Origin of the sequence: Sinomonas humi (assembly GCF_000802235.1) — a bacterium.
Lineage (GTDB): Bacteria > Actinomycetota > Actinomycetes > Actinomycetales > Micrococcaceae > Sinomonas > Sinomonas humi.
This window is the reverse complement of the sequence record NZ_JTDL01000109.1, coordinates 54,591-110,783: the sequence shown is the minus strand read 5'-3', so window position 1 is coordinate 110,783 and position 56,193 is coordinate 54,591. Positions and strand designations below refer to the sequence as shown.

Sequence of the window (56,193 nt, the reverse complement as noted above, 5' to 3'; positions counted from 1 at the left end):
GCTGCTGGAAGGCTTCCTCCGCCGCCGCACTCGCGCTTGCCTGCGCCGCCGCCGCTGCTGCACTCGCCGACGCCTGCGCATTGGCCTGTGCCTGCCCGTTGAGGCTCGAGACGTCCTCGTTGTACTGGGCGACGCTACCGGGCGTCATCGTGACAGTGTCAATCGTGCCGTTGCTCTGGGGGAAGGACATGATGATGTTGCCGCCCTGAAGCGAGGCAGAGAGATTGGAGGTCGCGCCGAGCACGCCGCTGAAGGTGAGGGTCGCGCTGCTGCCCGAGATCGTCCCAGTAAACGAGTCGTTGTAGTTCTGCGTCTTGGTGGTGTCGCTCGACTGGATATTCGTCTCGACCAGGCTGCCGGTGACGTTGTCGCCGTTGCGCGTCCATTGGAGGAACATTGCCGCACCCTGGGCGGTGCCGACCCAGCCGCCGACGCTGTTATCGGCCGCGTTCTGCGTCGGTGAGCTTGCGCCCGAGGTCGTCGACGACGGTGAGCATCCGGTCAGGGCTGCGGTTGCCAGTGCAAGGAGTGCGATCGGTGCGACGAGCGATCGCGGCGAAAAGCGGGACATCTGAACTCCATCGGCACAGAACAACGAATAGACCCCAGCCGGTCGCGTCGAGCGTGCCGTCTGGGGTCATTGTCACACAGAAGCCGAGAGCCGATACCTCTGGAATCAACGAGCTATCTGAGGGCCATCAGGTGCTGCTCAATCACCGCCGATACGATCGATGCGAGCACATCGATGTCGCCATCGATGACCTGCTGCTCGATCTTGAATAGGCGTTCGCTTACGCGGCTGCTGGACGCATCCATCCGCTCGATTTCGCCCTCGAGCTCCTCAAGCTGTGCCTCGACAAGTTCATGAGTCATCGGGCACACCGGATATGTCTCGAATAGGCTCCGGAGCACGACGATCGCCTCGTGCGTCAGCTCCACCTGGTCGACCGTCAACGCGGCCTGCTGGTCGATCTCCGTCATCGGTCACCCCTCACGCGTGCCGTTCACCGTTGAGCGGCACAAACCCCACGATAGCCGGGAGGAGTTGCCTGCCAACACCCCTGATGTGGGCCTCTGGATGGACGCTGAGGCCCACCACGATGCCGAGGAGGACCGCTCAGCTGACGCCGCATGCCGGTCAGGCCTCCAATCAGGGGCCCTTTGGCTCTGATCGCACCGGTTCGGCAGTTCCTACTCTGGGAAGAGCGGGGGGATAGCCGGGCGAGCACCTAGGAGGGACACCATGGAAGCTGTCGTCGTCTACGAATCGAATTTCGGCAACACCCGCAAGGTTGCAGAGGCGATTGCCAGGGGCCTCGGTCCTGGCAGCCATGTTGTGGAGGCTGAGAAATTCAATGCTGGCCACCTCAAGCCGGGCCAGCTGCTCATTGTGGGAAGCCCGATCAACGCGTGGCGGCCGCTACCGGAAATCTCCGGCTGGCTCGAGGCCCTCGCTCCCGATGCGCTTTCGGGCATTCGCGCAACCTCTTTCGATACGAGGGTCAAATCGTTCTTCCACGGCGACGCCGCAAAGAAGATCGCCCACGCTCTGGAAGCGGCCGGCGCGGAGCAAGCGGCCGCCCCGACATCGTATTTCGTGGAGGGCAAGGAGGGCCCACTGCTCGACGGCGAACTCGAGCGGGCCGAGCAGTGGGGCGCACAGCTGGCTGCCGAGAAGGTGGGCTAGGCGGCGAAGCCGGTCGCACCATCCAATCGACTGCTCAGGCAGCAATCGCCGTCCGGATTGCTTGTACGAGCTGCCCGCGGTCGGGAAGCCCGGAAGGGCCACCCGAGGTCTGGAACACCCTGCACTTCAGCGCTGGACTGCGAACGCCGGGGAAGGGATCCCTGCCGGCGACGAGGATCGTCGGCGAACCGGCGAACCCGAGCTGCGCGGCCTGCTGCGGAGTGCTGACCTCAGTGGCGAGGACGTCCACCTCGGCCGCCCCAGCGGACCACGCCGCGTCGCGGGCGAGCCTCAGCGCGCCTTCCCAGTTCGGGCAGTCCTCGATGTAGAGCACGTGGATGGTGGGCGGGAAACGCATTCTGCGCCTCCTTCGATCTTGGTTGGCATCTCAGGCCCTGCGGGCGGTGAGACGGTTGAGGGCAAGCGCGCCGACCAGGAGGCCGAAGTCGCGGAGTGCGACATCGTAGAAGTGTCCGAGGACGAGCAGGTTCACGATGATTCCGGCGAGCCAGAGGGCGACGACGACGGATCCCCACCGAGGCTTGAAGGCGACGAGGAGGCCTGCGGCGATCTCGACGGCACCCACGATGTACATGAAGCCCTGAGGGCTCAGCGGCACGATCTGGGTTGCGACCGGGGCCAGATAGGTGGGCCAGTAGGTGAGGACGTTGAAGAATTTGTCCAGCCCGAACAGCAAGGGTGCGACGACGTAGAGCGTGCGCAGCATGGCGTAGGCCTGCTCTGCTCCGCCCATCGTACGAACCGAGGAGGAGCGGCGAACCGGGAAGTGGAGGCGGCGGCCGGTTGATGCAGAGGACATGATGTGCTCCTTTCCAAAACTGACATGACTGATTTTAGTTCCCACCCCCAATCTAAAACAAGATCTACCGTTTTTGGATTTACACTGGAGGCATGGCTTCTTCTCGCTGGTCTCAGAGGATCGCCGCTGTCGCATCGCTCGGCGACACCACGCGCAGGGCGTTGTTCGACTATGTGAGGCAGGCTGGCCGACCGGTGGGGCGGGACGAGGCTGCGCAGGCGCTTGGCCTCACTCGGGGGGTAGCCGCCGCCCAGCTCGACCGGCTGGCCGAGGAAGGCGTCCTCGAGGCCGGCTTCGCCAAGCCGGGCCCCGGAGGTCCCGGCACCGGCCGTCCCTCGAAGTTCTACACTCCGGCAGCGGATGAGGTGCTCGCCTCCGTGCCCGAGCGCAGCTATGAACTTGCAGGGGAGCTCATGGCCTCGGCAGCCGAGCGGTCAATCCAGCTGGGGGAGCCGATGGCGGAGAGCTTGGAGAAGGTAGGACGCCAGGAGGGCGCTGCTATCGGGCGGCAGCACGGGACCATCGAGGCGGTGCTCGAAGCTACTGGTTATGCACCGGTCCCCCGCAGGGAAGATGAAGAGTGCATCGAGCTGGCCAACTGCCCGTTCCACGCTCTCGCCTCCGGGCACCGCGCCGTCGTCTGTGCCCTCAACGGAGCCCTACTCGCAGGCGCCCTCGAAGGGTGCGGCGACTCGGATCGCCGCGTGGAGGCGATCGTGCCAGGACAGGGGCATGGCGAGTGCTGCGCGAGGATTGTCCCCGCCTCGGCCTGAGGAAACGCAACTCGGCCTCCGGCGTCGCCCTTTGAACGGCTGAAGGCCGCCTCCCCGGGGGAGGCGGCCTTCAGCTTCTTCCGGCTAGCTACTCGGGCGTCTCGATCAGCCGTCCTCGTGGCTCGTTGACCCTGCGGGGATGCCTGGCACGTCGTTAGGGCCGTAGATCTTGGCATCGCCGGGATACGGGCTCTGCCAGTTGTGGGTTTGGTACCAAGTCCAGCGGTTGAACAGGTAGGGGTTCGCGAAGTCTTCCTTCGCGCCATTGCCCGTCAGGTGTTGCTGCTCGGACCAGTTGTCCCACTCCTGTGCGGTCTCCTGCATCGTTGGGGGAACGGCAGCCGCCTGCGCTGCGGCGGTGTTGACCGCTGCAGCAGCGGCGCCCGTCTGGCCTAGCGTGTCGAGGCCGCACGACGGGGCAGTCTTGACGCCCTCGGTCAGCGGGACCTGGTTCGGGACCGCGTTGAACGGCGTCATGTCCGGCTTGTTGGTGAAGGCGTCGAACATCGGGGTGGCAGCGGCGACCTTCTGGTTCAGCGGCTGCGCACCGAGGATCTGCTGGATGGTCCGGACCATGTTGATCTGGGAGTAGAACGTGTTGACGGTCTGGCCGTGCACGGCGTACGGGCTGATCACCTGGACCGGCGCGCGGTGGCCGTCGACGTGGTCGGCGCCATCCTGGCTGTCGTCCTCAGCAATGAAGATCGCCGAGTCCTTCCAGTACTGCGAATGCGAGATCTCGTCGACGATCTTGCCCACCGCTAGGTCGTTGTCCGCGACCTGCGCCTCGGGATCGGCCGTTCCACCCGTGTGGTCGCTCGAGAGCCACATCATCTGGAAGTTCTTCGGACCGTTCTTCTCGAAGTCCTGCTTCCACGTCGTGTACCGGTAGATGTCCGGCACCGAGGTGTCGAACGGCGCGGCATTCGGGTCCGCGATCGCGTTGAGCGAGGGGATGGCCGAGCCGGCGTGCATCTGGAGCGACGGGGTGAACAGCTGCGACGGGTCACCGCCGTTCATCGTGCTCGTGGCCGCGCAGTAGTACTGCTGCCACGTCGCGCCGGCCGGCTTGCCCTCCTGGTACTCGAACTCGCCGTAGTTCCTCGCGGTGTTGCCGGCGGACTGGATCGAGGTCCAGAGGAAGCCGGAGCGCTGATGGCCCAGGACATCCTCCTCGGTGTCGTACGAGCGGGTGTACTCGCCGGCGCTGGTCTCCGTGTAGGCCGGGTTGTCCCCCTGCATCATCCAGTTGTGGCCCTCGGCCGAGTTGGTGCCGATGTCGTACGTGTTGTCGTAGAGACCGAACTGGGCGGCCAGCGCGTGCTGGTTCGGGGTGACCTTCGCGCCGAACTGCGCGAGCGAGGCGTCTCCGTTGCCCTGCTTCATGTCGCCGTACACCTGATCGTAGGTGCGGTTCTCCTTGACGATGAGGAACACGTGCTTGATCGTCGACGGGTCCCCGATCCGCTTCGGAATGGCTACTGCCGGGACGTTCGCGGCTTGGGCTGCAGTGGCCTGCTTGACGGAGCTGCCGTCCCAGCCGTTCTGCTGGAACACGGTGTCGGTGTACTGCTGGATCTGGTCGTCGCTTGGCAGGGTGAACCTGGTGAGCGAGGCCGTCGTGGAGTGGGTGCCGTGACCGGTCGCGACGGTGGTGCCGGGGCCCTTGTTGTAGCTCAGCTCAGGGCCACGCGCGTCGATGCCGCGAATATTGGTGACCACGATCTGGCCGTTCACCGCGGTGACATTCCCGGGGTAGTAGTCGGTCGGCAGGAGGCCGATGTAGCTGGCCGGATCCTTCGGATCCTGCTTGTTGACCTTGTAGACCGCGATCGCGTTCGCACGGCCAAGCGAGACCAGCAGGTGATCACCCTGCATGGTGATCGCCGTCGGCTCGTAGCCCACCTGGGACGAAGCCCAGGGCTGGGTCGCGATGGTCTGCATGACCTTGTTGCTCGCGGTGTCCACGACCGAGACGGTGTCGCTGTTGGTGTTTGCCACGTACAGGGTGGAACCGTCGAGGTACATCGCGGTCGGGTGCAGCTGGACGTCGATCGATGAGACGGCTGCAGAGGCGTTGGCCGTGTCGATGACGCTGATGGTGCCGCTCGTCGAGGTGCCCAGATACGTGTCAGCGGGAACCTGCGTTCCGTACGAGCCCATCGTCGTATCACCGGCCGCGGCCTCGTGGCCGCCCTCGTTGGAGACGTACAGCTTCGTTCCGACGAACTTGAGCTGGCGCGGGGCGATGCCGGTAGTGAAGGTCTGCTTGATCGTGCCCGCGACCGGGTCGAGGGCCACGACCGTGTTCTGGCCGTTCACCGCTGCGTAAAGCGTCGACCCATCGGGGGAGAACGCCATGCCGGCGGTCAGTGCCTCTTTGCCGCCCACGGTCGGAATGCTGATCTTCGTGCCAGCGCCGAGCGAGCCGTCTGAGTTGAAGGGGTAGCGGACGATGCCCGTCGCAACCGGTGCGTAGAGGAACTTGCCGTCGGGGGAAAAGGCGGGGCCTTCCTGGCCGACTGAACCGTCAGTGATGTGCTGATAGCTCATGTTCAGGTAGCCGGCGTTGCTCGCCGCTGCCGCGAACGAGGTGGCTGCGAGCGTCCCGGCTGCAGCCACCGGCTTGTACGTCTTGAGGTCGAACACCTGCAGGTCGACTGAGCGGTCGGTGCTGGTCCCGACGAGATAGCGGCCGTCCGGGCTGACAGTCGAGCCCATGATCTTGCCGAACGGCGTCATCACGCGGTCACCGATGGGCTTGATCACCTGGTTCGACGCGACCTGTTCGCCGTTCTCATACTGGCTGCCGACCTGGTTCTGGCCGAGCGGGATGGTCGAGGCGGCGGCAATGCCACCACCCAGAAGGACGAGCGTGCAGCTCGCGGCGATGATCGAGAGCGGCTTGCGCCCGGGTAGGGGCGTCGACAGCCTGCGCAGGCCGAAAGTCCCACGTTGTTGTGGATTGAGGGATCTTCGGTCGGCTCTTGGCGGCTTGGCCATTTGCGGTTCTCCTCTTCAGAGCCCAGAGCGCATCGAGGCACATGCGGGCGAGGCTTCCATGGTGTTTTCCCGGGAAGCGCTCCCCCCGCGGCTTGAGGGACGCAGATGCGTGTGGGCTGGATCCCGGCCCCTCAAGCCTCTGGGTTGGGACTTACGTTCCTGTGAAGAGGCTGTGATCCGTTGTTGAACTAACAGAGAACAGCGCGAGTTAACAGAGAACAGCGCAAGCTTGACGAGTTATGTCAACTCTCCGAGCGGAGGACGGCGTCGGCCGCGATCCCGTAGGCCAGGTGCGGAAGGATGTCACTCGCCCACTCGGCCGCAGACCAAGTTCTCGGGTCGGTGATTTTCAAGACCACCATAGGTGCGTTTCCCGCAGCCATCGCTGCCGCCGCGGCCACTGCGGCGCCGACCGTCCGCCCCGGCCTGAATCCGACGGCCCGGGCAGCCGCGAGGGCGACTCCGGTTGCGAGGCCGGCCCCGATTCCGAGCAGCGGGCCGAGGCCGGCAAGGCGGTTCTGCTGCGCCTCCTCGTCCCCAGGGATCTGCACTCCAGCGGCGTGAGCGAGGCGTCGCGCCGATTCCTCAGGCGTGCTGCTGGCGGGCCTCGCCCGGAGGGCCATATCCAGATAGGTCGCGGCATTCAAGGCCGTCGTACCGGCAGCGCCAGCCGCGAGTCCGGAACCGAGTGTGCGCAGGAGGGTGCCGTCCATCAGCGTGCTCTCTTCCTATTTGGCAGGAGATCGTCTCTGGCGGGAGTTCGGTGTCCCACCGGCAGTCTGCGCCAAGGACTTCGCTCCTGTCATCAGCCCGCGAGGCATTCGATCCACCAGCGGCGGATCAGAGAACCAACGCATCAGCGCAGGGACGACGCCGTGGCTGCGACCGTGACATCTTCGAGGTTGGGGAGCGCGTGACCGAGGAGGTGCGCGGCCTCCGCCCGCAGGGCATCCGTCTGAGCGGCCGTCGCGGAGGCCGCGACGCGGACCAAGGCCGATCCGTGGAGGCGGTGGCCGATCCACCGAAGCTGGACTCGCTCGACTCCCAGGACTCCCGGAACGCTTGCGAGGGCGTGCTCCGCACGGTCTACGAGTTCGGGTTCGACGCCGTCCAAGAGGCGCCGTCCCAAGCTGCGGACAGTGCCCCACAGGAGTACGAAGATTGCGACGCTGATGAGCAGGCCGACAATGGGGTCCGCGAGCGGGAATCCGAGCATGACGCCGGCGGCGCCGACGACGACGGCGAGCGAGGTGAACCCGTCCGTGCGGGCGTGCACCCCGTCCGCCACGAGCGCGGCCGAGCCGATCCGGCGTCCGACCCGGATGCGATAGACCGCGACAGCCTCGTTCCCCGCGAAACCCACGACACCGGCGGCGGCTACCCACCACAGGTTCTCCAGCGGTTGCGGATGGATAAGCCGCTCGGCCGACTGCCACGCGGCCACGACCGCCGAGAGGGCGACGACGGCGATGATGAACAGGCCCGAGAGATCCTCGGCTTTGCCCAGGCCATAGGTGTAGCGGCGCGTCGCAGGACGCCGGGCGAGAACGAAGGCGATCCAGAGCGGCACTGCGGTGAGCGCGTCAGAGAAGTTGTGCACCGTGTCCGCTAGAAGCGCGACCGAGCCGCTGACCAGCACCACGAGGAACTGCAGGAGTGTCGTGCCCAAGAGCACGAACAGGCTGATCTTCAGTGCGCGCACGCCCTCGGTGCTGGCCTCGAGCGCGTCGTCAATGGAGTCGGAGGCATCGTGGGTGTGGGGGACGAAGAACTCCTTGAGCGTTCCGAGGAATCCGTGCGAGTGCTCGTGATCGTGGTGATCGTGCCCGTGGTTATGGTGATCGTGCTCATGGCCGTGACCGTGATCATGAGCATGCCCGTGCTCATGCCCGTGATCGTGCTTCTCGTGAGCCGGCGCGTGCTCCCCGCTCATGCGGGTTCCTTCCGCCCGGCGTCGGCGCTCGGATGGTGGTGGCGCGGGACACCGCCGAGGGAGTGCTCGGCTTGGAAGATCGCGTCGGAGACCATCTGGGAGGCGTGCTCGTTCGCGAGCCGGTAGAACGCCCTCGTGCCCTCCTGTCGGGCCGCAACGATGCGGGCCAGGCGCAGTTTGGCCAGGTGCTGAGACACAGCCGCCGGGGATTTGTCCACGATTTCAGCGAGGCGGTTCACCGAGAGCTCCTCGTTCTCACGCAGAGCGAGGATGATCCGAACGCGCGTTGCGTCCGCAAGCATTGAGAACACCTCGACAGCCAGGTCCACGTACTGCGAATCGGGGTCCAGGCCGCAAATCTTCTTATCTGCATGCATGCGCAGATACTATCGCTTCCGCCGGATTCCTGGCGCCCGCAGTAGCCGAGGACGTGACCGCAGCAAGTGAAGCGAAGGCCTACGTGCTGGAAGCCTCCGCTGAGAGGGGGAAGCATTGGAGCAGCCAACGGAAGGAGCGCGATGACCATGGAAGCCGTGAATGCAGTGCTGCACGCTCTGGCTGCGGCCGGATCTATGGCGTGGGAGATCCTGTGGCCTTTGATCCTGGGCTTCGCCCTCTCCGGCATTGTGCAGGCGCTCGTGCGCCGGGAGCACGTCACCCGGCTGCTCTCGGGGGACTCGCCCCGCGCCCTGGCCGCGGCGGCGGGACTGGGCGCGGCGTCGTCGTCGTGCTCTTATGCCGCGGTGGCCCTCGCGAGGAGCCTGTTCCGCAAGGGAGCGAGCTTTGCCTCGGCGATGGCCTTCGAAATCGCCTCGACCAACCTCGTGATCGAACTCGGGCTGATCCTCGCGCTGCTCATGGGTTGGCAGTTCACGCTCGCGGAATTCATTGGCGGCCCGATCATGATCGTCCTCGTTGCGCTCTTCTTCCGGCTCTGGATGCGCGGGAAGATCGTGGACGCGGCCCGCGAGCAGGCCGAGAAGGGCATCGCCGGGTCGATGGAAGGCCATGCTGCGATGGACATGTCGGTCCAAGGCGAGGGGACGTTCTGGCAGCGCCTGTTCTCCCGTGAGGGCCTTGATTCGGTCGCGGCCTACTTTGTCATGGACTGGGCGTCGGTTTGGCGGGACATCGTCGGCGGCCTCCTCATCGCGGGTGCCTTCGCGGCCTGGGTCCCGACCGAGTGGCTCCGCGCTTTCTTCTTCGAAGGCAACCCCGTCCTCGCGGCGGTGTGGGGGCCGCTGGTCGGCCCCGTGATCGCGATGCTGAGCTTCGTGTGCTCGGTCGGGAACGTGCCGCTCGCCGCGGTCCTTTGGAACGGGGGCATCAGCTTCGGTGGGGTGGCGAGCTTCATCTTCGCCGACCTCATCGTGATTCCCGTGATCCTGATCTACCGCAAGTACTACGGCGGCCGGGCCGCGCTGCGGATCACCGCGACGTTCTACCTCGCGATGGTTCTGGCCGGGTACGCCGTCGAACTGCTTTTCGCGGTCACCGGCCTGACCCCTCAGGCGCGCAATGCGACCGTGATCGAAGCCTCGGTCTCATGGAATTACACGACTTGGCTGAACATCATGTTCCTCGCCGTCGCCGCTTTCCTCCTGGTGCGTTTCTTCCTCAGTGGCGGCGCGGGAATGCTCAAGATGATGGGGCAGCCTCCGGCCGGAAGCGAGTCTTCGCCGTCGAGCGCATGACCTCGGAGAGGTCCCGGATCTGGCGCAGGGCGCGGTCGTGGAGACGCTCCACGGTGAGTGCTTCGATCCGGGTGTCCTGATCGGCGAGCAGGAGGAGGGTCTCCCACAGCAGTGACTTGCCCGTCGCCGCGGTGATGAGCCCCTCGAGCTCGAGCTGACTCGGGTGACCGCCTGCGGCATGGGCGGGGTTGAGGGGACCGAGCTTCGATGCCTGCTCGCCGATCCAGGCCGTCGCCTGCTTGTGCGGGGGAAGCTCGACTCCGAGGCTCTTCGCTATGCGCTCAAGCTCGTCGGAATCCTCCGTCACCTCGCGCGCGAGCCGCTCGAAGGTGGGGCCGTGGGGCGTTCCGCTCCACACCTTGGCTGCCTCTTCAAAAAGCCGCTTTCCCGAGTTGGCGGCGATGATGTGGCTGTGCAGGTAGTTGGACAGCACCTCGTTGTCGACTTGGCCGCTGGTCGGCTGGACGTCGCTCATGTTTCCTCCTGGGGCGTTGGTGACCTAGAGAGCGTCTCCGGGCCCTTTACCCCGCGGGCCTCTCGGACAAGCCGCGCCCGAATCGACGGGCGATGACGTCTCAGCCCGACTCACGCACGGTGCGAAAGCGCTTCAAGGATCGGCGCGGCGAGTTTGAGGATGTTTCGCTGGTCTGAGTCGAGTTCGTTGAGGCGCTGCGCCAGCCATGCGTCCCGCTGTCTGCGGTCGTTGAGCAACTGCTCACGGCCGAGCTCGGTCAGTGAAACCTGGATCGACCGGCCGTCGATCAGATGTGGCGCTCGCAGGACGCACCCGGCCTGCTCGAGGAAATTCACGGTCCTTGTCATGCTGGGCGGTTGAACGTGTTCATGTGCGGCGAGCTCGCTCAGGGTGAGCACGCCGTAGCGGTCCAAGGCTCTCAGCACAGCCATTGCTGCGATGGACAGAGGATTGTCGGGATCCCGCTCGGAAACCATTCGTCGATGGAGCCGGGCAACGCTCACCCTGAGCTCAGAGGCCAGTTGGGCGTCATTGATTCCTTCCGCCACTCCGGCCCTCTCGGCACTTCCCGCAAGCCCCATGGTCCCGTTGCCAGCCATCAAGAAGCGAGATAGCGGGTATGGGCGGGCTGCACTCGGACGACGACGGGATCCCCGGTGCGCGCCGAGAGTCCCGCGGAGGCGGTGACAGTCAGCCTTGTCCCCTTGACGTCGACGAGTAGTTCAAGCCGGTCGCCGAGGAACTCCGCGCCGGCGACAACGCCGGCGATCTCGTTGTGGTCCGCGACGTTGGCTGGGGACGAGTGGAGCGGGTGGACCTCGACGTTTTCGGGCCGAATGCAGACGTGCCCGGTTTCGGAGGACGTCGCCTTCTGCTGGCCCCTGCTGGCACACAGAAAAGCGCCGAGGTCCGTCTGGACGAGGAACCCGTTCGAGACCTCTGAGACGTGTCGCGCTGGGATCAGGTTGGCGCTTCCGATGAAATCGGCGACGAAGGAGGTCCGCGGCTGCTGGTAGAGCCGCTCGGGGGAGTCGATCTGCTCTATCCGCCCACCATTCATGACGACGACCGTGTCTGAGAGAGCCAGGGCTTCGGCCTGGTCGTGGGTCACGTAGACGGAGGTGACGCCGAACTGCTCCTGGAAGGCCCGCAGTTCCATCCGAAGTTTGACGCGGAGCTTGGCGTCGAGGTTCGAGAGCGGCTCGTCGAGCAGCAGGACCTCCGGCTCGGAGAGGAGCGCGCGGGCGAGGGCGAGGCGTTGCTGCTGGCCGCCGCTGAGCTGGGTGGCCCAGCGGTCCGCGAATCCGGAGAGGCCGACTTGGTCGAGCATCTCGAGGGTGCGCTGCTTGATGTTCTGCTGGCCCTTGCGCGCGCGGCCGTGCCGGAGCGGGAAGGCGGCGTTGTCGAGCACAGTCATGTGCGGCCAGATCCCGTAGTGCTGGGGGACCATGGCGATAGGCCGTTCCTCGGTCCGGACCTGATGACGCTGCCCTGCATCGAAGACCGTCCGCCCGGCCATCACGATCCGGCCGCTGTCCGGCTGCTCGAGTCCCGCCAAGCAGCGCAGGGTGGTGGTCTTCCCGCAGCCACTCGGCCCGAGGAGGGTCACGAACTGCCCCTTCGGGACTTCGAAGGAGACGCCGTCGACGGCGTAGGAAGGATCGCCCGCGCGGGGCCGGCCATAGCTCTTGCGCAGCTCATGGATCGTGATCGAGCTTGCTGTTGGTTGTGCGCTCATGTTGCTCATGCCTCTACCTCTGCGGCCCCGCGTCGGTTCACGAGCCAGACCGCTATCGTCGAAATCATCAGGATGATCACCGCTAGGGCGCTTGCCTGCGGGTAGTCCGCGCTCGAGGTGAAGGTGTTCCAGAGCTCCACCACGAGCGTTCGGTTGTCGGAGCTCGTCAGCAGCAGCGCGATCGGAAGCTCTCCCAAGGCGTGGGCGAAGATCCACAGCCACGTCTTCCACAGGGCCGGGCTCAGCAGTGGCAGCAGGATCTTCCTCGTCACCGTGAACGGGGAGGCCCCGGTAACGCGGGCCGCCTCGATGAGGCCCTCGTCGAGCTGGAGCAGGGCCGTCTGGATGAGCCGGGACGCACGCGGAAGGAAGCGGGCGACAAGCGCTACTGCGATGATCCACACCGTTCCGTAGATCGGGATCGGCACGAAGAGGTACAGGTACAGGACCGCTGCTCCCAAGACGATGCTGGGGACGCCGAACGCGAGCGAGGTCGCCTCGAAGAGCATCCCGCTGCCGCGGAAGCGGCGCCGGGCGGCTGCCACCGCGATCCAGGTTCCGATCGCTGTCGCCGCCGTCGCCGTCACGAGGACGACTTCGGCCGTGTTCAGCATCGTCTGGCCCATTCCCCGCGCAGTGAGGACGTTGGCATAGTTGGTGAGCGAGAGGTCCCGTAGGCCGTCCCAGGTGATCGGGCGGGCGTAGGGAGAGAGGCTCGTCCACAGTAGCGCCAGCACCGGGAGGACGACGCCAAGGAACATGTAGACGGCGACGACGATGACCACGGGGATCCGCCACCTGCCCAAGGGCGTCCGCGTCTGCCGGTAGCCCTTTCCGCTGACGACCCTGAAGCGGTGGGCATCACGGATGCGGCGGCGGTAGACCATGAGCATCGCGAAGGAGAGCACGAGCATGAGGACGCCGTAGGTGCTGGCCTTGCTGTAGTTCGCGAACCCGCTGGGCGGCTGCAGGGAGAACTGGATCAGGCTGCTGAAGACGAACGTGCGATTCGGCAGGCCGAGGAGGGCCGGGATGGCGAATCCTTCGAGGATCACGACGACGAGCAGCATCGACGCTGCGGACACGGCGGGCCCGATGAGCGGCAGGACGATGAGCCGCAGCCTGCGGATCAGGGGCGCGCCGACGGTCGCGGCCGCTTCCTCGAGTTCAGGATTCAGCCGCCCGAGGGCTGGGGCGATCATGAGGTACATGCTCGGCACGCCGAAGATGCCCATCACCATGATCATCCCGGGCATCGAGTAGACGTTGATGTGGATCCCGATTTGCCGGAGCAGGATGGCCAGGGGCCCGTTCGAGGGATTCGCGACGATGGCCCACGCGATAGCAGTGACGGTCACCGGCACGGCCATGGGAGCGAGCGCGAGCGGAGCCAGAATCTTGCGGCCGGGGATGTCAGTCCGCTCGAACAGGTACGCAAGGCACAGGCTGAGCACGAGCGAGACCAGGAGCGAACCGACCGTGTAGATGGCTGTGTTGAGCGCGACCGAACCGAGCTGCCCGGACTGGAAGATGGAGATGTAGTTGTCCACCGAGAAGCCGGGGACGTCGAAGGGAAGGTCGGTCGCTGAGGCCTTGAAGCTGCTGTAGAGCAGGATGACCAGCGGGACAAGGACCAGGTAACCCACCAGGAGGGCTAGCGCCGCGTTCACGGCGATGCCAGCCCAGCCGCCGGGACCGCGTCCAATTCGCTTGGGTTGCTGGGGAGGCGGAGGCGCCGCGCCCACGGCGGGCGCCTCCGTTGTCTTCACCGACATGAGAATCGCCTATCCGAGGTTCGTCCCGAGGGCCGTCTGGGCCTTGGGGAAGAAGTCTGCGAGGGACGTGTAGCCGGCCGCCGTCGTCGGCTCCCACTTGAGACCCGCCGAGCAGATCGCCTTGAGCACCGCGTTCTGGCCCTGATTGGAGCAGTCGGTGGTGGTGGGGATCCGCGAGTTGTAGGTCTTCGAAAGAGCGGCCTGGGCCGTGTCCGAGGAGAGGAAGGAGGTCAGCAGCACGGCTGCCGCGGGGTGCGGGGCGCCCTTGGGCACGTAGAGGTAGGACTCGTTCGCGTTGGTCGGCGAAATCGGGGCCAGCGCGACGGGGGCGCCCTTCTTCTGCGCTTGAAGGACCAGGTTGATCAGGCTCGTGCCCACTGCCACCTGGCCGGACTCGATGAGCGACTCGGCCGAGGTCGTATCCGTCGTGTAATGGGGCTTCTGGGCCGCGAACTTCTTCGCCCACGCGTCGGCCTTGTCCTGGCCCATCGAGGGGTCGAGGTCCCAGACGGTCATGAAGTCGGCTCGCGAATCGGCGGCGATCTGCCCCCCGGCCCACCGCGGGTTCAGGAGGTCGTCCCACGTCTTCGGAACGTCCGCGGGCTTCACTTTGGTGGTGTTGTAGGCCCAGACCTTGGGGGCGGACCAGATGTAGACGAGCTTGTTGGAGAACATCGCGTCCGCCTGAGCGACGCCGTACTGGGTCCAGTTCACCGTCTCGGCCAGGCTCTGTGCTGGCGGGACGGTCAGGCCGCCGGCGTTGGCGACATCGATGGAGACCTTCTTGGCCGCCTCTTCAACTTTGAGCTGGCTGGCCTGGTCGGGGGCCTTGGTGTTGGTGTACTTGACCTTGATGCCCGGGTACTTCTTCTCGAAGAGGTCGATCGCGGGCTGCATCTGGGACTGCGGCTTGGGGGCCGACCAGTCGACCTCGCCCTCGCTCTGCGCCTGCTTGACCAGGCCATCCATCGTGGTAGGGAGTGACGCCGACGCGCTGCCGGCGCCGGCGCTCGAGCCGCAGGCCGCGGCGCTGAGCGCCACTGCGGCGAGGACCCCTATGGTCCTGAGCTTCCTGATCATCATCGTGCGCTCACTTTCGCTGTATAGACGCGGGCTGCGTTGCCGCCGAGGATCGCTGCCCTCTGCTCGTCGTCGAGCACGGGCAGGGAGTCCTCGATGGACGCACGCAGCTGGGAAAGGGTCCCGGCCGAGGCCGGGAAGTTCGAACCCCACATGATCCTGTCCGCCCCGAACGTCTCGATGAGGCGGCCGAGCACCTCTGTGACATTGGCGCCTGGCTCGTCGCCCAGCCGTTTGAGCGCGGGAGGCGTGATCTTTAGGTGCACTCCGGAGAAGCGGGCCAGCTGGCCGAGCTCGTCGAGGTGGGGGTAGGGGGCGCCATCGGCTGCGTTGGGGCGGCCGAGGTGGTCCAGAAGCACCGTCATGGTTGGGCGGCGCTCGAGAACCTGTGCAAGTTTGAGTGCGTCCTTGGAGTGCATCTGGACGCACACGGGGATCCCGTTGGACGTGACATAGTCCCAGACACCCTCCATCCGCTCGTCAGTTACCCCTGAGCCGGGAGTGGGAACCTTCGTTGTGCCGTCGGAGACCCTGATCCGGACGCCGCTGAAGCCGCGCTCCTCGATCAATTCTCGCAAATCGGCCACGGCGGAGTCGGCGAGGAAGTTCACCGCGCCGACTCCGACCAGGCGGTCGGGGTACCGGGCGAGCGCTGCTGCCGCATAGCTGTTGTCGAAGCCGTAGACGGTGGAGGCGTGGACGAGCGCTGCCTGTTCGACTCCGGCCTCATCGAGGCTTCGGATCAATCCGTCGACGTCGACAGGACGGGTCTGCGACCACTCAGAGCGAGTGCCGCCGAGCGGCTTCGGAGGGAATGCCTCGGTGTCGGGCGAAATGGCATGGGTGTGGGTGTCGAAATAGCGCATCAGTCCTCCTTTGGACTCTTGTGCTGGGGTGCGCGAAGCGAGCCGTACTCGGACGGCTATGCCTCGCCCACGTGCTGGGTGAAGTCGGCGAAGATCTCCTCGACGGACAGGTCGCCCCGGATGATCTCCTGTTCCCGCGCGTAGCGAAGCGCGGTCTCGAGGGTGGAGAGCAGGGTATCCGTGAGGCCGTACTGGACCACGAGCTCCCGGGTGGTGCCGGTAGGCACCTCCGGCCGGGCCGCGTCGATGCTTCGCTGCAGGGCGCGATACACGGCCCGGACGCCTTCCGGATCTGACTCGACGAGCTCGCGTCGCACGACGGCTAGGTGGTTGATGGGAACCCAGCCGTGCTCCTCGTAGTACTCTTCCTGGCGCGCCTTCCAGTCCTGGATCAGCGGCGTGAGTCCGTCGACGTGGTCCGCCGAGCGTGCGCCCATGACGACGGCGGAAACCTCGCCGGCCCGGAGCAGGTCGACCAGCTTGCGGTCGGTCCGCTCGACATTGGCTGGCTCAGGCGCGGAAGCCACATGCGGGCCTTCCGTTGTCACCCACGTGACGTCCTGAGAGCGGAGGCCGTAGGTGTCGCGGAGCATGCCGCGCACCCATAGTCCCGTCGTCTGGCTGTGCGCGCGGACCCCGACCCGTCGGCCAGCGAGGTCCTCGGGACGCACCCTGTCTTCTCCGTCCCAGACTGAGATCGAGCGGTGGTGGAAGTTGCCGTGCAGCACCACGGGAAGGGCGACGACGGGCCGCCCCGCCTCGATGGCCTGGAAGAGGGTCGCGATCGCCATCTCGCAGACGTCATAGCGGCTCTCCCGCACCATTGGCGCGAACGCCCGGTGGATCGGCTCGACCTCGACGAATTCGAGCTCCACGCCCTCGGGGGCCACGCTGCCGTCCTTGATCGCCTGCGTGTGGGGGTAGTCGCGCAGGGCGACAGTCCAGGGACCGGTCATCGTGCCTCCTCCATCGGGTTCCTCTTTGTTTTACAATGCTCCTCGAATCTAGCAGTGATTCCGCTCACATTCAAGGTCGAGGATGCCATTTCGTATAACAATCCCTGCATCTCAGGCACCCAGCCGAGAGGCAGGGACGCCGAGGGCGTTCGAAGTGCGCTCAACGAGCTCGTCGTACTCCACCGGGCGCGGGAGCAGTTCCTGTTCCCACGCGTACTTCGCTGCCGCGGTGACTGCGGGCCGGAGCGCGGCGAATCCGTAAGGCTCGAGCGGAACGCCAGGCGCGCCGTCGGACTTCCGCGCTTCGAGCCGCTCGGCGATGGCGTCGTACATCTGGCACACGGCGTCGCCGAGTTCGCGGGCGGCGCTCTCCCGGACGGCGAAGACGTGGTTGACCGGGACGTATCCGACCTTCTGGGCCCAGTCCCGCGCCATCTTCGCGGGATCTGGGATGACGCTGCGGACCCGCTCGTCCTTGGGCCGGTCGTTGCCCATGACGGCGAAGTCGACGCGACCCTCGAGGAGGTCTTTGGCGAGGCTCGAGCCTTCAGGGGCGCGTTCCACCCAGGAAGGATCGGCGCGTTCAGGCACGTGCCCGCTCTCATAGGTGCGCCAGCGCACCGAGCGGAGGTCTACGCCGTACTGCTCGGCGAGGAAGCCGCGCACCCACACTCCCGTAGTCTGGCTCCACGCTCGCACCCCGACCGTGCGGCCGGGCAGGTCGGAAACGGCGAGGTCCTCGATGCTGATGAGCGTCTGGTGCTGGTGGCGGCCCAAGGCGGTGAGCGGCAGGAACAGCACGGGCTTCTCGTGGGCCACGGCTTGGAGCAAGGTCACGATCGCAATCTCGCTGACCTCGTAGCTCTGCGCGCCGATGAACGCCTTGAACCCATTGTGGACGGGCCGCAGGGGGGAGGCCGTCACGCCTTCGATGGAGGCGTGGGATTCGAGGGCGGTGCGGGCAGCTCCGGCGAGTTCGTCGTCGTTGATCAGGAACTCGATCTCGGCGGTCGTCATGTGGCGGACCTTCCTTTCTGGAGATTGGCGGACATCTGGCTCACACCTCTTCGGCGCGCCAAAGCCGGCGGTAGGGGATGCTGAGAACTTCGCGGGTGATACGGACGTCGACGACGGTCGGCGCCGGGTCGGCGACGAACTCCTGGATCGCGGCCTCGAGCTCGGCGATCGTGCGAACCCTGGTGCCCCTGCCGCCGAGGGCCACGGCCGCACCGGCGAGGTCGGGCGAGGGGATGGCCGAGAGCTCGGGCTTGAGGCCGTGTGCCGCGGACTTGTGGTACTCGGCCCCGAGCGCTTCGTCGTTCATCACCACGATCAGGACCGGCCACTGGTAGCGGCAGGCCGTGTCGAATTCGGCCAGGTGCATGATGAAGCTCGCGTCTCCCTCGACCACGAACGTCGGCTGGGCGCCGCGCCCGACGATCCATCCCATCGTGAGCAGGGGCGCCTGGCCGATTGCGCCGAAGAGCCCGTAGTTGGAGACGATCTCGCGGGGCCGGGTGAAGAGCATGGTGCCGAAGTCGGTCTGGTGGCCGCTGCCGAGCACGAGCGGCAGCTCCACCGGTGCGAGCCGGTCGAGGGCGAGGATCACCTCGCGCGGGTCGAGCCGGCCTTCTTCCTGGTAGAAGGGCTCGTTGAGCGCGTCTGCATCGCGCAGCTGGGCCGCGATCTCCTCGGTGTGGTAGCCGTCGCCCTGCTCCGGTGTGTCGGGGAGGGCCTTGACGAGCTCAGCCAGAGAGGCGCGGGCGTCGCCGCGGACGTAGCAGTCGACGGGCTGGCCGGTGCCGGTGAGCACCTGGTCGGCGCGGTCGAGATGGACGATGCGGGCAGAGGGATAGAGATAGCCGTGCTCGGTGGTGAAGTGGTTGAGGCTTGCCCCGACGGCGATGAGGCAGTCTGCCTCTTGGAGGAGCTCGTGGGCGGTGGAGGTGCCGTACAGGCCGGAGATCCCGGCGTAGTACGGCGTGCGGTCGCGCAGCCAGTTCTTGGCCTGCAGGGTGGTGGCGATCAGGGCGTTGGTCTTGGCCTGGAGCTCGACGACGAGGTCCCCGACTGCGGATTCGCGCGCGCCGCGGCCGAGGAGGACGACGACGCGCTCGCTCTCGGCGATGATCTTCACGGCTTGGTCGATGCGCTGGGGGTCGGGGTAGGCGATGGCTTGGTCTATGAGCGCCGTGGACGGGATATAGACGGGGGCTCCGTCGTACTCGGCCTTCTGGATGTTCGAGGGGGCACTGACCATGACCGGCCGCGAGGTGGTCCGTGCGAGCCAGAACGCCCGCTGGACCGCTTCCTGCGCGCGGGACGGAGTGGAGACCTGGACGAATTCGCACTCGACGCCTTCGGCGAACTTGGCCTGGTCGAGGTACTGAACCGCTTCTAGGTCTCCTTGGGCGACTTCGCCGCAGAAGATCACGAGCGGCGTCCGGGCTCTGCTCGCGCACACGAGGCTCGTGGCGAGCTGCGTCACACCGGGGCCGCTCGTCGTCGTCGCCACGCCGGGCTGCCCCGCACCGCGCGCCCAACCGTCGGCCATGGCGAGGCCGGAACCCTCGTGGCGGGCCTCGAACAGGGTCGCCCCGCGCTCGGCCATCGCGTGCATCCAGTGCATGTTGGCATCGCCCATCATGCCGAAGACGTGCGTGGTCCCCTCAGCGATGAAGGCGTCTGCAATTGCTTCGTAAACGGTGGTCATCAGTTCTCCAAGTCAGTTGGCGGCCGCGCTCGCGGGAAGGGACTGGGTTCGTTGGTCAAGGCGGCCCTGTTCGCGAAGGCGCTCGCGCAGCCGCGGGAAGACCTTCAGTGCGTTCTCCGCGGCGATCGACTGCAGCTGCGAGGACGAGACGCCCTCGAGTGATTCGAGGAGGAACCGGGTGTCGTCGTAGCGGTGGCCGGTTTCGGGATCGACCCCGCGAACCGCGCCGACCATCTCCGAGGCGAACAGGATGTTCTTCGTCGGAACGGTGTCGACCAGGAGCTGTAGGCCCCGCGCCCCGTATACGCAGGTATCGAAGTACAGGTTGTCGCCCATGATGTCGAGCAGGTCGCCGCGGCCCTGATCGTGCATCACTCCTTGGTAGCGGCCCCAGTGGTAGGGGGCTGCACCGCCGCCGTGCGGCAGGATCAGGCGCAGATCGGGGAAGTCGCGGAACAGGTCCGACTGCAGGATCTGCATGAAGGCCGTCGTGTCGCCGTTGAGGTAGTGCGCGCAGGTCCCGTGGACGGCTGGGTTGGCCGACATCGAGGAGTGCACCATCGCGGGGACTCCGAGTTCGACCATCGCCTGATAGAGCGGGTAGTAGAAGCGGTCGGTGATCGGCGGGGCCTGCCAGTAGCCGTCGGAGGGGTCAGGGTTGAGATTGCAGCCCACGAACCCGAGCTCCTCAACACAGCGGCGAAGTTCATCGATGGAGACCTGGACATCGCCGCGGGGCGATTGGGGCAGTTGGCAGACGTTCGCGAAGCTGTCGGGGAAGAGAACGGAGGCCCGGTGCACTGTGTCGTTGGCCAGCCGGCTCCAGGTCAGGCTGGTCTCCTGGTCGCCGTAGTGGTGCGCCATCTTCCCCGCGATGGGGGAGAGCAGCGCTAGGTCGATCCCGTGCTGGGTCTGCAGCGCGAGCTGGTTTTCCGTGAGCGCTGCGGCTATCTCGTCGTCGGCGATCTCGAGGCCATCAGGGGAGAGATGGCGGCCGTTCTGCTCGATCTCGGCGATCTGCCGGTCCCGCCATTTCTTGAGGGCATCGGGAACGGTGGTGAAGTGTGCGTGGCAGTCGATGTACATCGTTGTCCTTGTTTCCTGTTCTCTGGCGATCGAAGGTGTCAGCCGAGGACGGTTCCGCGGCCTGTGATCTCGCGACCGCGGACCAGGCCGGGGTAGCTGACGACGGCGCCTGTCATGAGGAACTGGTAGCCCTGCTCAATGACCTCTTCGACGTTCTTCTCGGTCACGTGCGGGTGCCCTACCCGGACGCCCTTTGCATGGCAGATCTTCACGATCCGGTCGCGGTGTTCTCTCACGGTCGGGTGCTCGTACTGGCGCGGCAGGCCGAGCTCTTGGCTGAGGTCGCCCTCGCCGACCAGGACGAGGCCGACGCCCGGGACCTGATCGAGGATCTCCTCGAGGTTCTCGATCCCGCGGACGCTCTCGACCATGAGGCCGACCAGGATCTCGCCGTGGGGTGCGAGTGGCCAGACGTCGGCACGCTCGTAGTACTCGGCAGCGGAGATGCCCCAGTAACGGGCTGCCCAGGCGGGGCTGTCCCCGCGCAGGCCAAGGGGCTCCTTCGCCCCGTCCTGATGGATGCTGGGGTAGCGGCAGGCGGCAACGGCGTTACGGGCGTCCTCGACCGTGTCGATGTGCGGCCAGACGATGCCGTAGGCGCCGAGGTCCAGAGCCTGCTTGGCGTGCCACTGCGAGCGCTCGCCGCCGTTCGGGGGAACCCGCACGAGCGGGGTGGTCGTGGGGGCCAGGGTCTCTGCCTTGGAGATCTGCCGGCGGTCGAGCAGGTACTGCATTGCGTCCTTGAGCTGTGGGGCGTCCCACGGCTTGTGCTCGGCTTCGAACATGAGGGCGTCGTAGCCTGCGTCCCGCACGGCGACAGCGCCGAAAGGGTCGGGGGAGGCGAAGGTCGCGAAGACGCGCTCACCGCGCTCGAACCGGTCAATGATCCCGTTGAGCCTCATCGGTTGCTCTCCTCCATCTGCGCACAGGTTGCGGTCAGGCTCGAGGTGAACGACTTCGTCATCCGCGAGACGACGATCGATGCCCCGGTTGTGACGAGCGAGGCCAGGGCTCCGCTGATCTCGACCTTGCCCTCGAGGGTGACCACGGTCCCTTCGCCCTCGGGCACGACGGCGTAGTCCGCGTGGCCGTGGACTCGGGTGGAACCACGGCTGTCGCTCCCACGCGCCTCGAGCCGGCCCGTCCGCTCCACCTCGTCGAGCACGAGGTTTGCCCGGGCGCCGAACGAGACCTTGATTCCGGCGAAGCGGACAGCGATGCGCGCATCGAAGCTGCCGTCCTCGTGGTACTCGCCGAGCTCGGAGCCATCGATGCAGCCCACGACTTTGTGGGGGTCGGACAGCACGCTCCAGACGACTTCGGGCGGATGCGGGACAAAGACGCGTTCGCCGATGGTGATCAAGATGAGCTCCGGTTGAGTCGGGGGCCTGTGCGAGCCGGGACGGTGCCGTTGCGCGTTGGCGAACGGGGGCTTTGGGGTCGACGCACAGTCAGATTTTGTATAACAACCTTGACGGTAGCACCCTTCATGGAGGATTGTGAAGGGGGCCACAGGAGGACCTGCGAGACCCCAGATAGCCCAGTGGAACCGCCGAAATAGCGAAGATGGCAGCGCTTGGGCCGCTCTGATCGGCGAAGCAGACCACCTGCTAGCGTTCAAGATATTGTTTGATAATCCAGCACGGAGGACCCATGGAACATCTCACCGTCGCCCTCGGCGACTACCCCCACGTCGCACCCCTTCTCGAAGGGCGTGCTGGCGTCGACGGCTATGCGGTCAAGCCGGTCGAGGTCCGGCCGATCATTGCCGCGTACCGCCGGATGATCCGAGACCTCGAGTTCGACGTCTGCGAACTCGCCCCGGTCTCGTACCTCATGGCGCGGGAGGCCGGCGTGCCCATCACCGCCATCCCTGTCTTCATCAACCGCCGCTTCCACCACGGCGACATCCAGTGCGCGCCGGGATCCGGCGTCGTCGTTCCCAAGGACCTCGAAGGCCGCCGCGTCGGCGTGCGTGCCTATTCGGTGAGCACTGGGGTGTGGGGGCGTGGGGTGCTCAGCGAGGAGTACGGCGTCGACCTCGGGACCATCACATGGGTGATTGACGACGACGACCACGTCGAGGGGCGTGTGCCGGCCAACGTAGAGCGCGTCACCGACGGGCGTTCGCTCGGTTCGTTGCTCCAGACGGGCGAACTCGCGGCAGCATTCACCGGCAATGCGGGAACGGGGCGCGCAGGAGCGCCAACCGCTGGCTGGGAGGCCGCGACGCCGGCGCCCGAGACCAACGAGGCGTACCCTCTCTTCCCGGACAGCGACATCATCGAACGCGACCACTACCTGCGCACCGGGATCTACCCGCTGCACTCGGTGATCGTGGTTCGGACCGAGCTCGTCGAGCGCGATCCCGAACTGCCCACGAAGCTCTACAACGCCTTCGCCGAGAGCAAGCGGTTGTACCTCGATGAGGATCCGAACTGGGCCGCCCAGCCGCGGTTGGCCAAGCAGGCACGCAAGATCGGCGGGGACCCCATTCCCTACGGGCTGGAGAGCAACAAGGCCAGCATCGAAGCGCTGCAGCGCTTCAGCCGCGATCAGGGTCTCCTGGACGGCAGCGAGAGCGCGGTCTTCGCCGACGGCACCTACCCAGACTGCTGATCGCCGAGAACCGGCCAATCACCGACAACCAGAGGAGAAACATGCACATCGTCGACAGCCACTGCCACGTTCTCGCCGCCGACACGGATGCCTACCCCCGCGCCCCACTCGGCGGCAAGCAGTCCGTCTGGGCCACTGAGCGGCCCGTGACGGCGGACGAGCTCCTCGCCCGAATGGACGAGACCGGGATCGCGCAGGCCGTACTTGTGCAGGCCACCACGGCGTACGGGTACGACAACAGCTATGTGCTCGATTCGGCAGCCCGATGGCCGGACAGGTTCGTCGCCGTCGGAACCTTCGATCCGATAGCGGACGACGCCGACCGCCGGCTTGGGGATCTGACCGCACAAGGGCTTGCAGGAGTGCGGCTCTTCACCACGGGGAGCACCGTCACAGAGCAGGGACTCTGGTTCGCCGACGAGGCGACCGACGAGTTCTGGTCCGCGGCAAGCCGCGAGGGGATCCCGGTCTGCCTGCAGCTGCGGCTCGGAGAGGACACCTCCCCGGTTCTCGCGGGCCTGCTCTCGCGGCACCCGGACGCCGTCGTGCTTTTGGACCACTGCGGCTATCCCGAGGTGCGCAGCTCGCCCGCGTCGGCCGCCGAGGGGCTCACCGCGCTCGCGAAGCACCCCGGGCTCCACCTCAAGCTCACGCATCGCACGCTCGAAGGCCTCGACGATCTGGGCGAGAGGGCAATGGAGTTCCTCGAGCCGCTGATCGAGGCCTACGGTGCTGACCGCATCGCGTGGGGATCGAATTGCCCCGCTGCCGAGCAGCCGCTCCAGGAGCTGCGCGACCTCGCCGAGCGCGTCCTACGGCCTTTGCCCGACGACGTCCGTGCGGACATCCTCGGCGGCACTGCCCGGCGCCTCTACTCCGCGCTGGGGCGGGCCTGATTCCATGAGCGAAACGAGAGGGGTCGCCGAAGGCGACCCCTCGTCCTCTCGGTTCAATCAGGCATACCAGGACCTGCGCAATCTGCTCATCTCGGGTTCCTTCCCCTTGAACCATCGGCTCACTGAGGCTGAGCTCGGGGCACTCCTTGAGATCTCCCGCGGAACCGTCCGTCCGGTCATCGTTAGGCTCGTGCAGGAGGGCTACCTCACGAGCGAGCCGAACCGTGGCGTGCGGACCAGGATGTTCACGGTCGAGGAGGCAGCGGAGGTCCTCGAAGCCCGCGAGATCCTCGAATCGGCGCTCGCAGGCAAGGCCGCCGAGCGGGCCACCGACGAGGAACTCGAGGAGCTCGCCGAGATCTGCAAACGGATGGCGGCCGCAGAAGCGGAGCGGGCGGAAGCCGACTATCAGACGCTGATCCGCAGGTTTCACCAGCGGATCCGCGACGCCGCCCGGCAGCCGATCCTCTCCGGCTTCGTGGACTCCCTGGTGTATCCGCTGGTCATGCGGCAGTACCGGGACTTCGCGAACCCGCACCCCAGGCCGAACTCTCTCAACGAGCAGAGAGCCATCCTGTATGCCCTCCAGACCCGCAATGCATCAGCAGCTAGGGCCGCCATGCGCCATCACGTCGGGTCGGCCCGCAGGGCCCTCCTCCTGAATACCCAGCCCAGAGGGAAGGAGTCCGACGGCACCGAGCAATTCAAGGGCAGCCCAATGAAGCTCTCCGTGGTCTGATCCGATTGATGGACAATATCCGTACGGACATCCTCGGCGGCACCACCCAGCGCCTGTACCCGTGCTGGGGCGGGCCTGATTTGGATTCGCGGCGTGGAGCAGGAAGGGTCACATTCCATGAGCGAAACGACAGCAGCCCCCTCTGGTGATCTCTCGTCCCTGAGGTCGCTCCAGGCCTACCAGGATCTGCGGAGCCTGCTGATCTCCGGGCGCTTCCCGCCCAACCATCGCCTGACCGAGGCGGAGCTCGGCACCCTGCTGGACGTTTCCCGCGGGACTGTACGCTCCGTGATCGTCCGCCTCGTGCAGGAGGGCTACCTCACGAGCGAACCCAACCGCGGCGTGCGGACCAGAATGTTCAGCATTGACGAAGCTGTGGAGATCCTCGAGGCCCGCGAGATCCTCGAATCCGCGCTCGCAGGGAAGGCCGCCGAACGGGCCACCGACGAAGAACTCGAGGAGATGGCCGCCATCTGCGAGCAGATGGCCACCGAGGAATACGACCTTCAGGGGACGGAATACTCCAAGCTGAACACCCGCTTCCATCACCAGGTCCGTGAATCGGCTCGGCAGCCGATCCTGTCCGGCTTCGTGGACTCGTTGGTGTACCCGCTGGTCATGCGCCAGTACCGGGACCTGACCCGAAAGCACCCGCGCAAGGACGCGCTCAAGGAGCACATGGCTATCCTCTACGCACTCCAGACGCGCAATGCAGCGGCGGCCAGAGCCGCCATGCGCCACCATGTCGGATCAGCGCGCAGGGCCCTCCTCCTCAGTGCTGATTCTGCAGGAGAAGTCGAAGAAAGCGCAGTCTGAAAAGCGACGCGCTGCCCCGAACTTTCGCGGCGCCGCTCAGTGCAGCCCGATCAGCAGCATCTCGTCGGTCCCCGGAATGCACGTCTGGAGGAAGATCGGCGGGTACCCGCCTGCGAAGCCCGCGAGCACTGACTGCGGCGCCGAGTTGGCTACCACGAGCCGCTGGAACGCGGTGTAGGTCCCGTAGCCCTGGACAGTGACGACGGTGCCGGGCTGGATCCAGCTCATGCGGCTCCACCCGCCGCAGAAGTCGTGTTCGACGATGCTCACCGAGGCGGTGACCGGCGTGAAGCGGATCGGGCCGGCGCAGGCGTCCACGGCTGATTGGCCGCCTGCTCCCACGACGGGGATGTAGGCGGTCGGCGCCGCCGGGGCCTGCTGCTGCACGGGCACCGTCGCCGCGGCGGGGGCTGCCGCGGCGACGGGAGCTGCTGGGGCGGGTGCCGGCGGAGCGGGCGCGGCCGCCTGAGCCGGAGCGGGCGCCTGGGCGCTGGCTGCTGCGGCGGCAGCGGCGGCCGCCTTGGCCTGCTGGGCCGCCTGTTCTTCCTGGGCCTTCTTCTGGGCGGCGGCTGCTGCACTGGCCGCGGCAGCCGCATCCTGCTGGGCCTTGAGCTTCGCCGCGTCGCTCGTGAGCACGGCGGCCCGCTCGACAACCTCGCGGTGCTCCTGCTGCGGGTCCGGAATAGGTGGCCCCGCTTGGAGAGTGGCTTCCGGCCGAGCCGAAACTGACTCTGCAGGCGCCGGAGGCTGGGTGAGCGTGCCCCCGACGAGCAGGAGGCCTCCGAGTGCGGCCGTTGCAGCAATGGACGAGCGTCTGAAGAGGACTGTCTTCCGTTCCATGATCGAACCTCTGGTCGGCGCCGGCCCCTAGCTCCGGCGGGGTGAGTCCACGGTCTTGGACGCGTCTAATCCGGTAAACGGGGTTGGGCGGAATCGAGTCCTCGCGGGCGGAGATTCAAGTGATAGGCGTAGACCGCTTCGCGACGCTCTGCGTACTGGTTCTGCATCGAAGTAAGTAGGAGCGGCTCGCCGGCGAAACAAGACAAGGCGTTCTCCCCGAGAACTGGCAGGGAATTTGCAGAAAGCGGGTGGATAACGGGAGGGCCCCCAAAAAGCCTTGATTTCCTGCGGCTGAGGGGCCTCTGGAAGGGCTAGCCGACCTCGATGCGGTGGTCTGCGCGAACCTTAGAATGAGCTATGAATGAGCTATGAGCGCTGCAGCGCTTTGGTTTTCCTGCTTCCCCTTATTTCTGATTCCCATTCATTTTGAAAGGCAGGCTTTCATGCGCACGCAGACGACGACGGCGGGCGGCTGGGCAGCGTGAGCAGGCTCGCTTGGCTGACGAATCTCGCTGCGCCCTATCGCCGGCCTGTCTGGGAGGACCTGGCGAGGCAAGCCGAGCTTGAGGTGTTCCTCCTCGAGAATGGTGGGCGGTTCGGCCGGGATTCGAGCAACCGGGACGCCGAATGGATGGCGTACGACGACGCCGCATACCCCGTGCGCGAAATCCCCACCTCGCGCATCTCTGTGGGGGAGCGGCAGTTCTTCGTGCCGCTTAGGGCCCGCAGCCTGCCCGGGCACGGCTTCGATGCCGTGGTCCTCGGCGGATGGGAATCGCCTGCGTACTGGCTCGCTGCCCTTCGCGGGCGCCGGGCGGGTGCGCGTCTCGTCGGCTTCTACGAGTCGACCCTCGCCTCGCACTCCTTCCGCAGCGGGCCGCTCGCGAGCGCTCGCCGGTCGTTCTTCAGGCGACTCGACGCCGTCGTCGTCCCAGGCCGGGCCGCCGAACGCGCCGTCCTTGCGATGGGTGTCGATCCCGCCAAGATCCACGTCGGCTTCAATCCTGTCGACGTCGAGGCAATCCACACAGCCGCGGCCGAAGCCCGCAAGGATCATCCCGTGCCCCACGGAGCGGGCCACCGGTTCCTCTATCTGGGCCAGCTCATTAGCCGAAAGAATGTCGGAAGCCTCATCACGGCTCTCTGGCGGCTCGGCGGATCGAATGATTCGCTCACGATTGCAGGCACGGGCAACCTCACCCCGGAACTCGTCGAGCTTCGCGACGAACTCGGGCTCGAGGACAGGGTCACGTTCATCGGCGCTGTCCCATATGGGCAGGTTCCCGAACTGCTCGCACGGCACGAAACGCTTGTCCTGCCCTCGAACGAGGAGGTCTGGGGGCTCGTGGTCAACGAGGCGCTGGCCGCCGGGCTGCACGTCGTCGTCACCCGCTCCTGCGGCGTCGCCGAATCAGTGATGGGAATGGAGGGAGTCTTCCTCTCGGACGTTCCGGACAGCAGCGTGCTCGCGCACGTTATGCGCCGCAGCCGGCGTGAGTGGTCCGGCCCCATCGCCAGCCCCGAGATCCTTGCCCACACCCCCGAGGCGTTCGCCGACGTCATACGCCAGGCCGCGTTCGGCGGGTGACACAGCAAGCCCCTGTATCCTCTTCACGGGCTGGGCAGGGGCGGCATTTGGGGAGGAACGTGGCGGAAAATCGGGATGCGGCCGGACCGTCCGGGCTCGTGAAGACTCTCGGGATTACGGGGGAAGCACTCATCACCATTGCGGTGATCATCGGGCTCTTCGTTCTCTGGTACGCCTTTTTCAATCCTTGGGTTGTGGGCCTTCGCCAGGAACAGGTCGCGGCACAGCAGAGTCGGCAGCTCGCACAGCAGATCAAGAGCCAAGCCGCCCACGCTCCGGCTCCCGCCCCATCCGCCGGGAATCTCGCGACAACGGGGCAGAAGGCGAACGCCGTTCCTGTCATGGCCGAACCACCCAACATCGCCGACACTATCGGCGTCGTCTACATCCCCCGCCTCGGCACCGACTGGCGCCGGATCCTGCGCGAGTCGGTCAACACCGAACTTGTCCTCAACAGCGTCACGGCCGGCGTCGGCCACTACACGGGCACCGCGATGCCCGGCGGCCTCGGCAATTTCGCCATCGCCGCCCACGACATCGGCTACGGCAACAGCTTCCTCAATCTCAGCAAGCTGCGCCTCGGGGACAAGGTCTACATTCAGACCTCGCTCGGCTGGTATACGTACACGTTCCGCAATTTCCAATTCGTGCAGCCGGACGCGATCAACGTCCTCGACGCGGTCCCCACCGTGTCCCGGAATGCGGGCAGCGACCGGCTCATTACGCTCACCACGTGCTATCCCGCGATCTTCCCGCCGCTTGAGCGCGTCGCCGCCTACGGGACGTTCGTCGGCTTCAGCACCACCCCGCCGGCCGAGTTGGCCCCCACCCTCGCAAAGGACGGCTGAGATGTACCGAGCGTTGTGGAGGAGCCTTCCGGGGCCGGTCGTCGTGCGAATCCTCATTCTGGCCCTGATCATTGCTGTGCTGCTGATCGTCCTTGACCAGTGGGTGTTCCCGTGGATGGCGGCGACGTTCGTGGACGAGGGCGCCACCGTGGGGACGGCCTCGTGAAGCAGTTCGTGTGGGGAGGCATCGTCGTCGTCCTTCTGGCCGTGGGGGGCTATGGCCTGACGGGCGCGCTCCAGGGGCTGGACTTGAGCCCCGCGCCGAAGGCGAGCTCTCCGGCGTCGTCCGCGCCTTCCCCGACCCCAACGCCCAGTCCCAGCACACCCGCCCCGACTGCCGCGGCCCTCGCGCAGTTCGATCCCTCCGCCCCCGCTGCCGCCAACCTCGATCTGTTCAAGCGGACGCTGGACAAGGCCGCGCAGACGACGGCGGCATCCTCGGTCGAGGCGAAGACGCTCACCGGTGCTCTCATCGCCGTGGGCTTCAACGCGGCCGCGATGCAGCAGAGCGCGGACCAGACGAGCGCCCACCTGCAGGCTCCGACCCTCCTGGTTTCGATTCGCCTCGGTGGGCAGTGCCTCGTTGGCCAGTTCGTGAGGTCGGACGCGAGCATTTCGACCGAGATCGCAGCGCCCATCCAGACCGGTGCGTGCCTGATCGGACAGCAGTCGCCTGTTTCCTGACGATTCATGACGGGGGAAGAACGGAGCCCCTGAGTTGGGGTGCTCAGGGGCTCCGCTGCCTCTACACGACGGGGATCGTGGAGGACTTTTACCTCTCCAAATCGGGGGTTCTCTGAAGAAGTGATCCCAGCCTATGACCCCTTTTGGGCTCCTCCGTGTGTGCCGCGGGCGCACTGAGTGTTCGGCGGGTGCGGCGCCTAAGTGGTGGCCCTTAGACAGGCCAGGTCAGCAGCACACCTAGCCCGTTGAACACGATGTGCCCCGCAATGGAACCGCCAAGCCGCTTCGTCGCCGCGGCCGTAGCGCCCGCGAGCAGCGCGAAGACGAACGTCGAGATGCCCGTGAGCATGGCCTCGTTCGGGGTGCCGATGAGCAGGAGGGCGTGGACCAGGGCGAACGCGAGCGAGGTGAGCACGACGGCGGCCGACCACTTAGGTGCGCGTCCGAGCGGCTCGAGAACAGTGGCGAGGCTGCGCTGGATGAGGCCGCGGAAGTAGATCTCCTCAAGCACGGGGGCGATGACGACAGGGGCGAGGATCCCGAGGGCGACCGTCTGGACGACTGGGGTCGCGAGAGCGCTCAGTGTGGGCTGCTGCACGAGGCCGCTTGAGCCCGTGAGGACCATACGGAGGAACGCGTCGAATGCGCGGCCGAGGCAGCCGATGCCGAGGCCCCAGAGCGCGTCGAGGGGCTGGAAGCGGAGCCCAAGGAAGCTGATTGCGTCGCTGAGGGTGCAACCAATGAAGCTCAGAAACAGGGCGATGAGGAACGGGATCCAGATGGCCACGTAGGCGGCGACCCCGAGGAGGGCGGGGTCGAATTGGATGGGGGAAGCCTCTTCGACGGACCATCCGCAGACGAGAGCGGCAACGAGGCCAAGGGCAGCCCACGTAAGGCGAGGCAAGCGCACATCAGTCTTCGTGTCCATCCACGCTCCACTGTGTCGGTAATAGAAGTTGACCTATGGCAACATATGTGTGGACACGGAGTGCAACCGTGTGACATCGGGGGAGGGCCTCTTGGAGCTTAGAGACTACATTCGCATCCTACGCACGGGCTGGGTCCTCGTGGTCGTGATGGCCCTCATTGGCGTGGCGGCTGCATCTGTTTTCTCGATTCTGAGCAAGCCGCAGTTCAAGGCATCCGCGCAGGTCTTCGTCTCTACGCAGTCTGGCGGCACGGTTCAGGACCTCGTGCAGGGCAGTACGTTCACTCAGCAGCGTGTGAAGACTTATGCAGGGCTCGTGACGACGCCGATTGTTCTCCTCCCGGTCATTTCGAACCTGCACCTTTCAATGACAGCGGATGACCTTGCGAAGTCCGTCACTGCGACGGCTCCGCTCAACACAACACTTATTGAGATCTCTGCAACGTCGACCGATCCTGTTCAGGCTGCCAATGTCGCCAACGGCATTTCAGAAAGCCTGACGAACGTCGTCCAGAACATCGAGTCGACAGGGACGCAGAGCGCTCAGGTCAAGCTGACTCGGGTGCAAGAGGCAGAAGTTCCGTCGGCGCCCGTTACACCTAACGTGCCGATCAATGTCGCGCTCGGTCTCTTTGTCGGGCTCGCACTGGGAATTGGTGCCGCCGTTCTGCGGCACGTTCTCGATAACCGGATCCGCAGCGACAGCGACGTCCAAGCAATTAGCCCCGCTCCGATCCTTGGCGGCATCACGTATGACGCCAAAGCGTCCAAGCGGCCGCTCATCGTTCAAGACGATCCTCGCAGCCCCCGAGCAGAGGCGTTCCGAACGCTTCGCACGAACCTGCAATTCGTGGATGCCGGAGAGGGAGCCCGCAGCTTTGTTGTCACTTCGGCGATCGAGAGCGAGGGGAAGAGCAGCACGGCGTCCAACCTCGCGATTGCCCTCGACAACCTAGGTCACAAGGTCATCGTCGTGGACGCGGACCTCCGCCGCCCCAAAATCGCAACATACATGGGTCTCGAGGGCGCCGTCGGCCTGACAGATCTTCTGATCGGCCGAGCCGACATGGAGGACGCCATCCAGCAATGGGGTAGGGGCAACCTGCACGTGCTCCCCGCGGGAAGCGTTCCTCCTAACCCGAGTGAGCTCCTCGGATCGGCCGCGATGCATTCCCTGGTCGCGCGGCTGGAGAACGAATTCGACTACGTCCTCTTCGACGCACCGCCCCTCCTCCCGGTGACGGACGCCGCTGTCCTGAGCAAGACGGCAGGGGGTGCGATCGTCGTCGTCGCCGCCGGCCGCACGCACCGCAGTCAGCTGTCCGCTGCGGTAACGACGCTTGAGAACGTTGGCGTGCGTCTCTTCGGCTTCGTCCTGACGATGCTCCCGGCTCAGGGCCCGCACGCCTACGGCTACCAGACGTACGGCTACGGTCCCGTCTATGCCCAGGACGATGTGACGGTGGGCAAGGACTCGCGCCGGATGATGCATCGACGGGGCTAGGCCGTGACCGAGTCAAGCTTCAGCGTTCTCATGGTTTGTTCCGGCAACCTGTGCCGATCGCCCATCGCGGAACAGCTCCTTCGGGCGCGCACGAGCGGTTACCCAATGCGGATTTCTAGCGCCGGAGTGATCGCAGACGACGGCCTCCGGATGCCCGAGGAAGCGGCGAAGGTGTCCCGGCAGTACGGAGGCGACCCTGAAGACCACCGCTCTCGCCTTCTGACTGAGGAGCAGCTGGGAGAAGCAGATCTCGTATTGACGGCCACTCGCGCTCACCGCAGCTCCGTGGTCCAGCTTCTTCCGAGGATGTCGCGGAGGACATTCACCATCAGTGAGTTTGCGAGACTGTTGAGTTCGGTCACTGAGCGTGACGGCTTGGTCTTGGTGGATTCGGCTGACGTGGTCGATTCCGCACGATCTCTTCGAGGATTTGTAGCGCCGCCTGAGAACCCGGAGGACGACGACCTCGAGGACCCGTATCGTCGTCCGTTTGAGGTGTATGAGGCTGTAGGGGCCCGCATCCATGAGCAGATTGCCTTGATCGCGGAGAAACTGTGCTTGCGGGGCGTCCGCGGGTGAAGCAAGCAGCGGAAACAAGAGAGGGCAGACGCGTCTGGGTGGTCGCCGGCGTTGGGCTGTTTGCCGCCCTCGACATCGCGCTCGTGGGTGCCGCTTATGTGCACGGTCACCCTGACGTCCAGGGGACTGCAGGCCCAATTCCGACATATTCATCACCGACGACTCCTACTAGGACTGCTTTGGAGCCAACTCTGCCGGTCTCATCCAACGGATCGAATCGGTGACATGCAGCTTGGACGAGCGAAATTCGTTCTGGCGATCACTCCAACCACTTTCATCTTAAAAAAGGCCATCGGAATTCGAAGGATCCTCCGGCAGTCCCTCAGTGTAGTTATTGGGCTTTATTTGGGTGGTCCCCGGGTCGCGGCGTCTGCAAGAAGTCATGATTTGACAACCAGAGGGACCCAGACCGCTCGCCATGGGTGGCGCCAGCGAGACGCTGATCGTGGTCGATGATCCGCCCTGGTGGACTCAGCCGCAATCAAAGCAACTAGCAAAGCCCCCGACCAGGGGGGGAGCGCAACTATGCGGCGCCCGTTTGACGGCGGGCCATTTGGAGAAAGACTTCGAGGTCCCGTGGATCGCCTCCCAGCGCGACCGGAAGCTCTCCGCAAAAGGCAATCCTCCGCCGATGATCTATTCGGAGCGGCTCCACCTCAGAGGGAGGCTGAGGAATCAGCTCCGAGGTCTCCTGGCTGGAGGAGTCTGCGGAGATGCAATCCCTCATTTATGCCCAGATCTAGGACGCGGAGGTCCCGATCATTTCGAGTAGGCAATGGGAGCGGATGTACTTCCAAAGGCTCTGGAAAGAGCACGTCTGTAAGCGAGAATCCACCCTATCAGGCCCGTTATGGTCGCGAAGACTGTCACTGGAGCTACGGGGTCGTTCCATGGGAGATTGAAGCCCAATGAGGGGAGCGCAGAAATTGTTATTGACCAAAATATGATTAGCACGCGCAGCAAAGCCCCGCTCTTTTGCGCTCCCAGAGCGAGAGCCCCTGCTGTATATGAGGAAGTTAGGGCACCAACAGATCCGACCCCCGCAACAATCCAACATACCCTTGCGGCGTCCGGGTCCGAATGCCGTGAGAACGACATGACAATCAATTCAGCGACGGTGATATAGACGGCGCTGCCGCCGAGCATGATCCAGCCGAATCGTCGGACTTTGCGATTCAGTGATCGCAAGCTCTTGCCTTGGGTAAATTTCCAAGCGTCCACGCTATAAATTGTCACGAGAGATGAGCTGATGATGTTGAGGGGCCCAAGCGTAGACTGAAGGAGCCTGTAAGTTCCCACCAAGTCACCATTGGCTGCAGTCGTTGCTGCGAGCATTGGAAGAAGGTTTGCCGCCGCAGACATCGCAGCATCAAGCCCCGACCATTTGCCGAGGTGCCAGATTTGACTCACAGTGAGGACCGATCTCTCCGACCGCTCCCTCAAGGCCAAGGTGGCGGTGACAGCGATGAATAGTCCTGAGACACCCCAGGCGCAAAGAATGAATATAGTGGTCGGTGTGCCGATCAGGATGCTAGTCACGAGCGTGGCGCTCCATAAACAGTTTATAGACAGCATCGCCCCTCTCTTGTCAAGAGTGAGCAGGCAATATCGCGCAACGTCCATGGACAGGGCACCTAAAGTGGCTAGACCCGTGCTAGCCGCAAGTAGGAAACCAGCGGATCCGTGTCCTGTCGACAAAAGTACGCCTCCCCCCACGATCAGGGATGAGGGGAGGGACACCTGGAAAATGAGACGCGGCGAAAATGCGCCACGCCCATGCTGTCTCTGCGCGGCCAAGCCCGGGGCGAGCACGAACGACCGCTGCACGATCACCGCTGTGACGACAATCAGTTGAAGTAGGGCATAGGTTGCAAATTCTGATTCATGGAATATCCGCGCTGCAAGCATTAGAACGACGACGTTTGCAAGGGCAGTGGAAGCACCATCTGCGACAATTATCAGGGTGGGTCCATGTCCCCGCAGCCAACTAAAGTTGGCACTCCTGAACCAGAGCCGGGGAACGCTACGGTGTCTCATGAGGTGCGCCCCACTGACTTGGACTCCATCACGCTAATGGAAAAATCGCGAATTCGTTTTTCATATCTTTCCCATGAGTAGCCCTTGGCAGTTAGTGCGGCGCGTGCCCGTACCTTCGAGATGTCGGGATGAGCGGCGATTCGCTTCAGTTGGACGGCAATATCGGCGGCATCGGTTGACGGCAGCACAAAGCCGTTGACTCCGTCCTCAATCAGGTCTGAGCCGAATGTATTTGCGCTAACTAACACAGGGCATCCGACGCTCATAGCTTCAAGGGCCACGAGGCCGAAACCTTCAGCCAAGCTTGGAAGGACAAAGACGTCAGCCGCACGCATATTGTTCAAAAGTTGTTCGCGTGGCATGCTTGCCAGCATTGTGACCCGTGGGTATCGCTCCAGGAGTGCACACGCCCTGGCGGATGACTCCCCAATAACTGTTAATGATGCCTCGGGGATGGAAGCTATAGCTTCGGCTAAGTATCCGATGCCCTTCCGTTGCGTTACCTGACCCGCGTAAAGGACTTTGAGTGAAGTCGATCGAGCAGGCGGGTTAGTGACGTCAGCATCGTCGTGCTGAACGTCGCACCCGAGTGGAAGTATCTGGAGCTTAGATCGATTGATACCTGCCGCTTCGAACGTACTGGCCGCAAAGGTGCTCGGGACCATGATGTAATCTGCCATAGATATCTCCGCGTTCAACCGTGCGAGTGTTTCCGCGGAAAAGTCGTGGCCCTGGAGAATGCTGGCCCAACGAGGATTTCGGGCGCCCTCGCTTCGCATGGCGTCCATGAGCCACTCATGATGTGAAATTGGATAATTCAGTACCCGAACGCATTCCGATGGTGCTGACCTGAAGGGTTCAAAGCTTGCGGTATATTGCCCAAATATGATAGACGGCTTGGCGCGGCTGACTGCGATCGCGGACCTAGCCTCAAACTTCCGATTTCTACGTTCAAGGAATGCGACTGACCATTCGGGTTGTATTCTTTTGGTAATCTGGTACGCGACTTCCTGCCCTAGGGCAAATGTCTCGACGTGCTGTTTGGAAAGCTGCGGTGGAAGCTTCCTGCGCAGGATCTGATTAGCGCCTGAGTCAAACTGAGGCACCCGTTTAGCTATCAGCCTAGCTGTGCGCATAACCATGCTGTCCTGGCTTAGATTTGCACTGGTTAGATATTTTAGGTTAAAGGTGTTCGTGAGTGCCGCCGCAACGTGCATCATTTCTGGATGTGTGCCGGGATTGCATACGATTATGTCAGGCGACTTCATTTTCATCTTGTTCCCCCAATTTTTATTGGGTGCGATCTAGAGGCTGTTGAGAACATTCGTCGGCCCATCCATACAGCTATGAGGGCAGGGATGATCGCTATCAAGAGACGCTGGCTGTCGAACGAAATACTTCCGCGCATGAGGGTGAACATATAGGTTGACGCCATTATTGCCGAGTATCGGAGGACAATGTCGGAGGAGGAAGTTGCTTTCGTGAATAGTCTCTCTAGGGCAAAACCGAATATTATGCATACGACCGCGACGCCTAGTGGTCCAAAATTCAGAAAAGGTTCGCTGTAGAAGCCGAATGAGAATCCAATCCCCTGGCTGTTTGTAGCCGGAAAAAGGTACGCGTTTAGCACTTGATCAACGGTGACCGGCTTACTGGGCCAGAGTGTGCGGGGCACGATGGCCACGAGCAGGCTGAGATAGGTACTGCCGTATTGGTGCCCGATCATTCCGGAGTTCTGGGCTTGGACCTGCAGGCTGAACGAGTCCAGCATCGCAGTGTCGTACCCACCTAGGAATCCGTCCAGATAATTCTGGGGAAGGAACGCGTCGGCTAAAGACTGAGAGAGCGAACCTCCTTGGGCTAGTCCAACCCGCCAGACCCTAGGTGCAATGAACAGTACGATGAATACTGCAGGTGACCATATCAGTAGTCGACGAAATGAGAATGCCCGAGGAAATCGTGATCGAAATACAATCACAAGCGCCGCGAGGGTGGGGATGAAGACTGAGCGCGACCCGGAAGCAAATGATGGAACTAAGCAAAGCAAGACAAGCATCAACGCGAGAGTTGCTCCCAACCGATTGTTCCGATAAAGGTCAAGCATGAATATGAGCAAAAGCGCCCCAGTGGCGACACTCAAGCCAGCGTAAAAGTATGCGGAGGAACTTTCAAGCGCCTGACTTGATTCGAGAGTTCGACCTGTTTTCAGAATTGTCAAATAATTACCCCACCCTGTTTGCCTAATATAGACGACGTATAGGGCAAATCCTAGCCCTACCGTAAGCCAGAGTGGCAGAATTATTGCACGGTCCCGCGTTGGCTCGAACAGCAGCGGCTGCGCTCGTTCGCTGCCCAAGTACTTACGCGAACCAAGCCGAATGCCAATCGAAAGGCTGATGTATCCTGTCGCCGCGATTACTTGTGCCCAGAGCGTACTCGAGTCAAAGGGTGTTTGGGTAAATAGATTGATATTGTCTTGGTAGAAGAATCCGTAGGCTGGTCTCAGGATAAACAGGAGGATGTGAGAATAGGTAATGAATGCTGCCGGCCCTAAGGGATCGATTGGTCCTCGACCCAGCTGCAGGATCATGAGGCCCGCAGCGAGGCCCACGATGGCTATACCTATTCCCTTTAGGGTCGGTTCATTTGATAGGCCGAGGGCTGTCCCGAGAACGAGTAGCATGGGGGCTCCCAGGAGCATTACCAGTCCAGTCTGGGCGGTTGTTCTCTTGGTTGGCTGGATCTTGGTTATGTTTGTCACTATCTGCATCCGTAAGTTCGATCGGAGCGGAGGGCGTGCATTCCGCCTCGAATGTCCCAACTAATCTCACTGGTGTCCGTCAATATGCCCCTACTCGATTTGTAACGGCCCGGATTGTCCGGGCCAAGATCAGCAAGTCTTGCGTTAGGGACCAGTTCTCGACGTAGTAGAGGTCGAGACGCAGTGCGTCCTCCCAGGACAGATTGCTGCGGCCGGACACCTGCCACAGCCCTGTGATCCCCGGCTTCACGAGAAGACGGCGGTGAGCGAAGTCGTCGTATCCGACAACTTCGGTTGGAAGGGGAGGTCGCGGTCCGACGAGGCTCATCTCACCGCGAAGGACGTTCAGAAGCTGTGGAAGTTCGTCGATGGAGTGTTTGCGGATCACTTTGCCGAGGCGGGTGATGCGTGGGTCCTCTTTCATCTTGAAGAGGAGGCCTGCTCCCTCGTTGTGCAGCTGAAGCGCCTCCAGTCTTGCTTCTGCATCGAGGACCATTGACCTGAACTTGTACATCTCGAACGGGATACCGGCGCGTCCGACTCGCTTCTGACGAAATATCGCGGGGCCCTTGCTGTCGATCCGGACCAGGAGGGCCACCAGCACCATGGGCACGGCCAGAAGAAGTAGGAGCACGGCTGAGGTCAGGATGTCGAAGCTGCGTTTGATGAAGCGCTTCGAGCCTTCAAGTCTCGGGGTGGTGACGTGAATCAGCGGTAGACCTGCAACCGGTTGGGTCCGTATTCTCGGGCCTGCAACATCGGTAAGCGCGGGCGCCATGATCATCCCGATATTCCTAGCGGCCAGTTGCCAGCCCAACTGACGGAGGACCATCGGGTCGAACGCAGCGCCAGCCGTAATTGCAACGGCCGTCGCATCGCACGCATCGATGGCTTCGAGAACTTCATCAACTCCCTTCCCATGCCCGACCACGGGAAGGAAGCCAGATTCTGTTTCGATTGACTCCAGTGCAGAGTGTTCCGGCATGTGGGCGGCTACCGGGAGATAGCCCGCTTCAGGATGCATGCTCAGCTGTCGGTGGAGGTGGCGGGTTGTGTGGGGCCCCCCGATCAAGAGCACGCGTTGGAGACCTTGTCCCTGGTGCCGACTCGCCACGAGTGTGGCTCGAACAATCCAACGGCCGGCGAGAAGACTGATGATTCCAAGCGGAAGCGCGATAGCGACATAGCCGCGAGCGGTGTCAAGCTGGAATACGTAGGAGACGATCGCGACGGCGCCAAAAAGCCACAGGGTGGATGTGATGACCCGCCGGTACTCTTCTGGGCCGTAGCCGAGAAGGCGTTCCTCCCGAGTTCCACCAGCTCCCAAGACGATCCACCACGTTACGATCAACAACACAGAGATAAGGGTGTAAGGCGCACGTTGATTGCCGCCGATATCCAGTGACTGGTCGTTGCTTCCGAAACGGGCGATCTGCGCCCCGACCGTTGCCCAAGTGATGCACAGCAGATCGATGATCAGCATTCGCGTTTGGGCGGATGCCAGAACGCGGCTCGAGTCTCTCAGGCGAGGCCGGGCCTCGTCACGCGTGATGCTCATACGTCCCCCAAAGCAGACCTAGTTCAGTTGCCGTCGCGCGCCGCTGAGATCGGCAAGCCAGTGCGAATAGGCGTCGATAGCTGCGGCCTCTGAGAGCACTGTCGAAGCGTAGGCAGGACCCGCTTGGCCAAGACGCTCTGCCTCTGACGCATTGTTTCGAAGCCTTTCAACTCCGCGCAGCAGCGCGGAAGGGCGCTGCGGGTCAACGAGTATCCCGGCCCCGGAGGCTCTGACCTCGTCTGCCGTCGCGCTTTCGGAATTTGTTGCCGCGACCACAGGTAGTCCGGTCGCGAAGTATGAGGTCAGCTTGCTCGGAACGCTCATCTCGCGAAGTTCAGGCCGTTCATTGACGATCAGCACATCGGCGGCTCGTAGTGCCTCGGAATACTCTCGGTCGCTGAGCGGCTTGATGAAGGACAAGGATCTAATGCCGTCCCCTGCCACATGCAGTGCCTCGCGCCGGTTGCCGTCACCCAGGAGGACAAACCGGACACGACTATCGAAGGCATCGGCGAGCCGAGCGGCTTCCACGACATTCTCAAGCCCCTGCTTCACGCCCATGTTGCCGGCATGGAGTGCGATGGTTTCTTCAGGCGACCAGCCGAAACGGGCGCGAACCGCATCTCGATCGAAATCAGGAGTATGTTGAATGTGCGTCCAGTTCCGAATGACGTCCACGTTCTTGCCTGACACTTCGAGTTCTTCGACCACATAGTCACGGAAGCGGCCATGGATGACGGTTATCCCTGTGCAGGACTTCAGGATCCTGGACTCCACCCACTTCATCGCCTTCGTGATCGCTCCGCTTCCGCCGGTTTCTTCCAGACCGCGGCTGTAGAGGTCCTGAATCCAGATCGCGACGGGAATGCGCTTGAGCCGGGCCTTCGCAACGGCGAACGCAGAAGCGAAGAGGCCGGGGCTGACGACGAGCACGACATCATGCTTTGCCCACGGCCGGAGGGCCGCGTGTAGCCCGAAGGTGAGCTCCATGAGCAGCCGGTTCAGCGTGCGTGGAACTGCTGGCACCGTATGGCGGAGGCGATGGACGGGGACGCCGTTGATGATTTGACGGGTCGAGAGGCCCGAATATCCTTCAGCAATCTGCCACTGCGGATAGTGCGGATAGCCAGTAAAGACTTCGACTTGGTGTCCGAGTCCTGTGAGCCCCTCAGCAAGCTTGGTGGTGTATGGAGCATTTCCGGTGGGCTCAGGGGCGTAATTGAGGCCAACGACGAGCACGGAGGCGAGAATATCCGGCGCCTTCGTGACCGGACACGAGGGCCCCATCGTTGTGGTCTCGCGCTGATATTCCTGAGTCGTCATGCGACGCTCCCCATCTTGTCCTCAACGGCTCGTGTTGCGAGATAGAACTTCTCGAGGCTTTCCGCAACGGCCTCCATCGAGAAGGACTCGAGCGCTAGCTTCCGAGCATTTTCGCCGCAGGCTCTGCGCCGAGCATGGTCGCCGAGAAGAGCGGACATCGCATCGGCTACGGCGGCCGGCGTGCCATCCACAACCGCGCCGGCGTCCGCTTTGCGGACTGCCGGGCTGAGGCCGCAGTCCTCGCTGATGATGACGGGGAGGCCGAGCGACATTGCCTCCAAGACGCTCATCGGGAAGGGCTCGTTCTCCGACGGCAGCACGTAGATCTGCGACTGGCGGATCCGCTCTGCTGTCTCGTGTGGCTGGAGCGGCCCCTCGACGCGGATCCGCTCTCCCTGAGGATCCAGCCGCTTGGCGAGTTCCCTCACGGATTTCTCCTCGCCTTCGTCAGGTCCCACTATGGAGAAGGTGACGTCAGGGAACTGAGTGGCCAGAAGCTGCGCGGCCTCGAGGAAGAGAAGCGGTCTCTTCCGTGAATGAAGCCTCGCCAGAAAGAGAACATCGATTGTTTGGCTGCGATGGTAAGCGGCACCTTCCGCGATCGGAACCCCGTTGGAAAGTGGTTGAAGCTGAATCTCCTGATTCCCCATTACATTCCGCAGGTCCGACGCCTCGCGGGGGGTGAGATAGAAGACCTTATCCGCAGAACTCAGGAGCGGACGCGTGAGGAAGCGGTCCAGCGGGCGTGCCAGCAGCCTTGATGTCGGGTCGATCATCCCGTGGGTCTGCGCTACGAAAGGCACTCCTTGGCGGCGGGCAACCAACGTGGCGGGCAGGGTTACCAGGTCCCGGGCCAGATGGACGTGGATGATGTCGAAGTCCCGAGCATGGCGGGCAAGATGAGTGGCGAGGCCTGCTGAAAATAGGCCAGCAAAGCCAGAACCTGGAACGAGGTGTGCCACGGGAAAAAGGCGGGACGGGACGCCCTGGTAGGTATCGGGTAACTCCTCAAAGCCTCTTGCGCCACCCAGAAGCGTTACCTCGTGCCCCCGCTCAATGAGCGCTTTGGCCTGATTGACGGCAACCCTGGTAGGACCGCCGTACGCGCCGTCGGGGCTGAAAAGTGTAACTACGTGCGCGATGCGCAGCGCATTGCTCGACGCTCTCATGTCTGGGAGGCCGGTCCGAATCTGTAACCGAGGGCGGACGGGGAGCTTTGGCTTCCCCAGATGGTATTCGCCGGAACCTCGCCGCCGACAACGGTGCCCGGGGTGATCAAAGCTGACCTTCCGATCCGGCTTCCCCCGAGAACGATGCATCTCGAAGTGACCCAAGCTCCTGCTTCGATGTGCACCGGTTTGGTAACGAGAGCCATGTCGCGGCGATGCGCATGGCTGCCGGTCGTAACGAAGGTCTCCTGGGAGAGTGTGACGTCATGGTCGACAAAGACGTGGTCTTGGTTGTGGAACCAGACGCCTTCGCCGATCCAACAGTCGCGTCCAATATGGAGCTTCCAAGGGAAACGGACCCGGGTTCGAGGGCGGAAGATCACTCCCTCTTCGATTTCGGCCCCAAACGCCTTTAGGACGGCGGTGCGAAGGCGCGAGCTCAGTTGCCAAGGATTGGTGACGAAGAGCAGCTCAGCGGCTGCCCATAGGTAGACAACGGCCTTTGGCCGGTCCCAGCTTTCTCCTGCCCCAGGTGCTCGGCGAAGGCTTATGACAGGGACTGAGTCCTCTTTTGGCGGGTGACCGTGCACCAATGTCCCCCCTAGGACTGAACTGATCCATCCAATCCGGCACGTTATCACCACCGAGGCGGATCGCGTATCTTAGCCTGTCACGAACTCGTCAGTAGCTCGTGAAGTATGTATCAGTGCCGTAGCGTTTGGTTTTCAGGGTAAGTCACGCACTACGTAGGTCTCGTATGATGACTCTGCCTACGTGGTTCGGCGACTTCCGATTCCCGCCACGGATGCGAAAAGTATGGGTGGGCACGGTCGCGTGTCTCCTAGGGGGAAGGGACATCTATCGTGACAAAGAAGGCGTTCATCACCGGGATCACCGGTCAGGACGGCTCCTATCTTGCAGAGCTTCTGCTCTCGAAGGGCTACGAAGTACACGGGCTCATTCGCCGGAGCTCGACCTTCAACACCTCTCGCATTGACCACCTCTACGTGGACCCGCACGAAAGCGACGCGCGCCTCTTCCTCCACTACGGAGACCTGAGCGACGGCGGCCGACTCGTGAGCCTGCTGGCCAACCTGCGCCCCGACGAGGTCTACAACCTCGCCGCTCAATCACACGTCCGGGTCTCGTTCGATGAGCCGGAGCACACCGGAGATACGACCGGCATCGGCTCCGTCCGCATGCTCGAAGCGGTTCGTCTCTCTGGAATTCACACCCGCTTCTATCAGGCGTCGTCGTCCGAAATGTTCGGCGCCGCACCGCCGCCCCAAGATGAAGCCACGCCGTTTCACCCGCGCTCGCCATACGGTGCGGCCAAGGTCTACAGCTACTGGATCACGCGGAACTATCGCGAGGCCTACGGCATGTTCGCGGTGAACGGCATCCTGTTCAACCACGAGTCTCCCCGGCGCGGCGAGACCTTCGTGACCCGAAAGATCACCCGAGCCGCTGCTGCGATCAAGGCCGGGATTCAAGATCACCTTTACCTCGGCAATCTCGACGCAGTCCGCGACTGGGGCTACGCCGCTGAGTATGTGGAGGGCATGTGGCGGATGCTCCAGGCCGACGAGCCGGAGGACTTTGTCCTAGCGACGGGCCAGAGCAGAACCGTCCGCGACTTCCTCGACGTGGCATTCCAACACGTCGATTTGGATTGGCAGGATTACGTTCGCTTCGACGAGCGGTACCTGCGTCCGTCTGAGGTTGATGCCCTCATCGGTGACGCGAGCAAGGCGCGCGAGAAGCTGGGCTGGGAGCCTTCGGTCGGCCCGGACGAGCTGGCACGTCTGATGGTGGACGCAGACCTCGAGGCCCTCAAGTTCCCCCATGGAACTTGGATTGACTCAGTAGAACTCGCGAGCTGGGGAGCGACGGCCGGTGCCCGCTGAACTCAACTTCGCGCCCGCGCCGCTAGACCGGGAGGCGCCAGTTTACGTCGCGGGGCACCGCGGACTCGCGGGTTCTGCCATCTGGCGGAAGCTCGAGGCGGAGGGCTTCTCGAGGCTCGTTAGAAGGACATCGGCAGAGCTGGACCTCAAGGACCGCGCTGCCGTCTTTGAATTCTTCGAGCAGGAGAAACCGGAGTACGTGTTTCTCGCGGCGGCTAAAGTCGGCGGAATTCTCGCGAACAACACCTATCCGGCGGACTTTCTCAGCGAGAACCTGCAGATCCAGGTCAACGTCATGGACGCGGCGGTGCGGTTTGGCGTGCGCCGACTCCTGTTCCTGGGCTCCTCCTGCATCTATCCGAAGTTCGCTGCGCAGCCCATCAGCGAGTCCGCGCTGCTCCAAGGTGACCTTGAGCCGACCAACGACGCCTACGCCATAGCCAAGATCGCAGGCATCCTGAACGTGCAGGCGGTGCGGCGGCAGCACGGACTTCCTTGGATTTCGGCGATGCCGACCAACCTCTACGGCCCCGGCGACAACTTTTCCCGCCTCGGATCTCACGTGTTGCCAGCGATGATCCGGCGATATGAGGAAGCACGCCTTGATGGAGTCGAAAGTGTGACGAATTGGGGGACAGGCAGCCCCCGGCGGGAATTCCTGCACGTCGACGATCTCGCGTCCGCGCTGCTCCACCTCATGGAGAATTACGACGGCGCGCAGCACGTGAACGTGGGGACAGGCACCGACGTCACCATCAAAGAACTCGCGGAAGCAATCGCTGCGACCGTAGGCTACGAAGGCACCTCTGAATGGGACGCCAGCAAGCCTGATGGCACTCCGCAGAAGCTCTTGGACGTCTCGAAGCTCAACGGGACGGGATGGTTTCCCACCATCAATCTTGAACAAGGCCTGAAGTCGACTGTTGAGTGGTTTCGCGAGCACGCGGAGGACTTCCGGCAGTGAGCCTCGGACCAGACGCGCCTACGAGGCACCGTCGGGCTGCGTCCCGGCCGCGTCGCCGCAGGCGGGCCTGGCTCCTTGCCTCGGGTGCGCTCCTGCTGTTGCTTGTGGCCTGTTCAATATGGCTCGGGGTTCGCGGCTACCTAGCGCAGCGGGAAATCACCCAGTCCGAGCAGCTCGCCAAGGCCGTCCAGACCGAAATCGTGGCGGGGCAGACGACACAAGCTCGTGACAGTGCGAAGCAGCTCACCTCCCACGTCGACGCTGCCCGTGGTTATGTGAACGACCCGGTGTGGCAGGCGGCTGGTTTGATTCCAGTTCTCGGCACCAACTTCTCGACCATCAACCAGCTCACGGGAATCCTGAGCAACGTTGCCCACGGTGCTGTGCTGCCCCTTTCTGACGTCGCGGCCAGCATCAGCCCCTCGACCATCAAACCGGCGCACGGGGTCATGGATCTTGAGGCGCTCACCGCCGCACGCCCCGCCGTCGTTCAAGCGAACGGCGTGGTGCAGAACGCCTATTCAGAGGTAAACGCCTTGACGCCGGGCTTCGGCGCACTGCCACAGCTGACTGATGGCATCGACAAGTTCAAGGCTGTGCTCGGGCAGGCAGCTCAGCAGATCTCCACGGCGGACACCGCCACCAGCATGCTCCCGCCGATGCTGGGGGATAGCGGACCGAGGACGTACCTCGTGCTGTTTCAAAACAGTGCGGAGCTGCGTGCGACAGGAGGCATTCCTGGTGCCGCTGCCGAGATCCGAGTCGACCACGGTCACATCACGTTGGGCCGGCAGGCTGAGGCAAAAGACATCGAGCAGTTCCCCCAGCCCGTGCTTCCTCTCGCTGACCAGACGAAGGGCCTCTACGGGCCAATCGTCGGCCAATATTTTCAAGACGTGAATCTCGCGCCGCAGTTTCCGTTGACTGCCAGGCTTGCGACTGACATGTGGAAGCAGCACTTCGGGGACCAGGCGGATGGGGTCATCTCGTTGGACCCTATCGCGCTGAGCTACATCCTCAAGGCCACCGGCCCAGTGCATCTTCCGTCCGGTGAAACCATGGACAGCGGCAATGCCGTCAAACTGCTTCTGAGCGACGCCTATACGAAGTACAGCGCCGTGCAGCAGAAGGACGATTTCTTCTCCTCGGCGGCAGCCGCGGTCTTCGCGAAAGTCGCGGCTGGCGGATTCCAGCCCAAGCCCATGCTCGATGCGCTCAACCAGTCTGCTTCAGAGCATCGCCTGCTCGTCTGGAGTCCCAATCAAAAGGAGCAGGACGCGATTCAGGCCGGAGACCTTTCCGGTGTGCTCCCGCCGCAGACACCTTCCCATGGCGTTTTCGGCGTCTATCTCAACGACGCAACCGGCGCCAAGATGGACTACTACCTCCGCGAGTCCTACAAGGTTGGCGGAGTTATGTGCCGCGCCGACGGAAGACCGACTTGGAAGATCGAGGTGACTCTGACCAACGCGGCTCCGCCCGACGCAGCCTCTTCGCTTCCTGAGTACGTGACCGGAGGCGGCGCCTACGGCGTACAACCGGGCGACATCAAGACGCAGGTGAATGTATACGCCCCCCCTTCAGCCATCTATCTGTCCTCGTCCCAGAACGGCAATCCGCTCAACGTTCACAGGGATATGGACTCTGGGTATCCGGTGGCGCAGACGGCTCCGGTCCTTTCACCAGGCCAGAGTGCGACGTTGACGTTTCAATTCCTCGGCACACCCAATGCCGAGGCCAAGCCCGACATAGTATCGACACCGACTGTTAACAATCCGCTGATTTCCGACTTGTCACTTTCGTGTCAGGATGTAGTACGCTAACGTCGCAGTAGACATCTACTCGGGGGCTGTCGTAGACCCGATATTCGACTATCAATTCAAAGACTGGGGATCTTTCCATGTTGAAAAAAGCCCTCGCAGTACTGTCCTTTGCCATCCTTGCCCTCGTTGCCGTGCCTAGCGCTGCGAACGCGGCCGGCTATGTCCCGAACAACAACGTCACCGTGACCGGCGACGCGGTGCCTGGCGGGACGGTGACCGTGAACTTTGCTGCCGGCTCCTTCGCGCCGAACGAGTCGGTCGCTGTTTCGGTCAGCGGCAACACGCCTGTGACCCTCTCGGTGGTCAAGGCCGCTGTCCTGACTTCCTTCACCAAGCAGGCGTCCTCCACCGGCGCTCTCTCGGTGAACGTCACGTTCCCGACCAACGCCTCGGGCACCTACACCCTGACCGCAACGGGCCTCACCTCGGGCAATGTCGGAACCGCTTCGATCACGATCGTTCCGGCGGTTAGCGGAACTGTTGCGAACACCGGTACGACCGCCAACACGAGTGGAAACCTCGCCAACACCGGCAGCAACCTCGCCAACACCGGCGCGACCCTGCCGATGCTCATGATCTGGATCGGGGCCGGCGCGCTGGTCCTCGGCGTCGCGATCGTCGGTACGCTGACCTTCGTTCGCCGCCAGCGTCACAGCGCCTAAGTAGAGCGTCTTCCAACGGCCCGGAGCTCATCGAGCTCCGGGCCGTTGGCCTGAATTGGCAGTAAGGCTTCCAGAAGGAAGCCGTTTTAAAAATCGCTTGTTTTGAAAGTGCGGTAGTGGGCTGTTTTTGACAGTCTCATGACTAACTTGTCAAAGGCTCCGTGCTTGGTTTGGGGGATCCATGAAGATCAGCGTCATCGGTACAGGCTATTTGGGCGCAACCCACGCTGCCTGTCTGGCTGAACTAGGGCACGACGTTGTCGGCCTCGATACCGACCCGCTTAAAATCGAGTCCCTTGCGGCTGGTGAACTTCCCTTCTTCGAACCCGGGCTGGCCGAACTTCTGAACCGCCACGTCGGTACGGGCCGCCTCCGATTCACGACGTCATACGAAGAGGTAGGAGCGTGGGCCGAGGTGCACTTCCTCGGCGTCGGAACGCCCCAACGTCAGGGTGAAGGTTCGGCCGATACGAGTTTCGTTGAGGCCGCGGTTCGGTCTTTGGCGGAAACGATCACACGCGACGCCTTGATCGTCGGTAAGTCGACGGTGCCTGTCGGAACCACCCAGCGCCTCCGGGAGGTGCTCCGCCGCCATCAGGACCCGAGCGTTGAGATCGGCCTCGCGTGGAATCCGGAGTTCTTGCGAGAAGGCTTCGCCGTGCAGGACACTCTGCACCCAGACCGAATTGTGGTGGGCGTAGAGGACGCTGCTCACGAGAGGACGTTGAAGGCCGTCTATTCGGCAGCAGAGGAACAGGGCGTCCCCTTCATCGTGACGGACTTCGAGACTGCAGAACTCGTCAAGGTCGCGGCAAATGCCTTCCTGGCTACCAAGATCAGCTTCATCAACGCACTGTCCGAAATTACGGAGACCGTTGGCGGGGACATTCAGACGCTTGCCGCTGGGCTCGGCCTCGACGAACGGATCGGGCCCAAGTTTCTCCGGGCAGGTCTCGGCTTCGGTGGGGGCTGCCTCCCGAAGGACATCCGTGCTCTTCAAGCGAGAGCGAGCGAACTGGGCCACGAGCGCAGCATGCGATTCCTCTCCGAGGTCGAGGACATCAACCTGCGGCGGCGGGAGCGCGCCGTCTTTCTTGCAACCGCTATGCTCGGCGAACTCCGGGGGAAGAAGGTGGCTGCTCTAGGCGCAGCCTTTAAGCCCAACAGCGACGATGTGCGCGATTCCCCCGCCCTCGATGTCGCTGTCCGCCTCTTCGACGCGGGAGCGGAGGTCGCGGTCTACGATCCCAAGGCGAACTTCAACGCCGCACGCCGTTTCCCGCGTCTCCGCTATGAGGAGAGTCTGGCGGCCGCCGTCGCCGATGCGGACCTGATTCTGGTCCTGACAGAATGGGATGAGTTCAAGAGCATGAGCCCTGAAAGCCTTGCCCTCCTTACACCCGCCAGGAAGATTGTGGACGCGCGCAACGTGTTTTCGGGTGATCGGTGGAATTCGGCAGGCTGGGAATTTGCAGCGCTCGGCCGCAAGCACGCTCCGGTCTTCGACTACGCATCCCTGGGCGTCTGATCCGTATGGGGCAAGCTGACAACAAGCTGCGGGCAAAGGTTGCGATCGTTCAGCCTTACGTTCCGACCTACCGGGTCGCCTTCTTCGAAGGTCTACGAGCACGGCTCGATGAGCACGGAATCGATCTCACCATCATTGCCGACGACCCGGACGGCTCCCAGTCGGGGCGGAACGATGCGGCCGATCTTCCTTGGGTCGAGCACTTCAGCCAGCGGCAGATTCCCTTGGGCAGACGAACTGTTCGCCTCGGAACTGCCTACAGCTTCTGGAAAGGGTGCGACGCCGTCGTCGTCGGTCACCTCGGTTCGTCGCTGGACACGAATCTCGCTCTCGCCCTCTCGACGTTCCGGAACATCAAGGTCGGAGTGTGGGGGCACATCGGCTCCTATGTCGGCGACCCGAATCCGTTGGACGCCCTCGTGGAACGCTGGCAGGTGCGCAAAGCGCTACAGGTCTTCGCCTACACGCCTGGCGGGGCTCGCCTCGCGGTTGAACTCGGTGCCGATCCCCGCCGGGTTACCACGGTGATGAACACGATCGACACAACTGCCCTCGATGACGCGGTCGCAGGCGTCGACGATCACGAGGCCGCGGAGCTCCTCGCGTCCACCGGGGAGATCGATCGGCGAAAGACGTATGCCTTTATTGGGGGGCTCGACGCGAGCAAACGCATTGGATTCCTCGCGGACGCTTTAGACCGAGTTTGGGATCAGGATCCCGCTATTCGGCTCCTCGTAGCGGGGCGCGGCGAGGAAGAGTCCCTTCTGAGCCGGGCGTCCGAGAGAGGGCAAGTCAGCCTTGTTGGCTACGCCGACGCGCGGATCAAGGCTGCCTTGGGCCGCAAGTCGCGCGCCATCCTCATGCCGGGGCGAATCGGCCTGATCGCCGTCGATGCCTTGGCGCTCGGGCTGCCTGTCCTCTCGACAACTTGGCCATACCATGCCCCCGAATCTGAGTACCTCGAGCTGGGGGAGTCGCTTCTGCAGAGCGAAGACTCGCCGCAGGCGTACGCCGATCTCATCCTCAGCGAGAGCAAGTCCGAGCCGAGGTCTCTGCCGCGCGAATACCCGCGGCTGGATGGGATGATTGAAAACTTTGCGAGCGGAGTGCTCTCACTTCTCGCCTCGTAAGAGCGCAAGCCGCCCTCTGTCGCAGTCTTGCGCGGCATGATGAAGGACATTCTCGATCCTTGTCTACCCCTCCATCACTCAGGTCGCAGATGTGATTACGGCCTCTCGAGCGAGGGTATCGGCCTGCAATGCGGGAGAGCCCCGCAGCTCAGATTGAGCCCGGACAGCGGCTTGCGGCCGTTTTCCGGCTGATCTATTGGAGGTAGATCCAAGATGAAGAAGACGAAGTTTCTCGCACCCGTCCTGACCGTCGCGCTCTCGGGGGCGTTCATGGTTTCGGCTGCAGCAGCATCCAACGCTGCGGAACCTGCATCGGTCACGGCTCCTTCCGTCTCGAGCGCTGCCCAGACGGCACCCGCCACTATTGCTCCCGTGACGATCAACCAGGTCCTCTCCGACGGCAGCACCTTGGCGGGCACGTTCACGCCCACTCACTTCCTCAACCAGAACGGGCAGCTGGTTGTCCAGGGTCTCTTCAATGGAACGCTGACCTCAGCTTCTGGAGCGGTGACGAACATCGTCAACTCCCCGGTCACCTCAACAGTCACGAACGCTTCCACCAGCGGCGCGTGTAACGTGTTGAGCCTGACTCTCGGGCCGCTTCACCTCGATCTGCTCGGCCTCGTTGTCGATCTGAACCAGGTGAACCTCAACATCACCGCACAGCCCGGGCCGGGGAACCTTCTCGGCAATCTGCTGTGCAGTGTCGCTGGCTTGCTGGACAACGGGCATGGCCTCCCAGGCTTAACCCAGGTCCTCAACAACCTTCTCGCCGGCCTGTAAGCCCTACAGCCAGCTAGGCGCCAGGCCATCGGGTTGCCGCATCAAGAGGAGCCCCGCGATCTACGGATCGCGGGGTTCTTTTCTTTGCCTCCGTCTCATGGACGCTTTGCTCACGTTCGCGGCACACCCGGTGCTCTTCCCCGAGGAAGGTGCGCATCCGCCGTCGTCCGCCCCTATTTCGAGTAGCCGCCCGTGTTCCGCACTCCTCTCCTGAGTACCCGGGCCCGCACAGCCTGAGTGGCCCTCAAATAAGGACGCGTAGCCACCACTCGGGACAGAAGGAACGGTCTGGTCTGTACTGGATTGTGGGCCGCTATCGCGGCCCTTGACAGGGATTGGGGCGGTCAACGCCGGTACAGGGGTGTGAGTGTGTCGAAATGGGAGGTCCAGCTGCTGCGGCGCTGGGAACTCGTGTGCGATGGTGCACCGGTCCCCATCGGTGGGTTCAGGAGGCGCTTGGTCGCCGGCGTAACCCTTGCCGGGCCAGCCTCCTTCGAAGCAGTCGCGCAGCTTCTCCTGCCGGGGCGGGCGCCGGAAGACTCCATGGAACGGCTCAGGGCAGAGGTGTCCAGGGTCCAGCACGGCATGCCAGGACTCCTGGACGACAGCGAGGAACTGCTCGCCCTCGCGCCCGAGGTCGGGGTGGACCTCACCGAACTGCTGCGGGCCGCCGACGGCCCGAACGCGATAGTCCACGCAGCTCCTGAACTCATCGGCGAACTCAGGGACGCCGAGCTCCTCCCCGGGTGGGCCGAAGGCTGGACCCTGCATTACCGCGAGCTGGTGCGGCTCTTTCGCCTCGCCACTCTCGAAGCGATCGCCCGCTGCAGCCTGCAGTTCGACGACGCGGCAACGGCCGCCGCCGCCGCACGAAGCTCGGCAGCGATCGCGCCCCTGCGCGAGTCTTCCCACGCCCTCCTGATCCGAGCGCTCATCCTCGGCGGCAACCTGCACGAGGCCTTCTACGTCCACGAGGACTTCCGCCACCGGCTCCTGAAGCAGACAGGGGCCGAGCCGAGCCCAGCCCTTACCGGGGCACTCGGCCTGGCGACGGAAACGTACGGCGGGGGCGGCCGTCGTCGTCCGCTCACCGCTGCTACCCACGCAAGCGGCGCAACAACAGAAGGAGGCAGTTGAACATGGCCCTCGACAACGGTGAAGGGTTCGAAACCGCTCGGTTCTCTCGGCACGGTGGCCGCAGAACCTGGTGGACAGGATGCATGAGGTTCTTCCGCCGCTGGGGCCAGCACCCCCGCCATTCAGCCGGAACCGAACCCACGCGGGTCGAGGACCCGGCCTCAGGGAGCGAATGAGCGCCGCTTCACCTCAACAGCGGCTCGGGATGGGGGAGACAAATGGACGAAGTGATGCGGCAGAGGATGGCGAGGGAGATCACAGGACTCCCCGAGCCGAAGCAGCCGGAGGACCAGTTCGCAAGGATCCTCCACGCTCTGGCCGACTTCCACGAAAGGCACGACCGCGTTCCCGAATGGAATGCAGAGGAAGCCTCCGAGTCGTGGCTCGGAGCTTGGCTCGAAGCGCAGAGGGCGGCCGAGCGCAGCGGTACGCTCCCTGAATCGCGGAGCAGGATGATCGAGGAGATCCTCGGAGCCCACTGGGCCTAGGCGGGCCCGCGGGCTTCCTTCTCCTCGGTGACGGGTGCCCGGTGCCCGGAATCGCCGGGCGGGCGATGAGGAGCAAGAGGGCTACGGTGACGACGACGTCGACGCCGCCGCGCGCTTTCAAGGCTGGGTTGGCGACTGCGAAGGTCAGCAGATAGCGGCTGAACTGAGCCGATCCTAGACACCGATGAGGGCCCCCATAGTCCCATTTCTTCAGAGGCCCTCATTCCGGTATTTAGTTAGATATTCGGCGTATTCAGTTGGCCCTGCCCCGCCCAGCCGGAACATGCTTCTACGCTCCCACGCGTCCCGGGCGGGTCCAACACTTGCCGGTACTCGAATCCGGACCAAGTACCACTTAACTTCCCTCGCCCCGGGTTCTGTGGACGGCGAGGACGGTGACGTCGTCGTCCGGAGCCGCCTCGGCGACGAGGGCTTTCACGGCCTCGACGATGGAGCTCGGGTCGCGATGTTCGGCGACGAGCCGGGCGATGTCCTCGAAGGCCGCGAGCGTTCCCCCGTGCAGTTCGAGGAGCCCGTCGGTGAAGGAGACGAGGGTGTCGCCGGGCTCGAGGGTGGCGTGCTCGTCACGGCGTGACGTGGAGAGTTCGAGGCCGAGGGGCAGGCCGGACCCGCGGAGCTGCTCGTGGCCCCCGTCGGCTCGGACCAGGAGGTTCAGCCCGTGGCCCGCGTCGGCGTAGGCGACGGCACCGGTCTCGATGTCGAGCCGGGCGTGGAAGACCGTCGCGAAGATCCCGGTCGCCTCGAGATCCTGATCGAGCACTCTCCCGGTTCCCTCGAGCTGCTCGGCTGGCGAGCCGGGTTCCCGGGAATACAGTGCGGCGCGGACGGTGGCCGCCATGAGGGCAGCGGCAACGCCTTTGCCCATGACGTCGGCCACCGTTAGTTCGACGGTTTCGCCGACCCGGCGCCATGAGTAGAAGTCGCCTCCGAGTCCGTTGAGGGGAGCGCTCGTTGCGGCGACGGCGTAGGCGGGTGCGGCGGGAGAGATGGTGGGCAGGAGTGCCTGCTGAACGGTCACGGCGTGCTCGATTTCGCGGGAATCCAGCAGCTCCCGTTCGGCCCAGGCGCCCATTTCATCGAAGCGATTCAGGGCGTCTCGGGTGAGTTCGCGGGGACGGACGTCGTAGAGGCAGAGAGTCCCGACAGGGTGGCCGTCGACGTGGAGCGGGCGGCCGGCATAGAAGCGAACGCCCCTCCCGCCGGCGACGTCGGGCTTGTCTGAGAACCGGGGATCCGCGGCGGTGTCGGGGGAGACGGTGAGCTCGTCTGCGCTGATGGTGACGTCGCAGAACGTGTCTGGGCGGTTCCGCACGGCGGTGCCCGGGAACTGGGGCGACTTCGTGTAGAGGTAATGGTCGTCGAGCAGGTTCACCGCGGCGACTGGGACCTCGAACAGCTCCTGCGCCGCCCGCGTGATCCGATCGAAGCGTTCCTCGGCCCCGGTGCCCACCAATCCCAGCGAGGCGAGGGCAAGGAGGCGATCTCCGCCGTCGTCCTCGCCGCCGCTTGCCGCGGTCCGGTCCATGCCATCTCCCGTCTCTGGAAAATCCATGCAACGGTACCGGATTTTGCTGGAGGCCGAGCGTAGCGACTTCTTGGAGTCAGGCGTCGGCGGGAAGCAGTTCGGCGATGAGGGCCTGGACCCGGCCCTTGATCTCGTTCCGGATCGGGCGCACTGCCTCCACGCCCTTGCCCGCCGGGTCCTCGAGCTCCCAATCCTCATACCGCTTGCCGGGGAAAATCGGGCAGGTATCGCCGCAGCCCATGGTGATGACGACGTCGGAATCCTTCACCGCCTCCGTGGTGAGGATCTTCGGGGTCTCGTTGCGGATGTCGATGCCCTCCTCGAGCATCGCCTCGACGGCGGCGGGATTGACCTTCTCGGCCGGTTCGGATCCGGCGGAGCGGACCTCGATCCGCCCCTCGGAGAGGTGGTTGAGGTAGGCGGCTGCCATCTGGGACCGGCCGGCGTTGTGCACGCAGACGAAGAGGACGGAAGGCTTGGCGCTCATGAGATGACCTTTCGATCGGCCGCGGCTGTGCCGCTGGCTTCGGAGGAGTGGCTGGCAACAAGGGGGTAGAGGAACCGGACGAGCAGGAACCCCAGTGCGCCGCCCACAAGTTGGGCGACGACGAACCACGGGGCCGAGGCCGGGGCGATCCCGGCGAAGGTATTCGTGATGGTGCGGGCGAGGGTCACTGCCGGATTCGCGAAGCTGGTTGAGCTCGTGAACCAATAGGCCGCCGCGATGTACCCGCCGACGGCGAAGGCGACCCGGTCCGCGCGCCCCGAACGGACCGTGCCGAACACCACGAGCAGCAGGCCCACCGTGGCCACGACCTCACCCAGCCACAGTCCCGGGCCCATTCGGGTGTGGGAGGAGAGTGCCACGGCGTCGAGCCCGAACATCAGGTTGGCCACCACGGTGCCGAGCAGTCCGCCGACGAACTGCGCGACGATGAGCGCCCCCGCCGTGCGCCAGTCCACGAGGCCCAGGCCCTTCTCGACGAGCGTCACCACAGGGTTGAACGACGCCGAGACCGGTTGGAGGGCCACGATGAGGGCCACGAGCGCCGCACCGGTTGCGACGCTGTTCTCGAGCAGCGCCAGCCCGGTGTCGTTGGGGGAGAGCCGCGAGGCCATGATCCCGGAGCCGACGACGGCGATCACCAGGAACGCTGTACCGACCAGTTCGGCGGTGGCGCGGCGGGCGAGCAGGCTCACGTCGGCGTCCCGCCGATCACGGCGGCGAGGTTCTCGAGCATGTCAGTCCGGGCGCGGTAGTACGCCCAGACCCCGCGCTTCTCGCGCTCGAGGAGGCCGGCCTCGTGCAGGACCTTGAGATGGTGGCTGATGGTGGGCTGCGAGAGGTCGAAGGCGTTGTTGAGGTCGCAGACGCACGCCTCGCCGCCCTCGTGGGAGGCGACCAAGGACATCAGGCGCAGCCGTACCGGATCGCCGAGCGCCTTCAGCACGACCGAGACCTGCTCGGCCACTTCCTCGGACAACGGCTCCCGGGCGAGGGGCGAGCAGCACGCGACCGCCTGCACCGGGGTCAGGTCTGGATTCATCGACACAGATGAATATTTACCCTTGTCGATGTCTGAAGTGCAAGGCGGCCGGAGGAGCTGCCCCGCACCGGAGCGGTGTTTGGAGGCTCGACGGCCATTACTCGACGGCCTTTATGAGCTCAAGTCTGCTGGGGCTGGGCCGATGGGGAGAATGGGTTGGCCGAAGTCGGTGATGGTGTACCGGCCGCAGGAGACGGTGCGGTGCGGTGCCGCTTTGGCCGCCGCCGGCAGGACCGGCAGGGGATACGCCGCGTCGCTGAGCACGAACGAGACCTTCTTGGTGGCGTAGTCCGTGCGGTCGGTAAGCCAAGGGAAGGCCCGGAACGGATCGTCTATCTGGATGAGCTGATCGGGTTCAGCGAGATAGGCCTTGGGGCCGCGGATGGTCCCGAAGTGGCCCGCGCCCGTGCGGTGACTTGCACTGATCCAGTCGTCGACACAGCGGATGTCCGGGTTGATCGTTGTGGCCGAGCTGCTCAGGGCGCCCGTGGCCAACGCCGAGAAGGCCACGCAGGCGGCCACCGTCGCGCCCAGAAGCACTTTGAGTGTCCTGCGGGGAAGCGGACGGATGAATATCAAACCGTCGCGGAAAAGTCGGGGAGCGAGCGCGAGTGTGCAGACTGGGGCGAAGAACATCGGCTGGAAGTATCTTGTGCCGAAGGCGCCGACGGCGATCGCACCCACCATGACGACCACCGGCCCCACCCATCCCATCCCGGCGACCACCGAAGCTCGCGCATCCCGTTCGGAGAGGAACTTGCGGAAGGCGATTCCTGAGACGAGGATCAGGGCGACGACCGCTGTGAGGGACAGCGCCCCCATGATCGTGGAAGTGCGCTCGGCCAGCATCTTCGGGTAGTAGATGGCCAGCCAAGGAGCAGATCCAGGGTCCACATAGGCTGGACCGTCCTTCGCGATGAGATGCGAGAAGGGAATCCTGCCCGCGAACCCGAGTCCCGCGCCCAAGGCCACGACGACACCCACACGGATGAGGTGGCGCCAAGGGATAACGCGCCGCCTTGCCATGAGGGCAAGGACCAGCGCCAGCGGGGCCACCTCCCAGCCCAGGAACAGAGGATTGGTCAGGGTGGCTGCGACGGTGAGGCCGAGCAGCCCGAACTCGAGTCGGCGCCGGCGCCGCCCAGGGCGAGCGGTAGAAAGGGATGAGACAATCCCCGTCGCGAGCACTG

At 64.2% G+C, this 56,193-nt stretch carries 54 protein-coding genes (2 of these 54 running past the window's edge); 22 read left to right on the top strand and 32 right to left on the bottom strand.

Annotated features, from left to right (window positions below):
• A protein-coding gene (locus tag LK10_RS20880) for a hypothetical protein (protein ID WP_052207226.1) crosses the window boundary here: on the bottom strand, window positions 1-571 show its 5' portion. It extends 533 nt beyond the left edge of the window; the window shows 571 of its 1,104 coding nt (coding positions 1-571); the start codon lies at window positions 569-571; the stop codon falls past the left edge of the window.
• Window positions 572-684: 113 nt separating this feature from the next.
• Window positions 685-981 carry a hypothetical protein gene (locus LK10_RS11155; RefSeq protein ID WP_043123594.1) on the bottom strand — a complete coding sequence of 99 codons (297 nt, stop codon included), beginning with the start codon at window positions 979-981 and terminating at the stop codon, window positions 685-687.
• A 262-nt stretch (window positions 982-1,243) separates the two neighbouring features.
• Between LK10_RS11155 and LK10_RS11150 the strand changes: the two genes are divergently transcribed.
• On the top strand, window positions 1,244-1,687 hold the full coding sequence (locus LK10_RS11150) for a flavodoxin family protein (RefSeq protein ID WP_043123591.1): 444 nt from the start codon (window positions 1,244-1,246) through the stop codon (window positions 1,685-1,687).
• A 34-nt stretch (window positions 1,688-1,721) separates the two neighbouring features.
• Here LK10_RS11150 and LK10_RS11145 read toward each other — a convergent pair whose 3' ends face one another.
• Both LK10_RS11145 and LK10_RS11140 read right to left on the bottom strand, forming a co-directional pair.
• Window positions 1,722-2,045: a hypothetical protein gene (locus LK10_RS11145; protein ID WP_043123588.1), complete on the bottom strand. Its 324-nt coding sequence runs from the start codon at window positions 2,043-2,045 to the stop codon at window positions 1,722-1,724.
• A 30-nt stretch (window positions 2,046-2,075) separates the two neighbouring features.
• Window positions 2,076-2,507, bottom strand: coding sequence for a DoxX family membrane protein (locus tag LK10_RS11140; protein ID WP_043123586.1), 432 nt, complete (start codon window positions 2,505-2,507; stop codon window positions 2,076-2,078).
• 92 nt (window positions 2,508-2,599) lie between these two features.
• Between LK10_RS11140 and LK10_RS11135 the strand changes: the two genes are divergently transcribed.
• Window positions 2,600-3,280 carry a helix-turn-helix transcriptional regulator gene (locus tag LK10_RS11135; protein WP_043123581.1) on the top strand — a complete coding sequence of 227 codons (681 nt, stop codon included), beginning with the start codon at window positions 2,600-2,602 and terminating at the stop codon, window positions 3,278-3,280.
• 105 nt (window positions 3,281-3,385) lie between these two features.
• Here LK10_RS11135 and LK10_RS11130 read toward each other — a convergent pair whose 3' ends face one another.
• From LK10_RS11130 to LK10_RS11115, 4 genes are all read right to left on the bottom strand, one after another.
• Window positions 3,386-6,283: an alkaline phosphatase family protein gene (locus tag LK10_RS11130; protein WP_052207225.1), complete on the bottom strand. Its 2,898-nt coding sequence runs from the start codon at window positions 6,281-6,283 to the stop codon at window positions 3,386-3,388.
• A 242-nt stretch (window positions 6,284-6,525) separates the two neighbouring features.
• Entirely contained in the window at window positions 6,526-6,996 is a 471-nt protein-coding gene (locus tag LK10_RS11125) for a hypothetical protein (RefSeq protein ID WP_052207224.1), read from the bottom strand.
• Between the two features lie 143 nt (window positions 6,997-7,139).
• Window positions 7,140-8,216 carry a cation diffusion facilitator family transporter gene (locus LK10_RS11120; RefSeq protein ID WP_043123579.1) on the bottom strand — a complete coding sequence of 359 codons (1,077 nt, stop codon included), beginning with the start codon at window positions 8,214-8,216 and terminating at the stop codon, window positions 7,140-7,142.
• Window positions 8,213-8,593, bottom strand: coding sequence for an ArsR/SmtB family transcription factor (locus tag LK10_RS11115; RefSeq protein WP_043123574.1), 381 nt, complete (start codon window positions 8,591-8,593; stop codon window positions 8,213-8,215). Before LK10_RS11115 ends, LK10_RS11120 begins: the two co-directional genes overlap by 4 nt.
• Before the next feature lie 141 nt (window positions 8,594-8,734).
• Here LK10_RS11115 and LK10_RS11110 point away from each other — a divergent pair, with 141 nt between their 5' ends.
• Window positions 8,735-9,910 (top strand): permease, encoded by a 1,176-nt coding sequence (locus LK10_RS11110; protein WP_043123571.1) that lies wholly within the window; start codon window positions 8,735-8,737, stop codon window positions 9,908-9,910.
• Here the strand turns inward: LK10_RS11110 and LK10_RS11105 are convergent.
• The 12 genes from LK10_RS11105 to LK10_RS22295 all read right to left on the bottom strand — a co-directional run bounded on the left by LK10_RS11105 (window position 9,855) and on the right by LK10_RS22295 (window position 21,962).
• A complete protein-coding gene (locus LK10_RS11105; RefSeq protein ID WP_043123569.1) occupies window positions 9,855-10,385 on the bottom strand; it encodes a hypothetical protein in 531 nt (176 codons plus the stop codon). The genes LK10_RS11110 and LK10_RS11105 overlap by 56 nt on opposite strands.
• A 110-nt stretch (window positions 10,386-10,495) precedes the next feature.
• Window positions 10,496-10,933 (bottom strand): MarR family winged helix-turn-helix transcriptional regulator, encoded by a 438-nt coding sequence (locus LK10_RS11100; RefSeq protein WP_043123567.1) that lies wholly within the window; start codon window positions 10,931-10,933, stop codon window positions 10,496-10,498.
• Between the two features lie 50 nt (window positions 10,934-10,983).
• Entirely contained in the window at window positions 10,984-12,132 is a 1,149-nt protein-coding gene (locus LK10_RS11095) for an ABC transporter ATP-binding protein (protein WP_043123563.1), read from the bottom strand.
• Complete coding sequence (locus LK10_RS11090) at window positions 12,129-13,898, bottom strand: ABC transporter permease (RefSeq protein ID WP_081998462.1); 1,770 nt, start codon at window positions 13,896-13,898, stop codon at window positions 12,129-12,131. The genes LK10_RS11095 and LK10_RS11090 overlap by 4 nt, the downstream gene beginning before the upstream one ends.
• Window positions 13,899-13,907: 9 nt before the next feature.
• Window positions 13,908-14,981, bottom strand: coding sequence for an ABC transporter substrate-binding protein (locus LK10_RS11085; RefSeq protein WP_043123560.1), 1,074 nt, complete (start codon window positions 14,979-14,981; stop codon window positions 13,908-13,910).
• On the bottom strand, window positions 14,978-15,844 hold the full coding sequence (locus LK10_RS11080) for an amidohydrolase family protein (protein WP_043123557.1): 867 nt from the start codon (window positions 15,842-15,844) through the stop codon (window positions 14,978-14,980). Before LK10_RS11080 ends, LK10_RS11085 begins: the two co-directional genes overlap by 4 nt.
• Window positions 15,845-15,900: 56 nt before the next feature.
• Window positions 15,901-16,800 (bottom strand): ABC transporter substrate-binding protein, encoded by a 900-nt coding sequence (locus tag LK10_RS11075; protein WP_043123555.1) that lies wholly within the window; start codon window positions 16,798-16,800, stop codon window positions 15,901-15,903.
• Between the two features lie 111 nt (window positions 16,801-16,911).
• Window positions 16,912-17,817, bottom strand: a complete 906-nt coding sequence (locus LK10_RS11070) for a hypothetical protein (protein WP_197061918.1) — start codon at window positions 17,815-17,817, stop codon at window positions 16,912-16,914.
• 40 nt (window positions 17,818-17,857) lie between these two features.
• Entirely contained in the window at window positions 17,858-19,513 is a 1,656-nt protein-coding gene (locus LK10_RS11065; RefSeq protein WP_043123551.1) for a thiamine pyrophosphate-binding protein, read from the bottom strand.
• Window positions 19,514-19,525: 12 nt separating this feature from the next.
• The gene (locus LK10_RS11060) at window positions 19,526-20,599 is read right to left on the bottom strand and encodes an amidohydrolase family protein (protein ID WP_052207223.1); all 1,074 of its coding nucleotides are present in this window, start codon (window positions 20,597-20,599) and stop codon (window positions 19,526-19,528) included.
• Between the two features lie 38 nt (window positions 20,600-20,637).
• Window positions 20,638-21,501 carry an HpcH/HpaI aldolase family protein gene (locus LK10_RS11055; protein WP_043123549.1) on the bottom strand — a complete coding sequence of 288 codons (864 nt, stop codon included), beginning with the start codon at window positions 21,499-21,501 and terminating at the stop codon, window positions 20,638-20,640.
• Complete coding sequence (locus LK10_RS22295; protein ID WP_052207222.1) at window positions 21,498-21,962, bottom strand: SRPBCC domain-containing protein; 465 nt, start codon at window positions 21,960-21,962, stop codon at window positions 21,498-21,500. Before LK10_RS22295 ends, LK10_RS11055 begins: the two co-directional genes overlap by 4 nt.
• A 290-nt stretch (window positions 21,963-22,252) precedes the next feature.
• Here LK10_RS22295 and LK10_RS11045 point away from each other — a divergent pair, with 290 nt between their 5' ends.
• The 4 genes from LK10_RS11045 to LK10_RS11030 all read left to right on the top strand — a co-directional run bounded on the left by LK10_RS11045 (window position 22,253) and on the right by LK10_RS11030 (window position 25,669).
• Window positions 22,253-23,218: a substrate-binding domain-containing protein gene (locus LK10_RS11045; RefSeq protein WP_043123547.1), complete on the top strand. Its 966-nt coding sequence runs from the start codon at window positions 22,253-22,255 to the stop codon at window positions 23,216-23,218.
• A 41-nt stretch (window positions 23,219-23,259) separates the two neighbouring features.
• Complete coding sequence (locus LK10_RS11040) at window positions 23,260-24,114, top strand: amidohydrolase family protein (protein ID WP_043123545.1); 855 nt, start codon at window positions 23,260-23,262, stop codon at window positions 24,112-24,114.
• 4 nt (window positions 24,115-24,118) lie between these two features.
• Window positions 24,119-24,853: a GntR family transcriptional regulator gene (locus tag LK10_RS11035; protein WP_081998460.1), complete on the top strand. Its 735-nt coding sequence runs from the start codon at window positions 24,119-24,121 to the stop codon at window positions 24,851-24,853.
• A 117-nt stretch (window positions 24,854-24,970) separates the two neighbouring features.
• Window positions 24,971-25,669, top strand: a complete 699-nt coding sequence (locus LK10_RS11030) for a GntR family transcriptional regulator (protein ID WP_043123543.1) — start codon at window positions 24,971-24,973, stop codon at window positions 25,667-25,669.
• A gap of 36 nt (window positions 25,670-25,705) precedes the next feature.
• Here LK10_RS11030 and LK10_RS20875 read toward each other — a convergent pair whose 3' ends face one another.
• Complete coding sequence (locus LK10_RS20875) at window positions 25,706-26,509, bottom strand: hypothetical protein (protein ID WP_052207221.1); 804 nt, start codon at window positions 26,507-26,509, stop codon at window positions 25,706-25,708.
• A 481-nt stretch (window positions 26,510-26,990) separates the two neighbouring features.
• Here LK10_RS20875 and LK10_RS20870 point away from each other — a divergent pair, with 481 nt between their 5' ends.
• The 4 genes from LK10_RS20870 to LK10_RS11005 are packed head-to-tail and all read left to right on the top strand — an operon-like array spanning window position 26,991 to window position 29,629.
• The gene (locus LK10_RS20870; RefSeq protein ID WP_052207220.1) at window positions 26,991-28,097 is read left to right on the top strand and encodes a glycosyltransferase family 4 protein; all 1,107 of its coding nucleotides are present in this window, start codon (window positions 26,991-26,993) and stop codon (window positions 28,095-28,097) included.
• Window positions 28,098-28,156: 59 nt separating this feature from the next.
• A complete protein-coding gene (locus LK10_RS11015) occupies window positions 28,157-28,945 on the top strand; it encodes a class E sortase (protein WP_052207219.1) in 789 nt (262 codons plus the stop codon).
• Window position 28,946: 1 nt separating this feature from the next.
• Entirely contained in the window at window positions 28,947-29,111 is a 165-nt protein-coding gene (locus LK10_RS22290; RefSeq protein ID WP_043123540.1) for a hypothetical protein, read from the top strand.
• Window positions 29,108-29,629, top strand: a complete 522-nt coding sequence (locus LK10_RS11005; protein WP_043123538.1) for a DUF6993 domain-containing protein — start codon at window positions 29,108-29,110, stop codon at window positions 29,627-29,629. Before LK10_RS22290 ends, LK10_RS11005 begins: the two co-directional genes overlap by 4 nt.
• A 211-nt stretch (window positions 29,630-29,840) precedes the next feature.
• On the opposite strand, the gene LK10_RS11000 is transcribed toward LK10_RS11005, so the two are convergent.
• Window positions 29,841-30,557, bottom strand: a complete 717-nt coding sequence (locus LK10_RS11000; protein WP_043123535.1) for a CPBP family intramembrane glutamic endopeptidase — start codon at window positions 30,555-30,557, stop codon at window positions 29,841-29,843.
• 91 nt (window positions 30,558-30,648) lie between these two features.
• On the opposite strand from LK10_RS11000, the gene LK10_RS10995 reads away from it, so the two are divergent.
• A complete protein-coding gene (locus tag LK10_RS10995; protein WP_043123655.1) occupies window positions 30,649-32,061 on the top strand; it encodes a polysaccharide biosynthesis tyrosine autokinase in 1,413 nt (470 codons plus the stop codon).
• A 30-nt stretch (window positions 32,062-32,091) separates the two neighbouring features.
• Window positions 32,092-32,640, top strand: a complete 549-nt coding sequence (locus LK10_RS10990; protein WP_231567732.1) for an arsenate reductase/protein-tyrosine-phosphatase family protein — start codon at window positions 32,092-32,094, stop codon at window positions 32,638-32,640.
• A 2,033-nt stretch (window positions 32,641-34,673) separates the two neighbouring features.
• On the opposite strand, the gene LK10_RS22285 is transcribed toward LK10_RS10990, so the two are convergent.
• The 5 genes from LK10_RS22285 to LK10_RS22930 all read right to left on the bottom strand — a co-directional run bounded on the left by LK10_RS22285 (window position 34,674) and on the right by LK10_RS22930 (window position 41,488).
• Window positions 34,674-35,342 carry a glycosyltransferase family 4 protein gene (locus LK10_RS22285; protein ID WP_231567731.1) on the bottom strand — a complete coding sequence of 223 codons (669 nt, stop codon included), beginning with the start codon at window positions 35,340-35,342 and terminating at the stop codon, window positions 34,674-34,676.
• Window positions 35,343-35,947: 605 nt separating this feature from the next.
• Complete coding sequence (gene wzy, locus LK10_RS21360) at window positions 35,948-37,438, bottom strand: O-antigen polysaccharide polymerase Wzy (RefSeq protein ID WP_197061916.1); 1,491 nt, start codon at window positions 37,436-37,438, stop codon at window positions 35,948-35,950.
• Window positions 37,439-37,517: 79 nt separating this feature from the next.
• Window positions 37,518-38,921, bottom strand: a complete 1,404-nt coding sequence (locus LK10_RS10985; RefSeq protein WP_052207232.1) for a sugar transferase — start codon at window positions 38,919-38,921, stop codon at window positions 37,518-37,520.
• Between the two features lie 93 nt (window positions 38,922-39,014).
• On the bottom strand, window positions 39,015-40,319 hold the full coding sequence (locus tag LK10_RS10980) for a glycosyltransferase family 4 protein (protein ID WP_231567728.1): 1,305 nt from the start codon (window positions 40,317-40,319) through the stop codon (window positions 39,015-39,017).
• Window positions 40,316-41,488 carry a glycosyltransferase gene (locus tag LK10_RS22930; protein WP_197061915.1) on the bottom strand — a complete coding sequence of 391 codons (1,173 nt, stop codon included), beginning with the start codon at window positions 41,486-41,488 and terminating at the stop codon, window positions 40,316-40,318. Before LK10_RS22930 ends, LK10_RS10980 begins: the two co-directional genes overlap by 4 nt.
• An 863-nt stretch (window positions 41,489-42,351) precedes the next feature.
• Here LK10_RS22930 and gmd point away from each other — a divergent pair.
• From gmd to LK10_RS10925, 9 genes are all read left to right on the top strand, one after another.
• Window positions 42,352-43,395, top strand: a complete 1,044-nt coding sequence (gene gmd / locus LK10_RS10965; protein WP_043123532.1) for a GDP-mannose 4,6-dehydratase — start codon at window positions 42,352-42,354, stop codon at window positions 43,393-43,395.
• A complete protein-coding gene (locus tag LK10_RS10960; RefSeq protein WP_043123531.1) occupies window positions 43,385-44,359 on the top strand; it encodes a GDP-L-fucose synthase family protein in 975 nt (324 codons plus the stop codon). The genes gmd and LK10_RS10960 overlap by 11 nt, the downstream gene beginning before the upstream one ends.
• Window positions 44,360-44,559: 200 nt before the next feature.
• A complete protein-coding gene (locus LK10_RS10955) occupies window positions 44,560-46,182 on the top strand; it encodes a DUF4012 domain-containing protein (protein ID WP_197061914.1) in 1,623 nt (540 codons plus the stop codon).
• A 77-nt stretch (window positions 46,183-46,259) separates the two neighbouring features.
• Complete coding sequence (locus LK10_RS10950; RefSeq protein ID WP_052207215.1) at window positions 46,260-46,844, top strand: hypothetical protein; 585 nt, start codon at window positions 46,260-46,262, stop codon at window positions 46,842-46,844.
• 181 nt (window positions 46,845-47,025) lie between these two features.
• Window positions 47,026-48,372, top strand: a complete 1,347-nt coding sequence (locus tag LK10_RS10945) for a UDP-glucose dehydrogenase family protein (protein WP_043123525.1) — start codon at window positions 47,026-47,028, stop codon at window positions 48,370-48,372.
• A 5-nt stretch (window positions 48,373-48,377) separates the two neighbouring features.
• A complete protein-coding gene (locus LK10_RS10940; protein ID WP_043123522.1) occupies window positions 48,378-49,502 on the top strand; it encodes a glycosyltransferase in 1,125 nt (374 codons plus the stop codon).
• Window positions 49,503-49,715: 213 nt separating this feature from the next.
• Window positions 49,716-50,285, top strand: a complete 570-nt coding sequence (locus LK10_RS10935) for a hypothetical protein (protein WP_043123520.1) — start codon at window positions 49,716-49,718, stop codon at window positions 50,283-50,285.
• A 369-nt stretch (window positions 50,286-50,654) separates the two neighbouring features.
• The gene (locus tag LK10_RS10930; RefSeq protein WP_156144134.1) at window positions 50,655-51,422 is read left to right on the top strand and encodes an AfsR/SARP family transcriptional regulator; all 768 of its coding nucleotides are present in this window, start codon (window positions 50,655-50,657) and stop codon (window positions 51,420-51,422) included.
• A 218-nt stretch (window positions 51,423-51,640) separates the two neighbouring features.
• A complete protein-coding gene (locus LK10_RS10925) occupies window positions 51,641-51,910 on the top strand; it encodes a helicase associated domain-containing protein (protein ID WP_043123515.1) in 270 nt (89 codons plus the stop codon).
• Window positions 51,911-52,265: 355 nt separating this feature from the next.
• Here the strand turns inward: LK10_RS10925 and LK10_RS10920 are convergent, their stop codons facing one another.
• The 5 genes from LK10_RS10920 to LK10_RS10900 form a co-directional block, all read right to left on the bottom strand.
• Window positions 52,266-53,483 (bottom strand): PP2C family protein-serine/threonine phosphatase, encoded by a 1,218-nt coding sequence (locus LK10_RS10920; RefSeq protein ID WP_081998456.1) that lies wholly within the window; start codon window positions 53,481-53,483, stop codon window positions 52,266-52,268.
• A gap of 49 nt (window positions 53,484-53,532) precedes the next feature.
• The gene (locus LK10_RS10915) at window positions 53,533-53,943 is read right to left on the bottom strand and encodes an arsenate reductase ArsC (RefSeq protein WP_043123513.1); all 411 of its coding nucleotides are present in this window, start codon (window positions 53,941-53,943) and stop codon (window positions 53,533-53,535) included.
• On the bottom strand, window positions 53,940-54,656 hold the full coding sequence (locus LK10_RS10910) for an aquaporin (protein WP_043123511.1): 717 nt from the start codon (window positions 54,654-54,656) through the stop codon (window positions 53,940-53,942). Before LK10_RS10910 ends, LK10_RS10915 begins: the two co-directional genes overlap by 4 nt.
• Window positions 54,653-55,003: an ArsR/SmtB family transcription factor gene (locus LK10_RS10905; RefSeq protein WP_043123638.1), complete on the bottom strand. Its 351-nt coding sequence runs from the start codon at window positions 55,001-55,003 to the stop codon at window positions 54,653-54,655. The genes LK10_RS10910 and LK10_RS10905 overlap by 4 nt, the downstream gene beginning before the upstream one ends.
• 111 nt (window positions 55,004-55,114) lie before the next feature.
• Window positions 55,115-56,193 carry the 3' portion of a hypothetical protein gene (locus LK10_RS10900; RefSeq protein ID WP_043123508.1) on the bottom strand. The gene runs 571 nt beyond the window's last position, so the window shows 1,079 of its 1,650 coding nt (coding positions 572-1,650); the start codon falls outside the window, past its right edge; its stop codon occupies window positions 55,115-55,117.

What these genes read in the sequence shown, in the direction of transcription:
- LK10_RS11155 (WP_043123594.1), bottom strand. Translation starts at nt 981, where the DNA reads ATGACGGAGATCGACCAGCAGGCCGCGTTGACGGTCGACCAGGTGGAG.
- LK10_RS11150 (WP_043123591.1), top strand. Translation starts at nt 1,244, where the DNA reads ATGGAAGCTGTCGTCGTCTACGAATCGAATTTCGGCAACACCCGCAAG.
- LK10_RS11145 (WP_043123588.1), bottom strand. Translation starts at nt 2,045, where the DNA reads ATGCGTTTCCCGCCCACCATCCACGTGCTCTACATCGAGGACTGCCCG.
- LK10_RS11140 (WP_043123586.1), bottom strand. Translation starts at nt 2,507, where the DNA reads ATGTCCTCTGCATCAACCGGCCGCCGCCTCCACTTCCCGGTTCGCCGC.
- LK10_RS11135 (WP_043123581.1), top strand. Translation starts at nt 2,600, where the DNA reads ATGGCTTCTTCTCGCTGGTCTCAGAGGATCGCCGCTGTCGCATCGCTC.
- LK10_RS11130 (WP_052207225.1), bottom strand. Translation starts at nt 6,283, where the DNA reads ATGGCCAAGCCGCCAAGAGCCGACCGAAGATCCCTCAATCCACAACAA.
- LK10_RS11125 (WP_052207224.1), bottom strand. Translation starts at nt 6,996, where the DNA reads ATGGACGGCACCCTCCTGCGCACACTCGGTTCCGGACTCGCGGCTGGC.
- LK10_RS11120 (WP_043123579.1), bottom strand. Translation starts at nt 8,216, where the DNA reads ATGAGCGGGGAGCACGCGCCGGCTCACGAGAAGCACGATCACGGGCAT.
- LK10_RS11115 (WP_043123574.1), bottom strand. Translation starts at nt 8,593, where the DNA reads ATGCATGCAGATAAGAAGATTTGCGGCCTGGACCCCGATTCGCAGTAC.
- LK10_RS11110 (WP_043123571.1), top strand. Translation starts at nt 8,735, where the DNA reads ATGACCATGGAAGCCGTGAATGCAGTGCTGCACGCTCTGGCTGCGGCC.
- LK10_RS11105 (WP_043123569.1), bottom strand. Translation starts at nt 10,385, where the DNA reads ATGAGCGACGTCCAGCCGACCAGCGGCCAAGTCGACAACGAGGTGCTG.
- LK10_RS11095 (WP_043123563.1), bottom strand. Translation starts at nt 12,132, where the DNA reads ATGAGCAACATGAGCGCACAACCAACAGCAAGCTCGATCACGATCCAT.
- LK10_RS11090 (WP_081998462.1), bottom strand. Translation starts at nt 13,898, where the DNA reads ATGTCGGTGAAGACAACGGAGGCGCCCGCCGTGGGCGCGGCGCCTCCG.
- LK10_RS11085 (WP_043123560.1), bottom strand. Translation starts at nt 14,981, where the DNA reads ATGATGATCAGGAAGCTCAGGACCATAGGGGTCCTCGCCGCAGTGGCG.
- LK10_RS11080 (WP_043123557.1), bottom strand. Translation starts at nt 15,844, where the DNA reads ATGCGCTATTTCGACACCCACACCCATGCCATTTCGCCCGACACCGAG.
- LK10_RS11075 (WP_043123555.1), bottom strand. Translation starts at nt 16,800, where the DNA reads ATGACCGGTCCCTGGACTGTCGCCCTGCGCGACTACCCCCACACGCAG.
- LK10_RS11070 (WP_197061918.1), bottom strand. Translation starts at nt 17,817, where the DNA reads ATGACGACCGCCGAGATCGAGTTCCTGATCAACGACGACGAACTCGCC.
- LK10_RS11065 (WP_043123551.1), bottom strand. Translation starts at nt 19,513, where the DNA reads ATGACCACCGTTTACGAAGCAATTGCAGACGCCTTCATCGCTGAGGGG.
- LK10_RS11060 (WP_052207223.1), bottom strand. Translation starts at nt 20,599, where the DNA reads ATGTACATCGACTGCCACGCACACTTCACCACCGTTCCCGATGCCCTC.
- LK10_RS11055 (WP_043123549.1), bottom strand. Translation starts at nt 21,501, where the DNA reads ATGAGGCTCAACGGGATCATTGACCGGTTCGAGCGCGGTGAGCGCGTC.
- LK10_RS11045 (WP_043123547.1), top strand. Translation starts at nt 22,253, where the DNA reads ATGGAACATCTCACCGTCGCCCTCGGCGACTACCCCCACGTCGCACCC.
- LK10_RS11040 (WP_043123545.1), top strand. Translation starts at nt 23,260, where the DNA reads ATGCACATCGTCGACAGCCACTGCCACGTTCTCGCCGCCGACACGGAT.
- LK10_RS11035 (WP_081998460.1), top strand. Translation starts at nt 24,119, where the DNA reads ATGAGCGAAACGAGAGGGGTCGCCGAAGGCGACCCCTCGTCCTCTCGG.
- LK10_RS11030 (WP_043123543.1), top strand. Translation starts at nt 24,971, where the DNA reads ATGAGCGAAACGACAGCAGCCCCCTCTGGTGATCTCTCGTCCCTGAGG.
- LK10_RS20875 (WP_052207221.1), bottom strand. Translation starts at nt 26,509, where the DNA reads ATGGAACGGAAGACAGTCCTCTTCAGACGCTCGTCCATTGCTGCAACG.
- LK10_RS22290 (WP_043123540.1), top strand. Translation starts at nt 28,947, where the DNA reads ATGTACCGAGCGTTGTGGAGGAGCCTTCCGGGGCCGGTCGTCGTGCGA.
- LK10_RS11000 (WP_043123535.1), bottom strand. Translation starts at nt 30,557, where the DNA reads ATGGACACGAAGACTGATGTGCGCTTGCCTCGCCTTACGTGGGCTGCC.
- LK10_RS10990 (WP_231567732.1), top strand. Translation starts at nt 32,092, where the DNA reads ATGGTTTGTTCCGGCAACCTGTGCCGATCGCCCATCGCGGAACAGCTC.
- LK10_RS22285 (WP_231567731.1), bottom strand. Translation starts at nt 35,342, where the DNA reads ATGGTCCCGAGCACCTTTGCGGCCAGTACGTTCGAAGCGGCAGGTATC.
- LK10_RS10985 (WP_052207232.1), bottom strand. Translation starts at nt 38,921, where the DNA reads ATGCTGATCATCGATCTGCTGTGCATCACTTGGGCAACGGTCGGGGCG.
- LK10_RS10980 (WP_231567728.1), bottom strand. Translation starts at nt 40,319, where the DNA reads ATGACGACTCAGGAATATCAGCGCGAGACCACAACGATGGGGCCCTCG.
- LK10_RS22930 (WP_197061915.1), bottom strand. Translation starts at nt 41,488, where the DNA reads ATGAGAGCGTCGAGCAATGCGCTGCGCATCGCGCACGTAGTTACACTT.
- LK10_RS10950 (WP_052207215.1), top strand. Translation starts at nt 46,260, where the DNA reads ATGTTGAAAAAAGCCCTCGCAGTACTGTCCTTTGCCATCCTTGCCCTC.
- LK10_RS10945 (WP_043123525.1), top strand. Translation starts at nt 47,026, where the DNA reads ATGAAGATCAGCGTCATCGGTACAGGCTATTTGGGCGCAACCCACGCT.
- LK10_RS10940 (WP_043123522.1), top strand. Translation starts at nt 48,378, where the DNA reads ATGGGGCAAGCTGACAACAAGCTGCGGGCAAAGGTTGCGATCGTTCAG.
- LK10_RS10935 (WP_043123520.1), top strand. Translation starts at nt 49,716, where the DNA reads ATGAAGAAGACGAAGTTTCTCGCACCCGTCCTGACCGTCGCGCTCTCG.
- LK10_RS10925 (WP_043123515.1), top strand. Translation starts at nt 51,641, where the DNA reads ATGGACGAAGTGATGCGGCAGAGGATGGCGAGGGAGATCACAGGACTC.
- LK10_RS10920 (WP_081998456.1), bottom strand. Translation starts at nt 53,483, where the DNA reads ATGGATTTTCCAGAGACGGGAGATGGCATGGACCGGACCGCGGCAAGC.
- LK10_RS10915 (WP_043123513.1), bottom strand. Translation starts at nt 53,943, where the DNA reads ATGAGCGCCAAGCCTTCCGTCCTCTTCGTCTGCGTGCACAACGCCGGC.
- LK10_RS10905 (WP_043123638.1), bottom strand. Translation starts at nt 55,003, where the DNA reads ATGAATCCAGACCTGACCCCGGTGCAGGCGGTCGCGTGCTGCTCGCCC.